Annotated in this window: 55 protein-coding genes (1 of these 55 only partly in view); 21 read left to right on the top strand and 34 right to left on the bottom strand. The window is 60.4% G+C overall.

The genetic code is table 11. The features are described 5' to 3' along the window. The 8 genes from P9250_RS01025 to P9250_RS00990 form a co-directional block, all read right to left on the bottom strand. Positions 1–148, bottom strand: the start of a protein-coding gene (locus P9250_RS01025; protein ID WP_310391410.1) for a sigma 54-interacting transcriptional regulator. 1,679 nt of this gene lie to the left of the window's left edge; the window shows 148 of its 1,827 coding nt (coding positions 1–148); the start codon lies at positions 146–148; its stop codon lies beyond the left edge, outside the window. Positions 149–234: 86 nt separating this feature from the next. Continuing rightward, positions 235–1,377 (bottom strand): branched-chain amino acid ABC transporter substrate-binding protein, encoded by a 1,143-nt coding sequence (locus P9250_RS01020; protein WP_310390728.1) that lies wholly within the window; start codon positions 1,375–1,377, stop codon positions 235–237. Further along, positions 1,374–2,093: an HAD family hydrolase gene (locus P9250_RS01015; RefSeq protein ID WP_310390727.1), complete on the bottom strand. Its 720-nt coding sequence runs from the start codon at positions 2,091–2,093 to the stop codon at positions 1,374–1,376. Before P9250_RS01015 ends, P9250_RS01020 begins: the two co-directional genes overlap by 4 nt. Next, a complete protein-coding gene (locus P9250_RS01010; protein WP_250527287.1) occupies positions 2,090–2,857 on the bottom strand; it encodes an enoyl-CoA hydratase/isomerase family protein in 768 nt (255 codons plus the stop codon). The genes P9250_RS01015 and P9250_RS01010 overlap by 4 nt, the downstream gene beginning before the upstream one ends. After that, complete coding sequence (locus P9250_RS01005; RefSeq protein ID WP_250468017.1) at positions 2,854–4,203, bottom strand: phenylacetate--CoA ligase family protein; 1,350 nt, start codon at positions 4,201–4,203, stop codon at positions 2,854–2,856. The genes P9250_RS01010 and P9250_RS01005 overlap by 4 nt, the downstream gene beginning before the upstream one ends. Positions 4,204–4,258: 55 nt before the next feature. Continuing rightward, on the bottom strand, positions 4,259–4,660 hold the full coding sequence (locus P9250_RS01000) for a thioesterase family protein (RefSeq protein WP_250468016.1): 402 nt from the start codon (positions 4,658–4,660) through the stop codon (positions 4,259–4,261). A 187-nt stretch (positions 4,661–4,847) separates the two neighbouring features. Next, positions 4,848–5,471, bottom strand: coding sequence for a LysE family translocator (locus P9250_RS00995; protein WP_250468015.1), 624 nt, complete (start codon positions 5,469–5,471; stop codon positions 4,848–4,850). 177 nt (positions 5,472–5,648) lie between these two features. Further along, positions 5,649–6,632: a DNA-binding protein gene (locus tag P9250_RS00990; RefSeq protein WP_250468014.1), complete on the bottom strand. Its 984-nt coding sequence runs from the start codon at positions 6,630–6,632 to the stop codon at positions 5,649–5,651. Positions 6,633–6,821: 189 nt separating this feature from the next. On the opposite strand from P9250_RS00990, the gene P9250_RS00985 reads away from it, so the two are divergent. Continuing rightward, complete coding sequence (locus tag P9250_RS00985; protein WP_244831370.1) at positions 6,822–7,547, top strand: DeoR/GlpR family DNA-binding transcription regulator; 726 nt, start codon at positions 6,822–6,824, stop codon at positions 7,545–7,547. A gap of 54 nt (positions 7,548–7,601) precedes the next feature. On the opposite strand, the gene P9250_RS00980 is transcribed toward P9250_RS00985, so the two are convergent. From P9250_RS00980 to deoC, 8 genes are all read right to left on the bottom strand, one after another. Beyond that, positions 7,602–8,663: an ABC transporter permease gene (locus tag P9250_RS00980; protein ID WP_244831369.1), complete on the bottom strand. Its 1,062-nt coding sequence runs from the start codon at positions 8,661–8,663 to the stop codon at positions 7,602–7,604. After that, positions 8,660–10,189 carry a sugar ABC transporter ATP-binding protein gene (locus P9250_RS00975; protein ID WP_310390726.1) on the bottom strand — a complete coding sequence of 510 codons (1,530 nt, stop codon included), beginning with the start codon at positions 10,187–10,189 and terminating at the stop codon, positions 8,660–8,662. The genes P9250_RS00980 and P9250_RS00975 overlap by 4 nt, the downstream gene beginning before the upstream one ends. Before the next feature lie 55 nt (positions 10,190–10,244). After that, positions 10,245–11,249 (bottom strand): autoinducer 2 ABC transporter substrate-binding protein, encoded by a 1,005-nt coding sequence (locus tag P9250_RS00970; RefSeq protein ID WP_250468013.1) that lies wholly within the window; start codon positions 11,247–11,249, stop codon positions 10,245–10,247. A 63-nt stretch (positions 11,250–11,312) separates the two neighbouring features. Continuing rightward, a complete protein-coding gene (locus P9250_RS00965; protein ID WP_250527283.1) occupies positions 11,313–12,356 on the bottom strand; it encodes an ABC transporter permease in 1,044 nt (347 codons plus the stop codon). Continuing rightward, positions 12,353–13,285 carry a ribokinase gene (rbsK, locus tag P9250_RS00960; RefSeq protein ID WP_310390725.1) on the bottom strand — a complete coding sequence of 311 codons (933 nt, stop codon included), beginning with the start codon at positions 13,283–13,285 and terminating at the stop codon, positions 12,353–12,355. The genes P9250_RS00965 and rbsK overlap by 4 nt, the downstream gene beginning before the upstream one ends. After that, positions 13,282–13,755: an RbsD/FucU family protein gene (locus P9250_RS00955; RefSeq protein WP_244831365.1), complete on the bottom strand. Its 474-nt coding sequence runs from the start codon at positions 13,753–13,755 to the stop codon at positions 13,282–13,284. Before P9250_RS00955 ends, rbsK begins: the two co-directional genes overlap by 4 nt. A 73-nt stretch (positions 13,756–13,828) precedes the next feature. Further along, the gene (locus P9250_RS00950) at positions 13,829–16,219 is read right to left on the bottom strand and encodes an aldehyde dehydrogenase family protein (protein ID WP_310390724.1); all 2,391 of its coding nucleotides are present in this window, start codon (positions 16,217–16,219) and stop codon (positions 13,829–13,831) included. A 32-nt stretch (positions 16,220–16,251) separates the two neighbouring features. Continuing rightward, positions 16,252–17,262 (bottom strand): deoxyribose-phosphate aldolase, encoded by a 1,011-nt coding sequence (gene deoC / locus P9250_RS00945; protein WP_310390723.1) that lies wholly within the window; start codon positions 17,260–17,262, stop codon positions 16,252–16,254. Between the two features lie 170 nt (positions 17,263–17,432). Here deoC and P9250_RS00940 point away from each other — a divergent pair, with 170 nt between their 5' ends. Further along, positions 17,433–18,113, top strand: a complete 681-nt coding sequence (locus P9250_RS00940; protein ID WP_310390722.1) for a dihydrofolate reductase family protein — start codon at positions 17,433–17,435, stop codon at positions 18,111–18,113. Here the strand turns inward: P9250_RS00940 and P9250_RS00935 are convergent. The 5 genes from P9250_RS00935 to P9250_RS00915 all read right to left on the bottom strand — a co-directional run bounded on the left by P9250_RS00935 (position 18,110) and on the right by P9250_RS00915 (position 23,857). Further along, positions 18,110–18,973 (bottom strand): alpha/beta fold hydrolase, encoded by an 864-nt coding sequence (locus P9250_RS00935; protein WP_250468007.1) that lies wholly within the window; start codon positions 18,971–18,973, stop codon positions 18,110–18,112. The two genes, P9250_RS00940 and P9250_RS00935, sit on opposite strands and share 4 nt — an antisense overlap. Before the next feature lie 113 nt (positions 18,974–19,086). Then, positions 19,087–20,808: a ubiquinone-dependent pyruvate dehydrogenase gene (gene poxB / locus P9250_RS00930; RefSeq protein WP_310390721.1), complete on the bottom strand. Its 1,722-nt coding sequence runs from the start codon at positions 20,806–20,808 to the stop codon at positions 19,087–19,089. Between the two features lie 161 nt (positions 20,809–20,969). Next, positions 20,970–22,241, bottom strand: coding sequence for a TRAP transporter large permease (locus P9250_RS00925; protein ID WP_310390720.1), 1,272 nt, complete (start codon positions 22,239–22,241; stop codon positions 20,970–20,972). Between the two features lie 12 nt (positions 22,242–22,253). After that, positions 22,254–22,826 (bottom strand): TRAP transporter small permease, encoded by a 573-nt coding sequence (locus P9250_RS00920; RefSeq protein WP_250494045.1) that lies wholly within the window; start codon positions 22,824–22,826, stop codon positions 22,254–22,256. After that, a complete protein-coding gene (locus P9250_RS00915; RefSeq protein ID WP_244831357.1) occupies positions 22,823–23,857 on the bottom strand; it encodes a TRAP transporter substrate-binding protein in 1,035 nt (344 codons plus the stop codon). The genes P9250_RS00920 and P9250_RS00915 overlap by 4 nt, the downstream gene beginning before the upstream one ends. Positions 23,858–24,184: 327 nt before the next feature. On the opposite strand from P9250_RS00915, the gene P9250_RS00910 reads away from it, so the two are divergent. The 7 genes from P9250_RS00910 (at position 24,185) to P9250_RS00880 (ending at position 30,659) form a co-directional block, all read left to right on the top strand. Beyond that, complete coding sequence (locus P9250_RS00910; protein ID WP_244831356.1) at positions 24,185–24,610, top strand: MaoC family dehydratase; 426 nt, start codon at positions 24,185–24,187, stop codon at positions 24,608–24,610. A 4-nt stretch (positions 24,611–24,614) separates the two neighbouring features. Next, positions 24,615–25,418 (top strand): enoyl-CoA hydratase/isomerase family protein, encoded by an 804-nt coding sequence (locus P9250_RS00905; RefSeq protein ID WP_244831355.1) that lies wholly within the window; start codon positions 24,615–24,617, stop codon positions 25,416–25,418. After that, positions 25,415–26,578: an acyl-CoA dehydrogenase family protein gene (locus P9250_RS00900; protein ID WP_250468005.1), complete on the top strand. Its 1,164-nt coding sequence runs from the start codon at positions 25,415–25,417 to the stop codon at positions 26,576–26,578. The genes P9250_RS00905 and P9250_RS00900 overlap by 4 nt, the downstream gene beginning before the upstream one ends. 25 nt (positions 26,579–26,603) lie before the next feature. Then, complete coding sequence (locus P9250_RS00895) at positions 26,604–27,797, top strand: CoA transferase (RefSeq protein WP_310390719.1); 1,194 nt, start codon at positions 26,604–26,606, stop codon at positions 27,795–27,797. Beyond that, positions 27,794–28,246 carry a MaoC family dehydratase gene (locus tag P9250_RS00890; protein ID WP_244831352.1) on the top strand — a complete coding sequence of 151 codons (453 nt, stop codon included), beginning with the start codon at positions 27,794–27,796 and terminating at the stop codon, positions 28,244–28,246. Before P9250_RS00895 ends, P9250_RS00890 begins: the two co-directional genes overlap by 4 nt. A gap of 113 nt (positions 28,247–28,359) precedes the next feature. Next, the gene (locus P9250_RS00885; RefSeq protein ID WP_244831351.1) at positions 28,360–29,256 is read left to right on the top strand and encodes a helix-turn-helix domain-containing protein; all 897 of its coding nucleotides are present in this window, start codon (positions 28,360–28,362) and stop codon (positions 29,254–29,256) included. A gap of 170 nt (positions 29,257–29,426) precedes the next feature. Continuing rightward, positions 29,427–30,659, top strand: a complete 1,233-nt coding sequence (locus P9250_RS00880; RefSeq protein WP_250468003.1) for a glycoside hydrolase family 88 protein — start codon at positions 29,427–29,429, stop codon at positions 30,657–30,659. Between the two features lie 40 nt (positions 30,660–30,699). On the opposite strand, the gene P9250_RS00875 is transcribed toward P9250_RS00880, so the two are convergent. The 5 genes from P9250_RS00875 to P9250_RS00855 form a co-directional block, all read right to left on the bottom strand. Then, positions 30,700–31,494: a transporter substrate-binding domain-containing protein gene (locus P9250_RS00875; protein ID WP_244831349.1), complete on the bottom strand. Its 795-nt coding sequence runs from the start codon at positions 31,492–31,494 to the stop codon at positions 30,700–30,702. Positions 31,495–31,531: 37 nt separating this feature from the next. Further along, entirely contained in the window at positions 31,532–32,260 is a 729-nt protein-coding gene (locus tag P9250_RS00870) for an amino acid ABC transporter ATP-binding protein (RefSeq protein ID WP_244831348.1), read from the bottom strand. Further along, complete coding sequence (locus tag P9250_RS00865; RefSeq protein WP_244831347.1) at positions 32,244–32,897, bottom strand: amino acid ABC transporter permease; 654 nt, start codon at positions 32,895–32,897, stop codon at positions 32,244–32,246. The genes P9250_RS00870 and P9250_RS00865 overlap by 17 nt, the downstream gene beginning before the upstream one ends. Next, positions 32,894–33,640: an amino acid ABC transporter permease gene (locus P9250_RS00860; protein ID WP_250468002.1), complete on the bottom strand. Its 747-nt coding sequence runs from the start codon at positions 33,638–33,640 to the stop codon at positions 32,894–32,896. The genes P9250_RS00865 and P9250_RS00860 overlap by 4 nt, the downstream gene beginning before the upstream one ends. A 93-nt stretch (positions 33,641–33,733) precedes the next feature. Then, positions 33,734–34,591 (bottom strand): NAD(P)-dependent oxidoreductase, encoded by an 858-nt coding sequence (locus P9250_RS00855; RefSeq protein WP_310390718.1) that lies wholly within the window; start codon positions 34,589–34,591, stop codon positions 33,734–33,736. Positions 34,592–34,749: 158 nt separating this feature from the next. Between P9250_RS00855 and P9250_RS00850 the strand changes: the two genes are divergently transcribed. Beyond that, positions 34,750–35,526, top strand: coding sequence for a FadR/GntR family transcriptional regulator (locus P9250_RS00850; RefSeq protein WP_409014778.1), 777 nt, complete (start codon positions 34,750–34,752; stop codon positions 35,524–35,526). 55 nt (positions 35,527–35,581) lie between these two features. On the opposite strand, the gene P9250_RS00845 is transcribed toward P9250_RS00850, so the two are convergent. From P9250_RS00845 to P9250_RS00835, 3 genes are all read right to left on the bottom strand, one after another. Then, positions 35,582–36,925, bottom strand: a complete 1,344-nt coding sequence (locus P9250_RS00845) for an MFS transporter (protein ID WP_244831343.1) — start codon at positions 36,923–36,925, stop codon at positions 35,582–35,584. A 210-nt stretch (positions 36,926–37,135) separates the two neighbouring features. Beyond that, entirely contained in the window at positions 37,136–38,035 is a 900-nt protein-coding gene (locus tag P9250_RS00840) for an SMP-30/gluconolactonase/LRE family protein (protein ID WP_309847800.1), read from the bottom strand. Beyond that, positions 38,035–38,862, bottom strand: coding sequence for an NAD(P)-dependent oxidoreductase (locus P9250_RS00835; protein WP_310390717.1), 828 nt, complete (start codon positions 38,860–38,862; stop codon positions 38,035–38,037). Before P9250_RS00835 ends, P9250_RS00840 begins: the two co-directional genes overlap by 1 nt. Positions 38,863–39,048: 186 nt before the next feature. Here P9250_RS00835 and P9250_RS00830 point away from each other — a divergent pair, with 186 nt between their 5' ends. Further along, on the top strand, positions 39,049–40,050 hold the full coding sequence (locus tag P9250_RS00830) for a LacI family DNA-binding transcriptional regulator (protein WP_310390716.1): 1,002 nt from the start codon (positions 39,049–39,051) through the stop codon (positions 40,048–40,050). Positions 40,051–40,111: 61 nt separating this feature from the next. Here P9250_RS00830 and P9250_RS00825 read toward each other — a convergent pair whose 3' ends face one another. After that, positions 40,112–41,395, bottom strand: a complete 1,284-nt coding sequence (locus tag P9250_RS00825; RefSeq protein ID WP_244831339.1) for an MFS transporter — start codon at positions 41,393–41,395, stop codon at positions 40,112–40,114. 425 nt (positions 41,396–41,820) lie between these two features. Here P9250_RS00825 and P9250_RS00820 point away from each other — a divergent pair, with 425 nt between their 5' ends. After that, positions 41,821–43,776 carry a Cache 3/Cache 2 fusion domain-containing protein gene (locus P9250_RS00820; protein WP_310390715.1) on the top strand — a complete coding sequence of 652 codons (1,956 nt, stop codon included), beginning with the start codon at positions 41,821–41,823 and terminating at the stop codon, positions 43,774–43,776. A 12-nt stretch (positions 43,777–43,788) separates the two neighbouring features. Here P9250_RS00820 and P9250_RS00815 read toward each other — a convergent pair whose 3' ends face one another. Together P9250_RS00815 and P9250_RS00810 are read right to left on the bottom strand one after the other, a co-directional pair. Continuing rightward, entirely contained in the window at positions 43,789–44,097 is a 309-nt protein-coding gene (locus P9250_RS00815) for a non-heme iron oxygenase ferredoxin subunit (protein WP_244831337.1), read from the bottom strand. A 22-nt stretch (positions 44,098–44,119) separates the two neighbouring features. Further along, a complete protein-coding gene (locus tag P9250_RS00810; protein ID WP_409014777.1) occupies positions 44,120–45,178 on the bottom strand; it encodes a fatty acid desaturase family protein in 1,059 nt (352 codons plus the stop codon). A gap of 145 nt (positions 45,179–45,323) precedes the next feature. On the opposite strand from P9250_RS00810, the gene P9250_RS00805 reads away from it, so the two are divergent. The 3 genes from P9250_RS00805 to P9250_RS00795 all read left to right on the top strand — a co-directional run bounded on the left by P9250_RS00805 (position 45,324) and on the right by P9250_RS00795 (position 48,418). Then, entirely contained in the window at positions 45,324–46,376 is a 1,053-nt protein-coding gene (locus tag P9250_RS00805; RefSeq protein WP_250510565.1) for a LacI family DNA-binding transcriptional regulator, read from the top strand. 638 nt (positions 46,377–47,014) lie between these two features. Beyond that, the gene (locus tag P9250_RS00800) at positions 47,015–48,097 is read left to right on the top strand and encodes a glycosyltransferase family 2 protein (RefSeq protein ID WP_244831334.1); all 1,083 of its coding nucleotides are present in this window, start codon (positions 47,015–47,017) and stop codon (positions 48,095–48,097) included. Positions 48,098–48,154: 57 nt separating this feature from the next. Beyond that, positions 48,155–48,418: a hypothetical protein gene (locus tag P9250_RS00795; protein ID WP_244831333.1), complete on the top strand. Its 264-nt coding sequence runs from the start codon at positions 48,155–48,157 to the stop codon at positions 48,416–48,418. Between the two features lie 3 nt (positions 48,419–48,421). Here P9250_RS00795 and P9250_RS00790 read toward each other — a convergent pair whose 3' ends face one another. Further along, positions 48,422–49,819, bottom strand: coding sequence for a DUF308 domain-containing protein (locus P9250_RS00790; RefSeq protein ID WP_309964879.1), 1,398 nt, complete (start codon positions 49,817–49,819; stop codon positions 48,422–48,424). A gap of 171 nt (positions 49,820–49,990) precedes the next feature. Here P9250_RS00790 and P9250_RS00785 point away from each other — a divergent pair, with 171 nt between their 5' ends. The 5 genes from P9250_RS00785 to P9250_RS00765 all read left to right on the top strand — a co-directional run bounded on the left by P9250_RS00785 (position 49,991) and on the right by P9250_RS00765 (position 55,632). Further along, on the top strand, positions 49,991–50,575 hold the full coding sequence (locus P9250_RS00785) for a DUF1349 domain-containing protein (RefSeq protein ID WP_244831331.1): 585 nt from the start codon (positions 49,991–49,993) through the stop codon (positions 50,573–50,575). 95 nt (positions 50,576–50,670) lie between these two features. After that, positions 50,671–51,741: a LacI family DNA-binding transcriptional regulator gene (locus tag P9250_RS00780; RefSeq protein WP_244831330.1), complete on the top strand. Its 1,071-nt coding sequence runs from the start codon at positions 50,671–50,673 to the stop codon at positions 51,739–51,741. Positions 51,742–51,795: 54 nt separating this feature from the next. Then, a complete protein-coding gene (locus P9250_RS00775) occupies positions 51,796–52,770 on the top strand; it encodes a substrate-binding domain-containing protein (protein ID WP_250467991.1) in 975 nt (324 codons plus the stop codon). 9 nt (positions 52,771–52,779) lie between these two features. After that, entirely contained in the window at positions 52,780–54,297 is a 1,518-nt protein-coding gene (locus tag P9250_RS00770; RefSeq protein ID WP_310390714.1) for a sugar ABC transporter ATP-binding protein, read from the top strand. Positions 54,298–54,366: 69 nt separating this feature from the next. After that, complete coding sequence (locus P9250_RS00765; RefSeq protein ID WP_250494032.1) at positions 54,367–55,632, top strand: ABC transporter permease; 1,266 nt, start codon at positions 54,367–54,369, stop codon at positions 55,630–55,632. A 9-nt stretch (positions 55,633–55,641) separates the two neighbouring features. Here the strand turns inward: P9250_RS00765 and P9250_RS00760 are convergent, their stop codons facing one another. Further along, positions 55,642–56,427, bottom strand: coding sequence for an aldolase (locus P9250_RS00760; protein WP_310390713.1), 786 nt, complete (start codon positions 56,425–56,427; stop codon positions 55,642–55,644). 242 nt (positions 56,428–56,669) lie between these two features. Here P9250_RS00760 and P9250_RS00755 point away from each other — a divergent pair, with 242 nt between their 5' ends. Beyond that, the gene (locus P9250_RS00755; protein ID WP_008347993.1) at positions 56,670–56,873 is read left to right on the top strand and encodes a cold-shock protein; all 204 of its coding nucleotides are present in this window, start codon (positions 56,670–56,672) and stop codon (positions 56,871–56,873) included. Positions 56,874–57,075: the final 202 nt, after the last annotated feature.

Below are 57,075 nucleotides of genomic sequence, written 5' to 3'. Positions count from 1 at the left end.
TGCTTTCCAGCACGTGCCCCGCGCGATCCAGCGTGAACAGGCATACCCGTGCTTTGTTTGCGGCAAGCACGCGCGCGCTCTTCCATCTCGTGCTGGCGAGTGCCCCTTCGAGCGTGACGGTATCGGGATCGAGCGCGACGGTGGCCATGTCTTCCTGCAAGCGGTCGGGCAACGTCATCGAATATAGCAGTTCAAAATCCCGCCGCCGCACTGCGATTTTTCAGAGCGGACGCGTCAATCCTTCTGCGCAATCGCAGTGAGCGCGCCGCTGTTCAACTGATACACCGTGACCGGCGCATCGACCCAATCGCCGTTTGCATCGAAGCGCACGGGGCCGAGAATGCTCGTGAACGCCTGCTCGCGCAGCGCTTTGACGTATACCTCGGGCTTCGACGATCCCGTTTTCTGCATCGCGTCCGCGACGACGAGCGTTGCGGCATAGAACGCGGGCGCATAGGTATCGACATCGGCGCTGAACGCACTCTTGAACTTCGTGCGAAAGGTCTTGCCGTCCGGTAACGAGTCGAGCGGCGCGCAGCCTTGCGCACAGAACATGCGCTTGTCGGCGGCTCCGGCCGATAGCTTGTCGAATTCAGGCGAGCAAATACCGTCGCCGCCTACGAGCGTTGCGTTGATGCCGAGTTCGCCCATTTGCCGCGCAAGCGTCGCGGCCTGTGCATAGTAGCCGCCATAAAACACGACCTGCGGATTACGCGACTTGATCTGCGTGAGAATGGCCTTGAAGTCGGTTGCCTTGTCCGTGCTGTATTCACGCGCGACGACCTGCAAGCCCGCCTTCTTTGCGCTGTCGACGAATACATCGGCGACGCCAACGCCATAAGCGGTGCGGTCATCGATTACCGCGGCGCGTTGTGCATTCAACACTTTCGCCGAATAAAGCGCCATGCGGCCACCCATGACGTTGTCGTTGGTCGCGAGCCGGAAGACATAGGGATAGCCGAGGTGCGTGAGTTGCGGGTTCGATGACGCGCCGGTCATCATCACCACGTGCGCATCGTTGTAGATGCGCGCGGCGGGAATGCTCACGCCCGAGTTGTAATGGCCAATGACGGCGGATACGCCATCGTCCACGAGCTTTTGCGCTACGCTCACGCCTACTTTCGGATCGCCCTGGTCGTCCATCGAGATCAGTTCGAAGCGCACGGGCTTGCCCGCAATTGTGAAAGCCTTCGCATTGAGTTCGTCGATGGCAAGCCGTACACCGCGCTCATCGTCCTTGCCGCTTTGCGCCGCGCTGCCCGTGAGCGGCCCTGCCACACCGATCTTTATCACTTCCTGCGCGTATGCCGCGCGCGTTGCGCCAACCGTTGTCAATGCGCATGCCATGAACGCCATCGCCAAGTTGAATCGTTTCATATCGTTTCCCCAGTCGCAGTCAATGACAGACCTTCAAGAACGTCCCGTACTGGCGACAGCGTGTCGAATTCGAAATCGGGACGTGGCTGCCACGTTCCGAGCGTCTCTCGCGTGCGATTAATCCAGGCCACCGCTATACCAAGAGGCTTTGCTCCGTCGATATCGGCCCAGCTCGCGAGCGAACAATGCAGCACGTCGTGCGCGTTCACCGCCAGGCGGTCGAGCGCGAGCGCAAAGATCGCCTGCGATGGCTTGTAGGCCTGCGCCATCTCCGCTGTCGTCACATGCTCGAAATAGCGTGTGAGCCGCGTGCGCCGCCAGAGATCGCTGTCCATGTTGGTGATCGGCATGAGCGGATAGCGCGCCGCAGCCCAATCGAGGAACGGCTCAGCATCGGCGTGCGCCGGCGATGCTTCGACCAGATGCGAGAGGAACACGTCGTTTAGCGTTTCCATCGCATGGCCTTTACGCGCGCCGGGCCAGTGCGTATCGAGGCAATCGGCGAGTGCTTGTTGTGCGACATCGCGATAACGCACGTAGGCCTGGCCTCGATAAAGCCGCACGTTGCGGATGTCCCAATCGAGATAGATCTGGGAGACAGGTTCGTCTGCCTCGACCGAGATGCGCCGCAGGACTTCCGCCATGCCGAGCGTGCCGCCTTGATCCACATCGACGAGCGTGCCGAAGTAATCGAACGTAAGGGCTTTGGGACTCATTGCGACGTCTTCCTGTTCGCGAAGGCCTTCACGCGCTCGGCAGCATCCGGCAGCGCGAATGCCTCGATGGTGACGGCACTCTCGAGTTCGAGACTGCGAGCCAGCAAGCCCGACAGGTCGCTTGTCACCAGTTTCTTTAGCTTCGATACGGACGTCGATGAGCGTTGTGCGATACATGCTGCAAGTTCGAGCGCGGTTTCCAGTACGGCATCGCGCGGAACCACGCGATTGACCAAACCCATCGATAGCAGCGTCTGCGCGCTCTGCCTTTCGCCGAGCAACCAAAGCTCCATCGCGCGTTGATGCCCTATCGCCTGAGGCAGCAGATGCGTGACGCCGCCCGTCACGAATTGTCCCCACTCCATCTCGGGAAAGAAGCACACGAGATCGTCCGATGCGACCACGATGTCGCAATTGAGCATCCACTCGAAGCCGCCGCCGACGGCATAACCATGCACCGCGCCGACCACGGGCTTGGCACCGAACATCAGATCGCGTGTGATGCGCTGAATGCGCCCGATATGACTGCGGATACTTTCATCGCTTTCGCTTTGGGCGTCGAACTCCTTGAGGTCGTCGCCCGCGCAAAACGCGCGTCCCGCACCGGTGAGCACGATGACGCGGCATGATGCATCGCCGAGCGCGCCTTGCAGCGCGTCGTGCAGATCGTCGAGCAACGCACCGCCGATTGCGTTCATGCGCTCTGGTCGATTCAACGTGACGATGGCAACCGGTCCTTCCATGTGTAGCGTTACGTCGCTCATGCGAGCTCCTTGTCGATCCAGCGCGTCTTGCCTTCGGTACGCGGAAAATGTTCGAATGGCACCATCGTGACCGTTGCGCTCGCGCCTATACGATTTCGTACGGCCGCCTCGATGTGATGCGCGGCATCGCCCCAGCGGGCGATATCGAGACCGCTCGCCGCTTCCACAGTCATCGCAATGCGGTCGTAAGGGCCATCGCCCTTGAGCACGATGCGAAACTGTCCCGAGGCCCATTGCGGCAGCGCTTCCACAGCGAGCCGGACGGCACCCGGAAAGACGTTGATGCCGCGCACGTTGAACATGTCGTCGGTGCGACCCGTCACGCGAAAACGCCATGCCGTGCGTCCATCCTCGCCGGCATCGACGGCAGTCACCGTCACCACGTCGCGGGTGCGATAACGCACGAGTGGCTGACATTGCTTGCGCAAATGCGTGCACACGAGCTCGCCCGTGACGCCCTCTTCCATGGACAAACGCGCGAGTGTCTCCGGATCGATGATCTCCGCGAACACGACATCCGCCGCATGAAACAAGAGGTCGTTGGTCCAGTCCGTCTGTCCGCCAAGAATGCTCAGAACTTCCGATAAGCCGAAGTTCGCATTGCGCACCTTGAAGCCCCACTTGTCTTCCATCGTCGCGCGTAACTCGGGGTTGTCGAGACCTGCTTCGCCACCGAACAGTCCGAGCTTCAGGCCGAGTTCGCGCGGTGTAGGTCCGCCTGTTTCGCGCAACACTTGCTCGATAAGCGCCGGATACGAAGGCGTACAAGAAATCGCGTTGATGCCAAGACTCAGAATGGAGTCGATCAACATCCGCGTGTTGCCGACGCCGAACGGCGCCACCGTCGCGCCAGTGGCTTCGAGAATGGTGTGATCGGTGAAGCCGCCGGTCCACATGCAATAGTTGAGACAGTGGATCACGCGATCATCGGGGCGCAGACCCGCCGCCCACATCGAGCGTGCGCCGACGCGTGCAATGTCCAATGCATCGCGTGTGCTGTTCGCGAGAATCAAAGGGCGCCCGGTCGTGCCCGACGTGCGATGCAAGCGCGCAATGGCGCTTTCCGCGCAGGCCACGTAATCGCCGAATGGCGACGCACCCTCCTGACTCACGCGCAACTCGTCCTTCTCCGTGAAGGGCAGGTCCTGCAGCGAATCGAGCGTGATGTCGTCGCGTTCGATCCAGCGTGCAAGCTTCGAACGATAGAACGCCGACATTGCACGCAGATACGTCCATTGCGTCGACCAGAGCGCGTCCTGATGACGACGCACGCCGGCTGACGGCAGCGTTTCGATGGCTTCGTCGAAGTACACGCCATGCGTTTGGGCAGTCACAGCCACGTCCATGTCTTTCCTCGGTTGAGCGGCCTTTGCCGCGAATTCTTCGTTATGGCGGGCACGCTCATGACGAACGGCGCTTCGCGGCGCGCGCCTCGATGACGCATCTCTCGACGATGGCCCGTGCATGGCTCGCGCTGCCGACGGGGCCGCCGTTATCGGCTGCGACAACGTCGAACCAGTACAGCGCGCCTTCGATTGCACGAAACGTCGCGGTGGCGGAGACATCGGCGCCATGTGGTGTCGGTGCGAGATGATTGAGATGCGTGGTGACGCCCACGGAGAGCTGCCCGTCGCGCAGGGAGTCGCGCATGAGTTCCGCGCAGGCGCGCTCGATAAGGGACAACAATGCGGGCGTGGATAGCACGTCGGGATAGCGCTCATCCGCTTCATGCGCGTGAGCAGAGGCGAGATCGGCGGATGAGACGGTATGCGTAAGCGTGGCGGTTCGGCCTGCTTCGATCATGGACGGCTCCGGTTTGTTATCGGAGCTATCAATGCAAGGGCTGGGCCAATCATGCGAAAGCCCCGGCTGGCGGGACTCGCCGCAAATCGCTGAATGGTCGAAAGGGCTGACCGTAAAGATTCTTAACGTTGCGAATCGAAACGGTCGTCGGCTTTGCTTAACGGGTTTCGATGCGAGATTGTGCGTATCAACGAAGCGGCAGCATCGTCAGTCCGACGATAACCAACGCAGCACCGCCGCCGCGCCGAATCATCATGAGACGACTGTGGCTCGTGATACGCCGATGCACGGCATGCGTGACGAACGCGTAAGTCGACATCACAGTGAGCACCACGGTTGTATCGATCGCGATGAGCGTGGCGAGTTGCGGCAGTATCGGCGTATGCAGATCGACTAGCTGTGGCACGGCGGCCGCGAAGAAGCCGAGCGTGTTCGGATTGACGAGCGATACCGTAGCGGCCTCAAGAAAGATGCGCAGACAAGGCTGCCTGACGTGCGGCGTCACATGCGTGACCGCGGCTTGTGGGCCCTGTCCACGCATCGCGCGTATGCCGAGCCAGATCAGATATAGCGCGCCCGCTAGCCGCAGACCGATGACAAGCCACGGCGATGCGTTGAGCAAGGCGCTCAAGCCGAGCATGACGCCGCTTGCCATGACGAAGCGCGAACACAGATTGCCCGAGACCGTGAAGAGCGCGGCATACAGTCCGTGACGCACGGTATTGCGCACGACGAGCATGGCATTGGGGCCCGGGGAGCCCGTGGCGGCGAGCGTTGCAATGGAGAAGGCAAGCCAGGTGGCGGTAGTCACGGCTAGCTCCCACGCGTGGCGTATGCGTCGACGGAAGAGGCTTGAATACGTGCTGACATGCTGGCTCCCGAAACGTTTGCGATGGAAGCCATTGTTGTTCATGCGGATGCGCGCAGACACCCTCCTTGCGTTGGCATCGGATTGGCGGGAGCTGACTCACGACGCGCACTGAAGGCTTTAGCCGCCTTTCTTGCGTGCCGCGACGGTCTTTTTAACCGCGGGCTTACGCGTCGCACGCTTGGGCGTCGTCTTATCGATATCACGCATCGACTTGAGCTCGTCTTTCAACGACGCATGCGCCGTTTCCAGCGCTGCCAGTTTGCCTTGGAGCACGCCGGCATGATGACGGCCGTCGCCAACTTGCGCTTGCAAGACATCGACGGCACGGCGATGGTCCACATCGCGCTTGTCGGCCCGTTTGACCGCCTCGGCCAGTTCCTTTTGAAGCTTGGCCGTCGCGCTGCGTTCGCGATCGATTTCGAGCAGCGCGCGTTTCTCCGATGCTCTCAAACGCTCCTCGGCGCGGCTCGCCGTTTCGCGCAGCTTCTCGAGATCGCGCGAAAAGCCTTCGCGCACCTTGTCCAGTTCTCGGGCGCGTGCGCTTGCTTCGTCGTTGAGCCGTTTGATTTCGGCATCGACTGCCTTTCGCGTGGCCGCGTCTTCGGCGCGTTGCCGCTCCAACTCGCGAATCTCCGCCTGTGCGGCCGACAATGCAACCGTGCGCTGTTCCAGCGTCGTTTCCATGCGCCCCAGTTCCTCGCGCGCCGCAACTACCTTCTGCTCGGCCCCGGCGCGTTGCGCGTCAAGCTCTTCGCGTTGCGTGTTGAGTTCGGCCTGTGCCGACGTAGTTGCGCGCGTCCAAAGCGTGCCGATGAGTTCGCCAGCGGCATCGCTCAAATCCGGCGGCAGGTCCGGATGCTCGATGCGTACCCGGCTCTTCTCTCGCAACTCGGCCCAGAACTCGCCCAGCACCGATGCCGGCGTGCTCATGGTGCCGCGCCGAACCAGGCTGTAAAGGCGATTGGCCGTCGGCGGCACGCCGAATCGAAAGAACAGGAGCGTGCAGACTTCCCGGTAGAGCTCGCGCGTTTTCGGGAATTCGACTTTCAGGCGGTCAATGGCGGCGGCCAGTCGTGCGTCATCGGAGAGCGGTTCGGACATTGCGGTTTGGTCAGTTCTTGGAGGAGCAAGAATATAGCGTAGAGCGGCCGATAATTAACGCTCGCTCGACTGCTTGGCCATATGGACAACCCCGTACTTACCCGCGCCAGCGTTCACACGCCGGTCCGCATTGTTATAATCCTTTCAACCCACGACTAAAACCTAACACCGCATAAAAGCCGTATTCCGATGGCCAAACCCGAACGCCTGCGCGTGCTCTCAAGCGCGCTCGAAAAGCAGAACGTGATGCGCTTGCGCGATGCAGCCGCCTTGCTCGGCGTCTCCGAGATGACCGTTCGCCGCGATATCGCAGCGCATCCCGGTCAATTCACTTACCTCGGCGGCTATATCGTCAGCGCGGCGGATTTGCCCAATGCAGCAGGCTATACCATCGAGGAAGAGAAGGATCACTTCGCTCAGGCCAAGGCGATTGCATCGAGCCATGCCGCGCATCTGCTTACCGATAGCGAGACCATCTTCATCGATTGCGGCACCACGCTTACCACGCTCGCGCGGCAGATTCCCACGGACATGCATCTCACCGTCGTGTGCTATTCGCTCAACGTGGCCGAGATTTTGCGCCGCAAGCCCAATGTCCGGCTGATCCTTCTTGGTGGCGTCTATGTGCCGTCATCCGAATCGTTTGCGAGCGATGAAAGCGTCGAGACGCTGAGGCGTATGGGCATCAACAAGGCGTTCATGTCGGCGGGTGGCGTGGATGAAGCGCGCGGTGTGACGTGCTGGAACTTTCACGAAGTGGCCATCAAGCAGGCGGCCATGGCAAGCGCGGTGGAGCGCCATCTCGTCGTCGATGCAAGCAAGCTCGGCAAGGTCAAGGCCGTGCGCTTCTCACAGATTTCCGAGTTCGACTCGGTCATCACCGAGGAAGGGCAGCGCAGACGCAAGCACGCGTAAAAAAGCCCGCAAAACGCTATGCGGGCTCTCTGCGGCTTCTGAACGACCAACCCACTACTGCCGTCGTCCGAGCGCGAACAACGTCCCTGCGACGAGAATGAATGCGCCGATGATCACCTTCTGCCAAGTGCTCGGCACGCCCACCAGAATCAGCACGCTGTTGATGAGCGTCACGAGCACGACGCCGAGCAACGTGCCCACCACCGTTCCCGTACCACCGGTTATGCGTGCGCCGCCCAAAATCACGGCGGCGATCACATCGAGTTCCGTGCCGACCAAGTCGAAAGGATTGGCAAGCCGGTTGGTCGATACATGCAGAATGCCCGCGACGCCCGCAAGCAATCCCGTATAGCCGAACACGAACAGATGGATCGCGCGCAAGTTGTAACCGAGCCGTTCGGCGATGGTGAGACTACCGCCCATCGCGTAGACGCCGCGACCCATCATCGTGCGATTGAGCAGCCACCATGTGACGACCGCCGCGATCACGAGCGCGAGCACGGAGACCGGCAACACGGCACGCAAACCATCGGACGTGTGATAGAAGAAGAGCGGCAGGCGTCCGAACGTATCCATGCTGTGCGGAATGTTCATGAAGAACTGCGTGCCCACGAAAGTCAGCAACAAGCCGCGATACAAATACTGCGTGCCGATCGTCACGATCAGCGAAGGCGCCTTCAACCGATGCACGAGCATGCCATTGATGATGCCAAGCAAGACGCCGCCCAGCGCGCCCGCGATCAGTATCAACGCGAACGGACACTCCGGCCACCATGCGAAGACGGCCTTGGTGATCGAATACATCGTGAGTGCCGCTATCGCCGTGAACGACACGTCGATACCGCCCGAAGCCAGCACGACGAGCGTACCCAGCGCAAAGAGCGATACGGTGGTCGCCGAATGCAACAAGTCGAACAACGTGGCGAATTGGAAGAACCGCGGGTTCAGGCCACCCACGATCAGACACGTTACGAGAATCAGACCTAGGGTGAACCACTCGGGATTGCGCATCAGCCGCGCATAAAGACTGCCCTTGCGCACGCGCGGCGCGACGTCGCTCACGGCTTGCGGCACCGGCTCGCTTCCCGTGCGGCGGATGGATTCGCTCATACTCATGCTGCCTCTGAAAGTAACGCGTGATAAAGCTCGGCCTCGCTCAGACGATCCGCGCGATACTCGCTCGAAATCCGGCCCTTCTTCATCATCAAGATACGGTCGCAGTTTTGCAGCAGTTCGGGCAAGTCGTCGCTGATCAAAATGATGCCGATGCCCTCCTTCGAAAGCCGCTGCATGATGCGGTAAATGATGTCCTTCGATCCCACGTCGACACCGACAGTCGGTCCGTGCAGGATCAGCACGCGCGGATCGATGGCAAGCCACCGCCCGATCAACACGCGTTGCTGATTGCCGCCCGAAAGCGATTGCACGGGCTTGTCGACGTCGGGCGTGGCGATCTGCAAGTCCTTCACGGTGCGCTCGGCAAGCTCCTGCGCGCGCTTGCGATCGATCTGACCGAAGCGGTCCCGCAAGCTCGAAATCATCGCGGTCACGACGTTATCGCGAATCGGTTTGTCGAGAAAAAGCCCTTCGTTCAGCCGGTCTTCCGGGACATAGCCTATGCGTTGCGTCTTCGCATCCGCCGGCGTTTGCAGGCGCACGCGCATGCCGTCGAGCGTGACCGTGCCCATGTCGGCGGGCGCGACACCTGCCAGTGCGCGCGCGAGTTCATTACGGCCCGAATCGAGCAGCCCCGTCACACCGAGTATCTCGCCCTTGTGCAGCTTGAACGATACATCGGCGAACTGGCCTTTGCGTCCGAGCACCTGCACGTCGAGCACGATCTGCGATGCGCCTTCTTCCCCTTGCGCGCGATAGCGCTCGGTTGAAAGATGCTTGCCCGTCATGAGCTCGCTGATCTGCGCCTTCGTATAGTTTTCGATAGGACCTTGCGCCATCTTCTGGCCATCGCGCAGCACGATCACTTCGCCGCCGATTGCGTAGCACTCGTCGAGCTTGTGACTCACGAACAGCACGGCGACGCCGTCGGCACGCAAACGCGCGAGGACGGCGATGAGATTGTCCACTTCCTTTTGCGTGAGCGACGTGGTGGGCTCGTCCATGATGACGAACTTCGCTTCGCTGGCAATGGCGCGTGCGATTGCCACGAGCTGCCGCGTGGCGAGCGGCAATTGCTCGATCAAGGTCTTCTGAAAGTCCGCATCGCCCGGCAAGCCCACGGCTTCCAGCGCCCGTGCAGCGGTTTCGGCAAGCGCGCGGCGATCGAACGTGCGCGCGAGCTTGCCGTTGTGTTCGGCGAGCTCGGATGTGAGCGCGACGTTCTCCGCCACGTTCATGTTCGGCAGCAGCGACAAGTCTTGATAAACGGTCTCGATACCCGCGGAAAGCGATTCGAGCGGCGATAGCCGCGCATGTCTCACGCCTTCGATCACGAGTTCGCCTTCATCGGGCGGTTGCGCACCCGAGATGATCTTGATGAGCGTGCTCTTGCCGCAGCCGTTCTCGCCGAGCAGATGATAGATCTGCCCGCGTTCAAACGAGAGGCTCACGCCACGCAGCGCATAAACGCCTGTGAAGCGCTTATGAATATCGACGACTTCGAGGAGCGGTGTCTCTTTGGTCATGGCTTATAGAAAGCAGGCAGCGCGCGGCAATGAACCACGCGCCGCGTACGTCACATCAGAACGGATACTGCTTGTAGTTGGTCTTGTCGACATCAACCCAACCGGTACCGCGCACGATCACACCCTTGCCCGGGCCCTTGCTCACGGTGACTTTGTTGTATCCGGTAATGCCGAGGTCCGTACCGTTGTCGATGGTCTTGCCTTCCACCAACATCTGCGCGACCTTGTTCATTGCGAGACCGGCGAGCTTCGGGTCCCAGAACGCGATGCCGTTGACCGCTCCGCTTTCGAGGAACTTGCCTGCTTCAGTCGGCAGGCCCGTGCCATACACGCAGATCTTGCCGACCTTGCCCGCTTCTTCCACTGCACGGCCAATGCCGATCACATCCAGCGACGACGAGCCCTGAAAGCCCGTCAGATCCGGATGCTTGCGCAGCACTTCCTTCGCGACCTGATAAGCACGCTCGCCGTCGTTATTCGTTTCAAGCTTCGGCTCGACCAGATCCATTTTCGGATATTTGGCCTTTGCATTGCCGATACCGCCATCGGCCCATTGCACTTGCGAGCGGCTGCCGAGCGAGCCCACCAGCACGGCCCACTTACCCTGGCTTCCCATGCACTTCGCAAGACGTTCGTTCAAGCCCGCACCGTAGGCGGTGTTATCGAACGCTTCGATATCCACCATGGTGTTCTTCGCGTTGTCCGCTTCATGCGTGACGACCTTGATGCCGCGATCCATCGCCTTCTTGAGCGCGGGTTCGAGCGTCGGCGGATCATACGGCACGACTGCAATCGCCGTGACTTTCTTCGCGATCAAGTCTTCGATGATCTTCAGCTGTTGCGCGGCATCGGCACGCCCCGGACCTGTCTGATACACGGAGATGTTCGGATTGTCCTTGCCGAACTGCTTTACGCCTTCGTCCATGCGATTGAACCAGTTGATGCCGGTCACTTTAACGACCGTCACGATGGTCTCGTTGTTCGCAGCTTGCGCGGCTGCAATGGCTCCTGCCGCAAGCGCGATTGCCGTGAGCGCGGTGGTGATTTTCTTGAGTTTCATAGTGCTGTCTCCTTTGCCTCTGTCACTTGGTCTCTTTATGAATCACGGGGAAATAAAAGCGTTTCAACGTCCGGTCGATGCGGGCGGATGCGGCACCTTGCTGGAAGGCTTCGCGCCGCCTATACCGAAGATTGCGCGCACGCGTTCGCCACCTGCGAATGCAAGCGATGCAAGCAGCAAGAAACCCCACGCGCAGTCACCGAAGAATTGCGACACGCCGAGCAGATTGAACAGGCTCGACAGAAACTGCAAGACGGTCGCGGCAAGAAACACGCAGACTATACGTCCATAGCCGCCAGCGGGATTCACGCCGCCCATGACCGCGATGAGGATTGCGATCAGCAAATACGAATTGCCGTAATCCCATTTCGCGCTCGACGTATGCGTCGCGCTGATGAGTCCGGCAAGCGATGCAAGCACGCCGCAAAGACCATACGTGACGATCAGCATGCGCGTGCGCGGAATGCCCGCATAAAACGCGGCCTTCGGATTCGTGCCCATGAGATACAGCCGCAGACCGAACGGCGTGCGCTTCAATATCCAACCGAGCAACAAGACGGCGGCGACGAAAATCCACAACGATATGGGTACTTGCAGGAAGGTGCCGTTACCGATGTTGGAAAGCGGATCGACATATTCCACCCGCACCGAAGCACCGTTACTCAGCACCACCGCGATACCCGTGAATAGCAGTTGCGTGCCGAGCGTGCAGAGAATGGGCGTGAGTCTCAGCTTCGCGATCACCACGCCATTTAGGATACCGCCAAGCGCACCCATTGCCACGACGATGCATACGAACACGCCGGTATAGAGCGCCGGTGAATCGTCGCCCGAGACCATTTGCGGCAGCAACATTGCCGCGACCATGCCGGACAGATTCGCGAGCCCCACTCCGGACAGATCGATCCCGCCATTGCCCGACACCATCGACAGCATGATGCCGAGTGCGAGCAGCCCGAGTTCGGGCAACTGTCCGCCCATCGACTGAAGATTGTCGATGTCGAGAAACTGTCCTTTGGAAAGCCATGTCGCGATGATCACGACCAGCAAGTTCACGCCGACCAGAAAGTTCAGCTGGCGATCGGCGAGCCACTTCGATCCCTTCATCGCACCTCGCTCCTTTCGCCGAGCACAGCGTTGATTTCATCGAGACGCGGCATCGACGGAGCGGTGCCCGCGCGTGTCACCGAAAGGCTCGCCAGCGCGCAACCGAAGCGCACGGCAGCCAGTGCCGAATCGCCGCGTGCAAGCGCCGCTGCGAAGCCGCCTGTGAAGCCATCGCCCGCGCCTGCGGTCTCGACTACACGGCCGCAGTCGAAGGCCGGCACGAGTTCGGATTTGCCGCCCGACGTATGCAGCAATGCGCCCTTTTCTCCGAGCGTGACGATCACCGCACGCGCGCCCTTCTTGAGCAAGACATCCGCTGCGCGGCGAGCGTCATCGACCGATTCGATCGCCACGCCCGTGAGCGCGGTTGCTTCCGTTTCATTGGGCGTGATGTAGTCGCAGAGCGGATAGATGTCGTCGGTGAGCGGAAGCGCCGGCGCGGGATTGAACACCGTTATCACGCCATGCTTGCGCGCGAGTTCGAGACCACGACGCGCAGCGGGCAGCGGCTGTTCGAGTTGTGTGACGAACACGGATGCACGTGCGATATCCGCTTCGATCGCCTCGATGTCTCCGGGTCCAAGCGTGCCCGCAGCGCCGGCCGCCACGATGATCGCGTTGCCGCCCGTGTTTTCGTCGACGTAAATATGCGCGGCACCCGTGGCGATGTCGTCCAGCACGGTCGCACGCGATGCGATGCCTTCAGCCGCCCACGTTGCCTGTGCGATTTGGCCGAACGCGTCGTTGCCAATGCGCGTGCAGAAGATCACGTCGGCGCCCGCACGCGCGGCCGCCACGGCTTGATTCGAGCCCTTGCCACCCGGACCCATTGCAAACGCCGAGCCTGCCACGGTTTCGCCAAGCAAGGGCATGCGTTGTGCACGGAACGCGAGGTCGGTGACGTAGATGCCGAGAATGACCACGCTCATCGCGCTTCTCCTTCAGACGCGTCGGCAGCGAGCTGCACGCCCTTCTTGAAGATGAAGCAGCCATAACCGCGCGCTTCGCCCGTGGCTATCACGCAATACGCATTCTTGGCGCGTTCGTAGAACGCAAAACGTTCGATCGGCGCGAAAGCCTGTGCACGCCCTTCTGCGTCGTCCACTTCGCGTTGCGCCTCGCGTTGCACAGCAGGCAAAGTAGTTGCATTGCCAACTACTTCCATGCGGCCTGCCGGATCTTCGACGAACGTATCGAGCGGCAAAACCGAAAGCACGGCACGCACCGCACGCGGCGCGCTCGCGCCATCCATGCGCAGCACCTTGCCTAACACCGTTTTCCGGGCCACCGAGTCAGCGGGAAAATGAGCGTCGCAGATCACCACTTCGTCGCCATGTCCCATCGCGGCAAGCGCGTACAGGATGTCGGCATTCAATAGTGGATCGATATTCTTCAGCACAGCGTCTCCTCCATGCATGGGCGCGCTTCGTCCCGAAGTCTTCGCCCTTCAATTCTCACATGCGTACCGTCGATCAATCGCCGTACGGCACCCAGATATTCTTCACCTGCACGGCCTGCCGCAAGAACGGCAAGCCTTCGCTCGATGCATCGTGCCAGTCGAACACGCGACCGTTATCGACGAACGTGCGTTTCAGATTACCCACCGACTCACGTTCGGCCAGCGTCGAAAGGGCCGCGCCGTGGAAGCACCAGAGCGCGTCGACATCGTCGTGCTGCGCGAGCGTTTGAGCTAGCGAGCGTACATCGCCCGTGACGATATTGAGCGCACCGCCTGGCACATCCGACGTTTCCGCGATCTGATAGAAGTCCGTCGCCATCAGCGGACACGTCTCGCTCGGCACCGCGACCACGCGATTACCCAGCGCAAGCGCAGGCGCCACCAGCGACACGAAGCCGAGCAACGGCGCTTCGTCGGGGCACACCACGCCGATCACGCCGAGCGCTTCGTGCATGGCGAGCGCCACACCGTGCAAAGGCGGCGCATGCACCACACCGTCGAATTTGTCGGACCATGCCGCATACGTGAAGAAACGCGCAATGGATGCTTCGACTTCGCGCTTCGCATCGCGGTCGCTGGACCCGGCACGCGTGACGAGTTGCCTTGCGAACTCATCGGCGCGCGCACTGAGATTCTCGGCCATGTAATACAGCACCTGCGCGCGATTATGCGCGCTTGCGGCCGTCCACTTCGTCATGCTGCGCGCAGCGGCCACCGCGTTGCGAATGTCCTTGCGATTGCCCTCGCCCACTTCGCCGACAATCTCGCCCGACGGCGAACGCACGAGCCGCGAATAGCCGCTATCGGGCCGCGCTTGCTTGCCGCCGATAAAGAGCTTCGCCGTGCGGTCGATGGTGCTGACATTGCCCGTATCGAGCAACGCATCGGGCTGTGCCGGCGTTGCCTTCATTTCCCCGCGAACTGGCAGCTTCGCCCAGACACGCGGTTTCAGGTATTCATAGACGCCTTCGCGTCCACCTTCGCGGCCAAAGCCCGACTCGCGATATCCGCCGAAGCCCACGGCTGCGTCGAAGAGATTGGTTGCATTGATCCACACGACGCCGCATTGCAGGCGCGGCGCAACGTCCAGCGCGCGGCTGATGTTCTCGCTCCACACGCTGGCCGCGAGACCATAGCGCGTGTTGTTGGCCAGTGCGACGGCTTCCTCGGGCGTGCGAAAGCTCATCGTCACGAGCACCGGACCGAAGATCTCCTCCTGTGCAAGCGTGCTTGCAGGCGCCACGTTGGTCACGAGCGTCGGCGGAAAAAACGCGCCGCCTTCGGGCAACGTGAGACGCGACGGCTGGAAGATGGCGCAGCCTTCGCTTTCGCCCTTGGCGACGAGCGAACGAATACGTTCGAGTTGCACGTCATCGACGATAGCGCTCATGTCGATGCCTTTATCGAGCGACGTCCCGACCCGCAGCGTCTCCATGCGGCGCTTGAGCTTGTCGACGAAAGCCGCTTCGATGCCTTCCTGCACGAGCAAACGCGAACCCGCGCAGCACACTTGTCCTTGATTGAACCAGATGGCGTCGACCACGCCTTCGACCGCGCTATCGAGATCGGCATCGTCGAATACGATGAAGGGCGACTTGCCGCCCAGTTCGAGCGTGAGCGATTTTCCCGAGCCCGCCGTCGTCGCGCGAATCTGCCGACCCACTTCGGTCGATCCCGTGAACGCAATCTTCGCGACACGTGGATGCTCGACGAGCGCCGCACCCGTGCGGCCATCGCCCGTCACGACATTGAGCACGCCTGCCGGCAAGCCCGCGCGATGCGCCAGTTCGGCGAAGAGCAACGCGGTAAGCGGCGTGTATTCGGCCGGCTTGAGCACCACGCAATTGCCGAGCGCGATAGCAGGCGCGATCTTCCAAGAAAGCATCAGCAGCGGAAAATTCCACGGCACGATTTGCCCGATGACACCGAGCGGCGCCCAGTCGGCGAACTCGCGATCCTGCAACTGCGCCCAACCCGCGTGATGCAGAAAATGCCTTGAAACAAGGGGGATATCGATGTCGCGCGACTCGCGAATCGGCTTGCCGTTGTCCAGCGATTCGAGCACGGCGAAGAGCCGCGCATGTCGCTGCACCATGCGCGAAAGCGCATAGAGATGCCGCGCGCGTCCCGCACCGCCAATCGCTTGCCAGCCTTCGAGCGCGGCTTGCGCGGCTGCCACGGCAGCCGCAACATCGGCATCGGTGCCTTGCGCGATGGACGCAAGTACGCGCCCTGTCGCCGGCTCGCGCGATTCGAAACGCTCGGCGTTGTCGTCATCGCGCCATGCGCCGTTGATGAAATGACCGAAACGGCCGGCGTGTTGATCGAGCCACGCGCGCACGGCGCGATCGTCTTCCGGTGCGGGTCCGTATTCCATCGAAGAAAAATATTCGGCTACGCTCATGAGGGCTGTGTGTTGGATGCGTGATGCGTGATTCAGGCGACGGGATGGCGATTGAACGACGAATACCGTCCGCTCACGTGATGTTCGAGTTGCCGCTCGATATCGGCGAGAAGGCTCGACGCGCCAATGCGGAACAACTCCGGTTCGAGCCATTCACGCCCGAGTTCTTCCTTCATGAGGATCTGATATTCGAGCGCGGTCTTGGCCGTCGAAACGCCGCCCGCAGGCTTGAAGCCGATGGCAACGCCGGTGCGCGCCAGATATTCGCGGATCATGCGCACCATGACGAGCGAGACGTCGAGCGTGGCGTTGACGCTTTCCTTCCCCGTCGATGTCTTGATGAAATCCGCGCCGGCCATCATGCAGATCATCGATGCCTTGGCGATGTTCGACAGCGTGCGGATGTCGCCCGTGCCGAGAATCGCCTTGACGTGCGCATTGCCGCAAGCGGCGCGGAAGTCGCGCATCTCGTCGTAGAGCGCCTTCCAGTTACCGGTCAACACGTACTCGCGGGTGACGACGATATCGATCTCTGCCGCGCCGTCCTTCACCGAGGCCTCTATCTCGCGCAACTTGAGTTCGTGCGGATTGAGACCAGCGGGAAAACCCGTGGAGACGGCCGCGACCGGAATGCCGCTCCCGTCCAGCGCGTTCACGGCGGCTTTGACATAGCGGTGATACACGCAAACCGCGCCTGTCCTGATCGATCCAGGCGTCATGCCGAGCGCTTCGAGCAAATCGTCTCGCACCGGGCGACGCGCCTTTGCGCAAAGACGTTCGACGCGCGCGGTGGTGTCGTCGCCGCTCAACGTGGTGAGGTCGATGCAGGTGATCGCCTTGAGCAGCCACGCGGCCTGTGCGTCTTTCTTGACCGCGCGACGCGTGCCAAGCGTGGACGCGCGGCGCAGCACGGCGGACTGATTCACGCGCAAGCCATCGAGCCACGAGAGGTCGAAGGGCACGCCAGGATTACGATCGCTCACATGCCCGGCTTGGACTTTCCCGGGCCACGCGACGACGGACTTCGTTGCAGTTTCCAGCATGAGATCGAGGTGCTGCGGTCTTGTGCGACGCACAACATGTTTTGATAGATTGATCTCATTCTAAATCACATTTGTGAAGATCGTAACATAGGGAAAGTTCGGAGGCGCTGTGGGAGGATTTAGGGCATGGGGCTTGCGGACGGTTTGCTTTCTCATACGCTGGAGCCCCCATGCATATTATTTGCCACATGATGTCCTCGCTCGATGGCCGCAGCCTTACCGACGGCTGGCATCTCGACTTTGCATCGCCGTATTATGAAGAAACCGCCGCGACCTTCAAGGCCGATGCCTGGGCGTGCGGCCGCGTCACCATGCAGGAAATCTCCCACGGCAAGGACAAGGATTATCCGCGTGGCCTCGCCAAAGGTCCTATCGAACGCACGGACCATTTCGCCAAACGCGACGCAAGCCAGTACGCAATTTCAATCGACCCTAAGGGCCGCGTGACGTGGAAGACGAACACGGCACTCGACTCGCATATCGTCGAAGTGCTCGCGGAAGATGTCGATGACGACTACCTCGCCTATCTGCAATCCATCGGCGCGTCCTACGTGTTCGGCGGAAAGAAGGATATCGAGCTCGCGCGCGTCGTGGAAACGCTCGAGCGCGAGTTGAAGATCGGCACGTTGATAGTCGAAGGCGGCGGACATGTATCGGGCGCGTTCGTCAATGCGCAACTCGTCGATGAAGTCAGCGTGCTGATCGTGCCGCTCGTCGACGGCCGCGAGGCGCATCCCTCTTCATTCGAAGTGGCGATGGACAAATGGCAAAAGCCCGCTTATCTCAAGCTCGATTCGGCGAAGACGCTCGATAACGACATGGTGTGGCTGCGTTATAAGCGCAAGGACTAGGCTAGCGCATCCACGCGCGCGAGGAACGCCAGCAATTCGCCGACAATCGCTTCGGGCGCATCTTCCTGCATGAGATGCCCCGAGCACGCCACTCGCGTGAACCGCGCGCCCGGAATGCGCGAAGCCAATTCGACGCCGCGTTTCGCTGGAATCCACTGGTCTTCCTCGCCCCAAAGAACCGTCACGGGGCAACGCAAATCGCCAAAGCGTGCTTCGATTTCATCGGTATAACGCTGGTCCATCTGCGCGATCTGTCTGTAGAAAGCCGCCTGTCCCGGTTCGCCGATCCACGGCCGCGTGTAGATGCGCAGCACGTCTTCCGAAAGCGGCCGATGCGCCGCGCCTTGCACATAGGCATCGACCATGGCGCGGTGTATGTAGGGCGGCACGCCCGCGAACGCACTCTCATGCTCACGAACGTGCAGCACGAAGGGCGATCCCCACGGCGACAGCGCGACAGGGTCGATCAGCATCAAGGAACGATAAACGGAGCCGTTCAGTAACGCGGCCCGCAACGAAGTGGCGCCACCGAAGTCGTGCGCGAGCACGTCGGGCAACGCGCCCTTCCAGTCACGCTTCCAGTGATCGAGCAATGCCGCGAGCACGCGATTCTGCACGCCGAGCGATACGTCCTGCCCCTCGCGCTTGTCCGACTCGCCGTATCCCAGAAGATCGAAGTAATGCACGCGATGCGTCCGCGCCATCACCGGCGCAATCCGCCGCCATACCTGCGATGAGAACGGCGTGCCGTGCACCATCACGAGCGGCGCGCCCTCGCCTATCGCGCCATAACGGATAGCCTGACCTTCGAAGTCGAAAACCTGGTCGAGCGGCAATGCGCCCGCTGATGAATCGCTCATGGCTCGCTGTCTGCGTTGGATGTGGTCCGACAGCATAAACCACGAACGCGAAATCGGCCGCAACTCTGTTTGCAACTCGTTTTGATGATACGAGTTGCGGCCGGATGCCTTGCTTAACGCAGATTCGTGCGTGCCAGCTCGACGATTTCGTCGCCACGGCCGCTCAAAATAGCACGCAGCATGTAGAGACTGAAGCCCTTCGCTTGCGATAGCTCGATGGTCGGCGGCATCGCCAATTCATGCTTGGCGGTGACGACATCGACGAGCGCGGGGCCGTCGTGCGCGAAGGCATCGCGCAATGCGCCCTCCAGTTGCTCCGACTCTTCCACGCGCACCGACCATATGCCCGCGCCCTTTGCAATCTGCGAGAAGTCGGTCTTGCTGAGATCGACATTGGTGTCGAGATAACCGCCCGCCTTGAGCTCCATCGACACGAAGCCGAGCAAGCTGTTATTGAAAACGACGACCTTGATCGGCAGCTTCAACTGAATGGCGCTCAAGAGATCGCCTAGCAGCATGGACAAACCGCCATCGCCCGACAGTGAGACCACTTGCCGTTGCGGATGCGCCGCTTGCACGCCGAGCGACTGCGGCATTGCGTTCGCCATGGAACCGTGATTGAACGAGCCATGCAACTGACGCTTGCCATTCATCGTGAGGTAGCGCGCGGCCCACAACGTGGGCGTGCCGACATCGACGGTAAAGATGGCATCCTCGGCGGCGATGTCATCGACCAGCTTCGTGAGATATTGCGGATGAATCGGACGGCCAGGCGCGGAAGGTGTCGCGTAGTGATCGAGGTCCTTGCGTGCATCTGCATAGTGCTTGAGCGCGTTGTCGAGGAAGCGTCGTTCCGTCTTGCGCGTGAGCTTGGGCAAGAGCGCCGTGAGCGTCTCCTTGATGGTGCCGACGATACCCATGTCGAGCGGCGTGCGCTTGCCGAGCTGCGCCCCGCGCCAGTCTATCTGCACGACCTTCGCGTGCGGCGGATAGAACGGCCGATAAGGGAAGTCGCAACCGAGCAGCACGAGCGTATCGCAGGACATCATGGCGTGATAGCCCGAGCTGAAGCCGATCAAGCCCGTCATGCCGACATCGAACGGATTGTCGTATTCGATGAATTGCTTGCCGCGCAACGCATGCACGACCGGCGCTCCGAGTGTATCGGCAAGCTCGACCACTTCGTCGTGCGAGCCCGCCACGCCGCTGCCGCACATGATGGTCACGGCTTCGCAGCCGTTGAGCATGGCCGCGAGTGTGTCGAGTTGCGATTCGGCTGGAACGATTGCGCTCGGCTCGCTTGCGGTCCACCGTGGTTCGACTCCGGGTCCGTCGCTCAAGGCAACATCGCCCGGCAGCACGATTACCGCGACGCCGCGTTGATCGAGCGCCGCGCGCATCGCACGTTCGAGCACGCGCGGGAACTGCGATGCGTTCGACACCAGTTCGACGAAGTGACTGCATTCCTTGAAGAGCTCTTGCGGATGCGTTTCCTGAAAGTATCCGAGGCCGATTTCCGTCGATGGAATATGCGCGGCAATGGCCAGCACGGGCTGTTGGTTACGATGACAGTCGTAAAGCCCGTTGATGAGATGCAGATTGCCGGGACCGCAACTGCCCGCGCAGACGGCGAGCTTGCCGGAAGAAGCTGCGTCCGCGCCCGCGGCAAAGGCCGCGGCTTCTTCGTGGCGAGTATGCATCCAACGAATAGACCCGACTTTATCGAGGCTGTAGGCAAGTCCGTTGAGGCTGTCGCCCGTCACGCCCCAGATGCGTTCGACGCCCGCAGCGGCAAGCGTCTTTGCCAGATAGTCGGCGATGGTGCTTTTGGCCATGTTCACTCCAATGACATACAGGTTCGTTGGACGGTTGCACGTGTACTTAGACAGAAGAAATATCACAGTGCACGCTGACACGTCGTAAACCGTGCTGTCATACCAAGGGCCCGGTCCGAAGACCAGGCCCCTGGTGAAGCGTTTTCAAAGGTCGTCGAGCGTTATTTCATCGACATCAGATGCGGCAGAAACTGCGGAATATGCGGGAAGAAAATGATCAGCAGTAAGTCGATCACGAGCGCGAGAATGAAAGGCAGAATCGCACGCGTCGCCTTTTCGACCGATACACCACCAATGGACGCCGCCGTGAAGAGGCAGAAGCCAATAGGTGGAAGATTGATGCCGATAGCCGAATTGATCAGCACGATCACGCCGAATACGACGGGATCGATATGCATCTGCACGACGAGCGGCAGGAACACCGGGATTATCACCGCGATACTCGAAATGGTTTCGAGCACCGTATGCGCCGCGATCAGAAACAGGTTGATGAGAATGAGCAGGATGATCGCGCTCGTCGTGATCGCAAGGAAACTGTTCGCCACATGCAAGGGAATTTGCGCTTCGATCAGATACCGGCCGAGCACGAAGGCAAGACCCAACAGGAACGACACGCGCGTCGTGTTCACCGACGTCTTGACGAGAATCTCCTTGAAATGCGAGAGCTTCAAGGTGCGGAAGATGAACGCGCTCACCAGCGTGACGTACACCGCCGCAACCACGCCTGCCTCGACCGGCGTGAAGATGCCGCCAAGGATGCCGCCCAGAATGATGATCGGCGTGAGCAAGGCCCAGAATGCTTCGCGAAACGTAGTCCACAACTTGCGTGCGCTGAACGGCTCGACCGCGCTGTAGTCGTTGCGCACGGCGGTCACGTAGTTCACGATCATGAACGAAGCGACCACTAGGAGCATCGGCAAGATACCGGCAATAAACATTGTGCCTACCGATACATTCGCCGTGTAAGCATAGACGAGCATGCTCATCGATACCGGCGAAAGCAGCCCGAGCGATCCCGCCGCCGATTGCAATGCCACCGCGAACGCACGCGAATAGCCCTTCTTCACCATGCCCGGAATCATCACGGAGCCGATCGCCGCCGTATCCGCCGTGGCCGATCCCGAGAGGTCCGCGAAGAACATGCTCGCAACAATCGTGACCTGTCCGATACCGCCACGCATGAAGCCGACGAGCGCTTGCGAAAACTCGATGATGCGTCGCGAAACGCCGCCCGAATCCATGATCGCGCCCGTGAGCATGAAGAACGGAATCGCGAGCAGACCCCCGTTATTGAGGTTCGAGAAGAGCTGTTGCGGAATGACGAGCAGCGGCGTGCCATTGATCGACAACGCCAGCGTCGCCGCGATACCAATACAGATGGCCACCGGTACACCGAGGCCAAGCAGCCCTGCGCCTAGAGCGATTGCCCACATGATGTCTTTATCCTAGAGATGGTCGGACACGCCTTCGATCAAAGTGGCGTTGGTCTGCGTCTGCGGCGCGAGGTGCGACACGACGATGCGCACCAGCGAATGAAACACGAGCAACGCGCCGCACACGGGAATGGAAAGATACGGATAGACCATCGAGATGGGAATCGATGCGGCTGTCTCCGTGCCCATCAACGCGAGCATGTCCGAGCCATACGCGACGAACACGGCGCCGAGCGCGAGAATCGCGCAGTCCGTGAAGTCCTTGAGCAAGGGCGCGATCGCCGCCGGCACGCGATCGGCCAGCACGCGCACTTCAGGATGTGCGCGTAACTTGACGCCTGCCGCCGCACCCAGGCACGTGAGCCAGACGAAGAGATACGCCGCGGCTTCGTCGGACCACGAAAGCGAGTCGTGCAGCACGAAGCGGAACACGACCCCGAGACCGGCGACGATCACCGCTGCCAGCAAGAGGCAACTGCTGACGAACAGGTTCAGCTTCAGAACCATGTCGTCGATGAACATCAAGCCACGCGCGAGCTTTTCCATACGGGTTTCCTCCGGCACTTCCGGTGACAAAGGCGTCATTTGGATGCCACGGACGAGGCCTGCTTGGCCGCGTTCATCTCGGCGTAGAGCGCGGCGCCATCCGGAATCTTCGCAACGAGTTCGTCACGCGCGGACTTCGTGGCTTCGGCCCACGGCGCAGTGTCGACCATCGTCACTTGAATGCCCTTGGCCTTCATCGTCGCGAGTGCGGCGTCGTATTCGCGCTTGTACTCCTTCAGGTCGAAATCGGCGGCGACCGCGGCTGACTCTTGAAAAGCCTTCTGGTCAGCAGGCGACAGCTTGGTCCAGGCGCTCTTGCTCATCGCGAGCACGACGGGCAGGTAGTTCACGTGCGTCACATAGAAATGCTTGGCGACGTCGGAGAACTTGTCCTGCACGAATTGCTCGGGCGATGTGTCCGCGCCATCGACGAGGCCTTGCGACAGCGCGAGGAACAACTGGTTATAGGCGAGCGGCGTGGGGTTCGCGCCGAGCGCCTTATAGCCCGCGATATAGCCGGGGCTTTGCATCACGCGCACCTTCAGGTCCTTCATGTCGGCAAGCGACGTGACCGGACGCTTGGTCGTGAAGAGATTGCGTTCGCCGACAGCAAGCCACGTAAGACCGACCATGTTGACCGGCTGCATCATGTCGAGATACTTGCGGCCGACGGGTCCTTGCAGCACCTTGTTCGCCTCATCCATGCTGCTGAAGAGATAAGGCATGTCGAAAATTTGCCATTGCTTGATCGTATTGTCGATAGGCGCTTGCGCGGAGATCATGAGTTCCTGCGTGCCGGTGCGCAACGCCTGCGCCATCTGCACTTCGCCCCCGAGTTGCGATTGGGGAAAGAGCTGAATCTCGACATGGCCATGCGTGCGTTGCGCGACTTCCTTGGCGAAGACCTGCGCGGTCAGTTGATAGTGATTGTCCGGTGCGAGCGTATGGCCAAGCTTCATCACGACCTTGTCCTGCGCCATCGCGCTGCCTGTTGCGGCGACGCACAATGCGGCGAGCACGGCGCTCATCGTCACGCGCAACGAGCGATGCGCCTTGAAAAGCGAATTCATGTTGTCTCCTTCCCACGTTCTTCACGATATGGACACCGCCTTCTGCCTCTTCTTGTGCCTCATGTGTCGTGCATGTCGAAGAGCGACGGGTTGACGCAAGTATTTGTGATCGCGTCAACGGTGCGTTAGGACCAGGCTCCAGATTTCTTGTACTTTTTAACGCTGGTTTCCATGCAAACGCGACGTGACGCTAAAAAGTCCAAAAGATCGCGCGAACCGTCCTACCGCGTGAACCAAGCGCATCTTTAAAGTGACTTCCACGTTGACGGTGTGTCGCTCGCAAGCGATACGCCGTGTTTACCCCACCTAATACACTGGTTCGTCAACATGGCCAAACGCCCGCACATGGACTGTTATGCAATCGGCGATACCGCCGATTTCGCAAAGACCGTATCCGAATACGACATCTATGGATTTGCCGGGATAGTCGGCGACTTTTACGCCGTGCATCTGAACGAAGAGTTCGCCAAGACCACGCGCTTCGAGAAGCGCATTGCGCAAGGCTGTCTCTCGGTCGGCTTTCTTTCGACAGTCATGGGCCATATGGCGGCGAAGGCGCCGAGTCCGGGCGCGGTGTCGTATCGCTATGACATCACGTTCAATGCGCCGGTGTTTATAGGCGATACTGTCACTGCGCGTCTCACGCTCGAAGAGAAGGATGAAGAGCGCAACGTGTGCGTATTCGTCGCCGATGTCACGCGGCAAGACGGCGTGGTCGTGGCATCGGGCAAGACTTACCTCAAGGTGCTGTGACACGATGCTGATGAACACCTCGCCCGTCATAGCGGAACAGCACGGCGCGCTGCGTCTCCTGACGCTCAACCGCGCCGATAAACTCAATGCCTTCACGCCGGAAATGCTCGCGGCGCTCGAAGCAGGACTCGACGATGCACTCGCCGACGATGCAACGCGCGTTATCGCCATCACGGGTAGCGGTCCCAAGGCCTTCGCTGCCGGCAACGATATCGAGCGACTGGTCACGCTCGACAGCGCGGGCGCGTATCGTGACATGGTAGCCGGGCAGCGCGCGTTGTTGCGCCTGCATGAAAGCGCCAAGCCGACCATCGCAATGGTCAATGGCTTCGCGCTAGGCGGCGGTTTCGAATTGGCGCTTGCCTGCGACTTCGTGATTGCATCGACGAAAGCGAGCTTCGGGTTTCCCGAGATCACGCTCAATACCATGCCAGGCTGGGGTGGCACGCAACTCGCCGTCGCCAAGATGGGGCTCGCCTGCGCCAAGCGATTCGTGTTGAGCGGGCGGCGTCATACGGCTCAGGAATGCGCGTCGTTCGGCTTTCTGCACGAGATCGTCGAACACGATGCATTGTTCGATACAGTGCGCGAGTTCGCCGAAACACTCGCCGTCTACGACCCCTTCGCAATGGAAATGGCGAAGCGCGCGCTCAATCGCGCGAACGAAATGCCCTTGTCCGCAGGACTCGACTTTGAAGCAGCGCAATACGCGGTGAATTTCACGAGTGAAGGCGCGCGCGCGGGCTTGAGGCAGTTCATGGAAAAGCGCCTTGCACGGCGCGCCTCGACCGTGACGGTGACTGAATGAGCACGATACATCGTTTGCCTCACTGGCTCGGCGAAGAGCACGCCATGATTCGTGAAGCCGTTCGCCGCTTTGCCGACAAAGAGATTGCACCGCATTCCGAGGAGCTCTGGGAGCAAGAAGCCTTTCCCTACGATATCTGGCGTCAAGCCGGCGAGCTTGGCTTCACCGGCCTGCCTTATGCGGAGCAATGGGGCGGTGGCGGTGGCGACTGGCTTTCGTTTGTCATCGTGCTAGAAGAACTGGCGCGCGTGGATTGCGCGGTCGCGAACGCCTTGATGGCCAATTCGACTGTCGCGAGTCTCTTGTCGAACTACGGCACCTCGACGCAAAAGGACCTTTATTTAAGGCCTATTCTCGAAGGCCGCCAGATCGGTTCGATCGGTTTGTCCGAGCCCGATGCGGGATCGGATGCGGCCAACATCGCCACACGTGCGCACTTCGATGGCGAGCGCTGGGTCATCGATGGTGCGAAGACTTTCATCAGCAACTCGGGCACTGAACTCGGCGGGCCGGTGGTAATCGCGGCTGTGACCGGTACGCGTGCCGATGGCAAGAAAGAGATTTCGAACTTCATCGTGCCTTCGGACACTACTGGCTATCAAACGGGCCGCAAGCTGCGCAAGATCGGCTGGCGCGCTTCGATCACGCACGAGTTGTTCTTCGAAAACTGCGCAATTCCCGCAGAGAATTTGCTTGGTGAACGCGGCGCGGGTTTGCGTCAGACGCTCGCGCAGATCAGCACAGGCCGCATTTTAATCGGCGCGCTTGCGCTCGGCATCTTGCAAGGCTCGCTCGAACGGTCCGTCGAATACATGAAGACGCGCCGCGCGTTCGGCCGCGCGATAGCGGAGTTTCAAGGCCTGCAATTCAAGGTCGCCGACATGGCGACGCACGCGCATGCCGCACGTCTCATGCTTTACGACGCCGCCACATTGAAGGACAGCGGCGCGCCGTTCGACATGCAGGCATCGCAAGCCAAGCTCTTCGCCTCCGAACAGGCGATGCACGCAGCGCATCAGGCTTTGCAGATACACGGCGGTTACGGTGTGATGGCGGAGTATCCGGTAGCGCGTGCATTCGGCGACGCCAAGGTGCTCGAGATCGTCGAAGGGACATCCGAAATACAACGCATGATCATCGCGCGTGCGGCGCTTGCCTGATAACGCGCGGACGAAGGGGGAGTTTATGCTGGAAGGCATCAAGGTACTGAGTTTCACCCACTTTCTGCAAGGGCCCGCCGCCGTGCAGATGCTCGCCGATGTCGGTGCTGACGTCATCAAGATCGAGCCACCGGGCGGCGCGTTCGAGCGAAGCTGGACCGGCGCGGACGCTTTCGTCGAAGGCGTGAGCGTGTTCTTTCTGCTGGGCAATCGCAATCAGCGCAGCATCTCGCTCGACTTGCGTGAGGAAGCCGCGTGTGAAATCGTGTGGCGTCTGATCCGCGAAGCCGACGTATTGATAGAGAACTACCGCCCCGGTGTGCTCGACAAGATGGGCTTCGGCTATGCGCAAGTGCACGAGGTCAACCCGCGTCTCGTGTATTGCTCGTGCACGGGTTATGGATCGTCGGGTCCCTATCTCAAGCGCCCGGGACAAGACCTGCTATTACAAGCGATGAGCGGCATGACCATGCTTTCAGGTGAAGCCGATTCGCCGCCGACGCCTGTAGGCTCCGCTATTGTCGATCAACATGCAGCGGTGCTGGCAGCGTTTGGCGTGGTTGCTGCACTTCAGTCGCGCGAACGCACGGGTGTGGGTACGCGTGTCGAGAGCAATTTGCTGAACGCGGCACTGGATTTGCAGATCGAGCCTTTCACGTACTACATGAACAAGGGACCGCTCTGGCAGCGCACCCAGCCGCCAACGGGCAGCCGCTTTCATCCTGCGCCCTATGGCGTCTATAAAACGCTCGACGGTTATATCGCGATCTCGCTTACACCGACGCAGAAGCTCTCCAATGCGCTCGATGTCCCCGCGCTCGCCGAGTTCACGCATCCGAAAGACAACGTGCGGCGTCGCGATGAAATCAATCGACTGGTCTATGACGCGTTGACCAGGCGCACGACAGAAACATGGATGCGCGTCTTCGAGGAGCACGATATCTGGTTCGCGCCGGTCAACGACTACGAGCAGGTCGAGGTCGACCCTCAAGTCGCGCATAACCAGATGATCATGTCGTTCGAACACGAAGAGGCGGGACCAATACGCGTACTTGCGCATCCGGTGCGCTATGACGGCGAGGCGCCGCCCATGCGACGGCATCCGCCGCGACAGGGCGAGCACACACGTGAGGTGCTGGCCGAACTGGGTTATGACACTACGCGGATCGACGAACTGGTCGATGCCGGCATCGCGCTGACTTCGAGGAGAAATGCATGAGCGCCCAACTACACGCTGCTCCCGCAGCACCCGAACTGCTGCGCTTCGACGATGTGGAAATCGGCCGCTCGCAGGTGGACGTCCACACCGTGGTCGAATCGGCGGTCAATGCGTTCGGTCATCTGTCGGGCGATCTGAATCCCCTGCACATGGAGCAAGCGTTTGCGGAGCGCTCACCGTTCGGAAGACGCGTCGTGCACGGCCTGTTGACGGCCTCGCTCGTCTCGGCCGCACACACGCGACTGACCGGTCCGGGCTTCGCTTATGTCGGACAAGAACTGCGTTTTCTGGGGCCAGTGTTCATCGACGACACCATCACCATCAACGTGACCGTGGTGGAGAAGAAGGACGCCAAGCGAATTCTCGTGATGGACACCATGGTTCGCAATCAACGCGGCAAGGTCGTGCTGAGCGGGCTTTCCGCGCTAAAAGAACTCAAGTTCGAATGAGACGCGTCGGGGAATCCGCCAGTTACGGGCGGCGCAAGCATTCGTTAGACTCGGATGCAGCGCCGCGAAAACGAGCGCAGCACGAATGAAGCGCCGCCCGCAGGAGACGAAAGTTGAGTACCGCATGTGGTTGCCACGTTCCGGTCATCAAGATCGAGAACTACGAATATGGCGCGCACGTCAAGTCGATGGACTTCCACTTTGCGCCGCTCGAAGTCATGAAGTCGACACTGCCTTATCCGCATCGGCATGACTTCTATCACATCGCCTGGGTGGTGACGGGCACGGGTCATCATGTCATCGACTCGGTGCGTTACGAGGTGCGTCCGCAGTCGCTGTTCTTCATGGCACCAGGCCAGATACACGACTTCGTTCTATCCCCCGATACGGTCGGCTGGTCGATCAGCTTCTCATCCGAGTTCTTTTCGTTTCGCGTGCAGAACCGGCATTCGGAAACCGAAGTGCCGGTGCACGACTTCGATCAGCTTGCCGCAGCGGTCTATCTGAACGACGCGCAAGCGCATGAAATGATGCGTCTCATCGACGGCATGATGGACGAGTATCGCTCGGAACTGCACGGCCATCAGGATGCAATCTGGGCTTATCTGCGTATCTTTTTGCTCAAGGCCGCGCGCATGAGCAGCGCGGCGGCGGTCACGGAGTCGGGCACGTCGCGTAACGTGTTGTTGTCGCGCCGCTTCAAGAGCCTTCTGGAGAAGCATTTTCGCTCGATGAACGATGCCGCCGACTATGCGCGTCTGCTCAACGTGACCGAGCGCGCGCTCAACGAAGCCACGCGCGCGGCGCTCGGCAGCACGGCTGCAAAGCTGATACGCGAACGCGTCATGCTCGAAGCCAAGCGCTTGCTGCTGCATTCCGAAGTGAACGTCGCGGAGATCGCATCGCAACTCTCTTTCGACGACCCCGCTTATTTCAGCCGGTGCTTTCGCAAGCACACAGGCCGCTCACCGATCGACTATCGCCGCAGCCTCGACAAGTTGCATATTTGAACGCGCATTCGGTATTCCATGCAGAAATGTCCAACAGATCCCGCGTTTCATCCTAACGTCGCGTGAGCATGGGTTTTTAGAATCGACGTGCGTGTTCAACGTATTCTGCAACCCACTTGCATGAGACAAGCGCGAATTAAGCGCGTCCGCTCTCGTCCACAGGAGACAAAGTGTCGAACGCTACAACCCCGCTCTCCGATATCTATTCACTCACGCAGGACCAGACACGGCTCTTTCGCGAAACGCTCGACCGCACGGCTGTAAAAGTCGCGGCCGATGAATTGAGTTTCGGTGTCGAGTTTCCGCAAGTCACGGGTCCCGATGGCGAATGGGTGCGTCTGCCCGCTTCGCTATCCGCCGGCTATGACGGCGACGCCTGGAGTCACGGCAACTGGTTCTGTGGCTTCTGGGTAGGCCTTTTGCTCACGTCGCATCTTCATACCGGCGACGCGAAATTTCTCGAATGGGCTCGTGCGCGCATGCTGCTGGTCGAACAACGCGCGGACGATCCGAACACGCATGACATCGGCTTCATCTTCGACAGCAGCGCGGTGCCCGGCCATCACATCACGGGCGATGCACGCTTTGCCGATATCGCGTTGAAGGCGGCGGACAAACTGCGCGCCCGCCTCGTCACCACGCGCGATGGCGCTTATCTCGCGTCATGGGGACCGCTCGCCGATCCGCGCGGCAGAAGTGCATCCGCAATCGATACGATGGCCAATCTCTCGCTGCTCTACTGGGCGGCGAATCATGCCGATGACGGCAGCTATCGGCATGCAGCGGACGCGCATGCCGCGATGACTGCACGCGCCTTCGTGCGTCCCGACGACTCGACGTATCACGCCGTCGAATACGATCTCGAAACGGGCGCGCGCAAACGTGGCTACACTTTTCAAGGCGCATTCGACGAGTCTGCATGGAGCCGCGGTCAGGCCTGGGCGATCTACGGGTATGCGAATTCCGCGCGCGAAACGGGCAAGCTCGCGTATATTGAACTCGCCGAGCGTCTGGCCGAATACTATCTGCGCCGTCTCGATGGCCGTCAAATTCCCCCTTGGGACTTCGACGCAACCGGCAGCGATGCCGACATCAAGGACACGGCCGCCGCCGCTATCGTCGCATCGGCTTTGCTCGAACTGGCGCGCATTCATCCATCGGCGGATGCCGCTGCAAAATGGAGCCGTCACGGAGTCGCGATGCTCGAAGCGTTGTGCCGCGATGAGTTCACCAAAGACGGCGAACACGGCCTGCTGCACAACTCCTGCTATTCGAAGCCGCACAACATTGGCGTGGATGGCGCGACCATGTTCGGCGACTTCTTCTTTGTCGAAGCCTTGTGTCGTGTCGTGCATCCGGGCAAGCTGCGCCCGCTCGACGCACCGCGCATTCCTCTAGCGTAAAGAACAATGCCGGCGACATACGCATGTCGCCGGCATTCGTTCAGCCCTTGCGGACGGCGTCGGGCAAATCGCGTCCGTGGAACTTCTTGTAGATCGCGTTGAGGTTGCCGTTCTTCTGGTTCGTGCTGACCCACTTGTCCACCCACTCTTTCAGAGCCGGTTGATCCTTGTTCATCGCAATGCCGAGATCGAAGTTCTTCTGTTCGAACTTGAGTTCGATATTGCGTGCGGGCGCACGTTTCTGCATTTCCTGAAGGTTCGACGGCGTGCTGGAGAAGATGTCGATCTGACCCGCGACCATCGACGTGATGAGCGTGGCGTCGTCTTCATAGCGCTGAATTTGCGCGCCCTTCGCTTGCTGCGTCGTCAGCGTGTCGTTGACCGTTGCACGCGTGAGCCCGATGGTCTTGCCATCGAGGTCCGCATAGTCCTTCACCTTGATGCTCTTAAGCCCACCCACGATGATGGTGATCACCGCATAGGGAATCGAGAAATCGACGACCTTTGCGCGCTCCGGCGTGATCGACAAGTCGGCGATCACGAGGTCGGCGCGCTTTGCCTGCAAGGTCGGAATGCGCGCGGCGTTAGTGATCTGCACGAGTTCGAGCTTGACGCCGAGATCTTTTGCGAGCGCGGCGGCGGTATCGACATCCGAGCCTGCGGGCTTGAGGTTCTCGTCGGCGTAGCTGAAGAGCGGCGTGCCCATTGCGATGGCAACGCGCACGACGCCGGCCTTCTTGATGTCATCAAGCTGATCGGCCATTGCGCTGTGAATGGCGCCTGCCATCATCAATGCCGCCACGCATGCGCGTGCAATGTGTTTCTGTGCTTTCAAGTGATGTCTCCGTCTTCTTGGATTGAAAAAATGCCGTTCAAAGGCCGTTGTTCAGAAACGCTCGCAATTCGGGCGTGCGTGGCGCATCGAGCATGCTGCCGTCGCCCACTTCCCACACCTTGCCCTGATGCATATAGATGATGCGGTCCGCCACGCGCTTGGCGAACGCCATTTCATGCGTGACGAGCAGCATGGTCATGCCATCGGCCGCGAGGTCTTCCATGACACGCAGCACTTCTCCCGTGAGTTGCGGATCGAGCGCGGAAGTCACTTCGTCGAACAACATGACCTTGGGGTTCATAGCAAGTGATCGTGCGATCGCCACGCGTTGCTGTTGTCCGCCCGACAATTGCTCGGGATAGGCATCGGCCTTCTGCCCAAGCCCGACTTGTTCGAGCACGTTGAGCGCGACGCGTCTCGCTTCGTCACGCGATAACTTCTTCACGTGCCGCAATGCGAGCATGATGTTTTCTTCGACCGTTAGGTGCGGAAAGAGGTTATAGCTTTGAAACACGATGCCGACTTCGCGCCTCAAGAGATGCAGATCCACCTTCGGATCGTCCACGCGAATGCCGCATACCTCTATCTGCCCTTGGTCGATAGTTTCCAACCGATCGATACAGCGTAACGCCGTGCTCTTGCCGGAACCGCTCGCACCGATCACGGCGATCATCTCGCCCTTGTTGACATCGAACGAGACGCCTTTCAGCACCTGATTGGAGCCGAAGCTCTTGTAGACCTCGTCGACCTTAACGATTGCTGACATTGAGCTTATTCTCCATCGATTGGCTCCAGCGCGAAAGCGGATAGCACAGGACGAAATAGAAAGCGCCGACCAGTCCGAAGATGAGGAACGGCTGAAAGATCGAGTTGTTGATGATCTGCCCTGCGCGCGTGAGTTCGATAAAGCCGATCACGGAGGCGAGCGAAGTCATCTTGATGATCTGCACGAGAAAGCCCACCGTGGGCGGCAAGGCGAGCCGCATCGCCTGCGGGATGATGACGAGCCTCAGACTCTGCCAGCGCGACAGCGACAGGCACTCGGCGGCTTCCCATTGCGGCTTAGGCATGGCTTCGACGCAGCCGCGCCAGATGTCGCCGAGATACGCGCTCGAATAAACCATCAGCGCAAGACCCGCCGCAACGAGCGCGGGTACCTGATAGCCATACACGGATAACCCGAAGTACACGATGAAGAGCAGGATCAGCAACGGAATGCCCTGAATCGCCTCGATAAACACGATGGCTGTGCGTGCGAGCCAGAGGCGCGGCGAGATGCGCGCCAGCATGACGAGGAATCCACCGATACCGCCGAGCACGAACGCAAGCATGGAGAGCACCAGCGTCCAGCCGATCGATTGCACGAGGTACACAAAATGCGATGCCGTGAATCCGCCGCTCATGCCGCACCTCCGGGAATGACGGTATCGATGCGCGGGGAGTCCGGCGGCGTCTTGCCCGCGCGTTTTGCGGCAAGACGGATGGCGCGGCGCCGCTTGAACAGATGCTCACCGACAGCCCATGCAATGAGCTTGATGATGAGCGACAGCCCGAGATAGAGCAGCGCGACGACGATATAGGTTTCAAGCGAGCGGAAGGTATCCGACTGCACGGTGTTGGCAACGGCGGTCAGTTCCTCGGCGGAGATTTGCGAAGCGATTGCCGAGGCTTGCATCATCAACAGGAACTGGCTCGTGAGCGCCGGATAGACCTTCTCGATAGAGGGCTGCAACATCACGTTCCAGCCGATGCGCCAGCGCGAAAGACCCAGGCACTCTGCTGCTTCGATCTGCCCGCGTGGCACCGATTCCAGACCCGCGCGAATGATCTCGGCGGCATAAGCGCCGATGTTGATGGTCATGGCGAGCGCAGCCGCGGCAAAGGTCGGCATGCGCAAGCCTATACTCGCCAGCCCGAAATACAGCAGGAAGATCTGCACGAGAAACGGCGTGTTGCGCACCGCCTCGATATAGATGATGCAGAGGCGCGTCAGCACCGGCACCTTCGCGCGCTTGGCAAATGCCACGAGCATGCCGAGGATGAGGCCAAAGAACACCGCCACGCACGTCATCTTGAGCGTGAGCCACGCGCCTAAAAGGAACGTCGGCCAGTAGGGCAACAACGGAGCAAAGTCGAGAGAGAACATGGCGGTCGTGCCTCAGTTCGAAGGAGCGAGTCAGACACTTCTGGATGTATGACGACTGACTACGCGAGTTCGGCATTCTGTATGCCGCATGCATTACACCGGATCGAACGGACCCGTCACCGTGAACACGCCGCCCTGATACACCGCAACTGGATCGGTCGGTGCGGGCGCCGGCGTGGCTTCGACCTTGTCGCGGAACTTCTCGGACGAGTCGCGCGGCTCGAAGCCGAGTACCGACGCGTCACGGTTGTCCCACCAGGTATGCGAATTTGCCGACATGCCGAAAACGATTGTGTGTCCGACGCCCGGCGTGAACAGCGCGCGGCGCAACAGATCATGGAAGTCGTCGTAGCTCATCCAGCTCGCCATCATTCGGCGGTCCTTGGCCTCGGGAAAAACGGAGCCAATGCGGATACTCACCGTCTCGATGCCATAGCGGTCGAAGTACAACTGCGCCATGTCCTCGCCGAACGACTTCGACAAGCCATAGTAGCCATCGGGACGCTTGCGCGCGCTGGCATCGATTCGTTCGTCTTGCCGATAAAAGCCTGTGACGTGATTCGAGCTCGCGAATACGATGCGCTTTACGCCGTTGAGCCGCGCCGCTTCGTAGAGGTTGAAGACGCCCTTGATGTTGGCTTCGAGGATCTCTTCGAACGGACGCTCCACCGATACGCCGCCGAGATGGACAATGGCGTCGCAATCGGCGGCGAGTGCATCGACTGCTTGGCGGTCTGCCAGATCGCACGGCGCGATTTCTTCGTGAGGCGCTGCATCGCCCGACAATACGCCGGGCAGATCCGCCACTCGCACATGCTCTGCAAACTCCGCGACACGATGCCGAATGGCTTTACCGATACCGCCCGCCGCACCCGTGAGCAGCAAGCGGTCGAAGCGCAATTCGGGTTCGAGGGTGCCCTGCAACGGCAATGCGTCCGTCTGTGATTCCATGAATTTTGTCTCCTGCATGCAATGCTAGGGATTACCCTGCGCGCATTTCTTGTACGTTGTCATATCACTCTATGCCGCATATCATCATTTGCAGAATGATTTGTCAACGTGTTGAAAGACCGATTCCCAGAACCTCTGGAAAACACTAAGAGAGCGCTGTGACACTAACGCCTGAACCTTCCGTCGACGTGTTCAATGTATCCGTATCCCCGGATGTCGCCGCCCCTTCTCACGGCACACGCCGCAGTCTGACCACACAGCTCGTCGATGCACTGCGCGCACAGATCGACGCGCGGGAATTGCGAGCAGGTTGCCGAATCGCGACCGAGGCGGAGATGGTGCAACGCTTCGGCGTGAGCCGCACCGTGGTGCGCGAGGCGTTATCGCGACTGCAGGCCGCGGGCCTCGTCGAGACGCGTCATGGCATCGGTACGTTCGTGTGCGAAGCGAGTACCTCGTCGCTATTGCAGCTCGATCCCGCCGACGTCGCCGGCTCCATGGATGCACTCGCGATCCTCGAATTGCGTATCAGTCTGGAAACCGAATCGGCGGGCCTTGCTGCCATGCGTTGCGATGCCGGCAGACTAGCGACCATGCGCGCGGCGCTCGCGGAGTTTGCGCGCGGCGTGGGTCAGGAAGATGGCACCGTATCGCCGGACTTTCGCTTTCATCTAGAAATCGCGCATGCCACGGGAAATCGCTATTTCGTCGAGATCATGGAGCATCTTGGTTTAAGGATGTTTCCAAGGACACGGCTAACCGCGACCGCCATTCCACACGACCATTACGCCGATTATCTGGTTCGCGTGAATCGCGAGCACGAGCAGATTGCCGATGCGATCGAACGCGGCGATGCGGACTCGGCGCGCACGGCAATGCGCTTGCACTTGATCAACAGCAGGGAGAGATTGCGAAGAGCTCAGGCCACGGCGTGAATCCAGCCGCAAAATTAAAAAGGGCCGCCGAAAATTCAGGCGGCCCTTAAGCGTTTTACCTTGCCAGATTCGGCTCGGCATCGACTTCGTCGTGCGGATCGATACTCTCAAGCGCCGGGTCGTGATGCAGCAGCAATACCGCCGCGACGCCCACCATCCCCGCGCCGGCCAGGCAAAGCAGACCTGCACCAAAGCCGCCCGTGCTGTCCTTGATCCAGCCCATTGCATACGGCCCGAAGAAGCCCGCGAGATTGCCAAGCGAGTTGATTGCGGCAATACCGCCAGCCGCCGCCGCGCCCGAAAGGAACGAAGCGGGCAAGGTCCAGATAATCGGCAGACAGCCGAAGATACCGAAGCCGGCGATGGAAAGCGCAATCATCTTTGCTACCGGATTATCCAGGCCAGCTGAAGCCGCGATACCGCCTGCCGCTACCATCAATGCAATGGCCACGTGCCAGCGACGCTCGAGCTTGCGGTCCGAGTGGCGACCCCACAGCACCATGCTGATCACACCGACCGCGTAAGGCATGGCCGTGACAAAGCCAGTCTGCAAATTCGTCAAGCCGAATGCCTTGACGATCTGCGGCAAGAAGAAGCTCAAGCCGTAATTGGTTGCGTTGGCGCCGAAGTAAATCAAGGCAATGGCAAGCACGCGCGGATTAAAGATCGCTTCCTTCACGCTAAACGCATGAACCGACTCGCGATGCGCGCGCTCATGCGCCTGACGTTCGACGAGCCACTTGCGCTCGTCTTCAGCGAGCCAATGAGCGTCGGAGGGCTTGTCGGTCAGATAAAAGAACACCACGAATGCAAGCACCAATGCGGGCAGCGCTTCGATCAGATAAAGCCATTGCCAGCCTTGCATGCCGGCCAAGCCATCCATTTGCAGCAAGGCGCCGGAAATGGGTCCGCCGATCACGGTCGAAAGCGGAATCGCGGCCATGAAGTAGCCCACCACTCGCCCGCGATACTTAGCCGGAAACCAAAGCGTTAGCAGGAAAATAATGCCGGGAAAAAAGCCCGCTTCGGCGATGCCAAGCAAAATGCGCAAGCCATAGAACACATAAGCGTTCGACAAGCCCGTTGCTTGAGCGATGTGCGGAATCCACGCCATCAAGGCCGCAAGAATGCCCCACGTGAACATGATGCGCGCGATCCAGCGGCGTGCGCCGAAACGTTCGAGCAGCAGGTTGGAAGGGACCTCGAAGAAAAAATAGGCAATGAAAAAGATACCGGCGCCAAAGCCAAACATACTCGCCGAAAAGCCGAGCGCCTTGTTCATCTGCAAGGCGGCAAAACCGACATTGACGCGATCGAGGTAAGCGATGAAGTAACACAGAATCAGGAACGGCACGAGACGAAACATCACGCGCTTCATGGTGCGAGTTTCAAGCTCCATCTATGTCTCCTCCGAATTGAATAATCGGTAGTTGGCTGGCATACGTTGGGATACTCGCGCAGCCTACTCTTTAAGCGGAGACGACAGAAGTGGTGTTTAGCCTGCCTCACGAACTTTCGTTCGCTTTAGCGCTAAATATTTGCGCGCCATTGCGGTGCGGCGCGCATTGCTAAAGGTGCGGAGCGGACTTGCCGCTCCTTGAGGCCGTCGTTATGCGACCGGTAACATCGCACCGTATGCCGGTTCGGGCAGGCCTTTGACGCCGGGATTCAGCGCGAAGACGCAGCCGTCGTCTTCGGTGGCGTTCGCACCGGGGCGAATCGACGTTACGTAGAGCGTCGAGAGGTCGCTGCCGCCGAACGCGCACATCGACGGCTTGCTGGCCGGCAACGCGATTTCACGGTCAAGTTCGCCTCGCGGCGTGAAACGCAAAAGGCGGCCGGCGTCGTTGGCGCAAGTCCAGTAACAGCCGTCGGCGTCCACGGCCGCGCCGTCGGGACGGCCCGCATAGTCATGCAGATCGGCGAAGACGCGGCGGTTACGCGGTGTGCCCGTGTCGAGATCGAAATCGAATGCCCAGATCACACGCTTGGTTGGATGCGAATCCGACAGATACATCGTGCGGCCATCCGGCGACCAGGCGAGACCATTCTGGGTGACGAGGCCATCGACGATAGGCTCCGACAGCACGCCGTCCGTATCGAACCGGAACAGCGCGCCAGCCGGACTTGCGAGCGACATGTCCTGCACCATCGTGCCGGCCCAGAAGCGGCCCTGACGGTCGCAGCGGCCGTCGTTGAAGCGCATGCCCGGCGCGGGAAAACTCGGTGCGGCCAGCTTCGATGGTCGAATGTCTTTTGTCGACTGCATGCCGAATGCAAACAGGCCGCTCTCCATGCCCGCCACGACAGTTCCCGTCGGATCGAATGCAAAACACGCGATCTGCTCGGGCAACGTCCACTCGCTGCGCTCGCCGCTCGCGACGACGAGACGCACGAACTTGCGCGCCGGAATATCCACCCAGTAGAGCGCGCCCTCTTCCGCGCGCCACACCGGGCACTCGCCGACCGCCGCGTGTCCCGCCGCTTCGAGGCGCTCCACGCTCGCCATTACTTGCGCTCCAGCGGTTCGCCGAGGACGTATGGACCGCCTTGAAAGCGTTGTGCGGGGTCGTCGCGGTCGGCTGTCGGCGCGGTTGTGGGGAAGAGTCCGTTGAACTGTTCCGAACTGTCTTGCGGACGGAAGCCCAAAAACGCCGCGCCCGAGTTGTCCCACCACTTAACCGGATTGTTGGATGCGCCGTACACCACCGCATGGCCGACGCGGTTGGCGAAGAGCGAGCAACGCACGAGCTCGATGAAGTCGCGGTAGCTCAGATAAGTCACCAGCATGCGCGGATTCTTCGGCTCCTCGAACGACGAGCCAATGCGCAAGTTGACCGTCTCGATGCCGAAGCGATCGAAGTAGTAGCGCGACAGCGACTCGCCGAAACACTTCGTCACGCCATAGAGACTGTCCGGGCGATGCGGCGAATCCGTGTCGAGCACCTCGGTGACCGGATGAAAACCGATCGCATGATTCGAACTCGCGAACACGACGCGCTTCACGCCATGCCGGCGCGCCGCTTCGTAGATGTTGTAAGTGCCGCGAATGTTCGCTTCGATCAGATCGTCGAAGGGCGCGTCGATGGAGATGCCGCCGAGATGCACGATCGCATCGACGCCTTCCACCATGCGCATTACCGCGTCGCGGTCCGCGAGATCGGCCGCGCTGACTTCCTCGTGGGAGGCTGCGTCATCGAGCGGTGCGATGTCCGAAACGCGCACGACATCGGCCCATTGCGCGAGCGCGGGCCGCAACTGGCGCCCGAGATTGCCGGCCCCGCCGGTCAGAAGCAGACGCTTGAACGGTTTGCCCGTTGCGGATGGCTGGTTCATCGAAACTCCTTGAGATACGTGAGATAAATTGAAAGCTCTATGGAAGAAAACGTTTTCGGCTTTATAGTGATGCCGATACGGCCACAGCGAAGGCGCTCCTCATCGATTTTATCGATGCGACGTTTCCCGAACCGACGTCAAAATCCGTTAACATTGGAAAAAGCCAAAGTAAACGTTACCCTCCGAATGAAGAAAACTTCTACGACCATTCGCGATGTCGCCGCCGCAGCGGGCGTCTCGGTCGCGACGGTGTCCAAATACATCAACGGCGCGCAGCGCTTTTCAGCACCCGTCGAGGCCAAACTCAAGGCGGCGATCGAAACGCTAGGCTATCGTTCGAACCCGCTTGCCCGCTCGATGATCACCGGCCGCACGCGCACTATCGGCCTCACGATTCTCGACATCAGCAATCCGCACTTCACCAACGTCGTGAAAGGCGCGAACCGCATTGCGCTCCGGCACGACTACACGCTCTTGCTCGTCGATATCGACGAAACCCAGGCCCGCGAACGTCCGCTGATCGAAGCCCTCGCGCAACGCGTGGACGGTCTGATCGTCAGTTCGCGGCTACCCGACGAAGAAGCACACTGGATGCTCGATCTCGACAAGCCCGTCGTGCTTCTGCGCAACGCGGAAGCGCTGCCGATTCCAAGCGTCGGTATCGACAACCGCCTCGCCGCCCATATGCTCGCGCGGCACCTGCTCAACCTCGGGCACCGCCGCATTGCATACCTCGGCTTCGGCCAGGCGCGCATCAACGACGAGCGGATTCGCGGCGTGCGCGAGTGTCTCGAAGACGTGGGCCTCGAACTCGATGTCCACGACGCCCACGCGCCCACTTCGCTTGCCGGCGAACACGCCTGCTCGCGCGTGATGCTCGGCCCGAGGCGTCCCCAGGCGGTCATCTGCTACAACGACCTGATCGCGCTCGGCTTCATGAAGGAAGCCGCGACCCTCGGCATTCGCGTGCCGGAGGACGTCTCCGTCACCGGCATCGACAACGTGCCGTACGGCGCTTACGCCGCGCCCGGACTCACCACCGTCGATATCCAGAGCGAGAAGATGGGCGAACTCGCAATGCAGAAGCTCATCGATTCGCTCGCCGGTCATCCTGACCCCGGTAACTCCATGTTCGAGCCGCGCCTGATCGTGCGTGAATCGACAGCTGCGGTGACTGCTACTGCATGATGTATTCATAACGCAATATGCCGCCGGCATCTTTCGAGTGTCGGCGGCATTTTGCATGCGATCAGGATTCCAGCTTGGCCGGCGTCATTTTCGGCGTGAGCACGTGCATGATGGCGAACGCGATCAGGTAAGCCGATGCGCCGATGGCGAACAGCGCCCAATACTGACCGGTGCGTTGGAGCACTTGGCCGATCACTTCCGAGAACAGCACGCCGCCGATCGAGCCGGCCATGCCGCCGATACCGACCACTGCACCGACCGCGCGCTTCGGGAACAGGTCCGACGCCGTGGTGAACAGGTTTGCCGACCAGCCCTGGTGCGCCGCTGCAGCGAGACCGACGATAGCGACCGCGACCCACAGATTCTGCGCCAGCGAAACGAATGCAATCGGCAAAACACAACATGCACAGATGAACATGGCCGTCTTGCGCGCCGCGTTCACGCTCCAGCCCGCGCGCATCAGCGCCGATGAAATCCAGCCGCCGCCGATACTGCCCACCGTAGTGATCGCATAGATTACGACGAGCGGCAGACCGATATGCTGCATGTCCATGCCGCGCGACTCGTTGAGCCACTTCGGCAGCCAGAACAGGTAGAACCACCACACCGGATCGGTCAGGAACTTGCCGATCAGAAAGGCCCAGGTTTCACGCTTCTTGATGAGCACCTTGAAGCCGGGAGCGCCTGCGTGAGCGTTGGCGGCATCGGCGATTTCGGTGTCGTCGCGTTCGATATCGTCGTCATGCGCGCTCGCGTCTGGTTGGCGATACATCACGAACCAGACCACGAGCCATACGAGACCGATCGCACCGATCATCACGAACGCCGCGCGCCAGCCGAAGGCAACGGCGAGCGCCGGGATGATCGCCGGTGCGAACACCGCACCGATGTTCGCGCCGGAATTAAAAATACCAGTAGCGAGCGCGCGTTCGCGACGCGGGAACCATTCGGCCGTCGTCTTGATGGCCGCCGGGAAGTTGCCGCCTTCGCCGATACCGAGCAGCGCGCGCACCATGGCAAAGCCCATGACGGAGCCGACCGCCGCGTGCAGCATGGCAGCGATGCTCCAGACGAACATGGCGAGGCCGTAGGAGATGCGCGTACCGAGCCAGTCGACGATACGCCCGAAGCACAACAGTCCGATTGCATAGAACGCCGAGAACGCGATCACGATGCGCCCGTACTGAACCTGCGTCCAGCCGATGTCATGCTGCAGAACCGGTGCGAGCAGACCGAGAATCTGCCGGTCCATGTAGTTGATGACGGTGGCGAAGAAGAGCAGCGCACACACGGTCCAGCGATAACGGCTGGCTGCGCGCACGACGCCTACGACGGCTGTTTGCATGAATGTCTCCGTACGCGGCGGCGCTCGTCGTGCCGCGTGACTTGTTGCATTGACGGCGACGAGCGCCGTGGGCTTCGGCTTATCGCGTGACTAGAACGCGCTTGCCGGCCAGGTTTTGGAAAACGTTTTTTGAAGAATAATGGCTTCAGTGCGTGTTGCCTATCCCTGTACTTTCCCTAATGCCGCCAGAGCCGCTCCACATAAGGCCCCGCTGCTAAACGAAATGTAGTTGAAAGATTGAGTTAATCGTTTTCTGCGTTGTTTCCAACAAAGCTTGGCTCCCACGCCGGTTGAATCTGGTGTTTTGCATTCAGTCATGCGGCATCTTGTCTTTTGCATGCCAAACGCGCCGCGAAACGCTAAAGGCAGGTGGCTTCGCTGCCGATAACCGTCACTTACGTCTTTCACATCGCCCAGTGCTCCCCATGCTTCGTATTCGTCTAGCCCGCTTGAACGTCGGCACCAAATTCGCCGCGCTGGCGTGTTCTCTCGCGGCCGTCGTCGTCGCCACCCTCACACTTGTCGTCACCCGCTCGGCCGGCGAGCAAGTCGATGCGCACGCGCTCGCACGCGTCGAAAGTGAGAATCGCTCGATCGCATCGATGATCGGCCTCTACAACACGGCCGTGAGCGCCGAAGTCTCGCGCTTCATGACGATGTTCTCGAATCGCCTGCCTGCTGCCTTCTCGCTCGACGAATCGCATACGGTCGACATCGGCGGCGTTGCGACGCCTGCGATCAACGCGGGCGACAAGCCACTCAACGGCGACTTCGCCATTCCCGATGCGTTTCTCGCGGAAAGCGGCGCAATCGCGACCGTTTTTGCGCGCACTGGCGACGACTTCGTGCGTGTGACGACCTCGCTCAAGAAGCAGGACGGCACGCGCGCCATCGGCACGCTGCTCGATCGCAAGGGACCGGCTTATGCACCGATCCTCGCAGGCAAGTCGTACATCGGCGTGGCGGCGCTGTTCGGCAAGCAGTACATCACCGAATACAAGCCCGTGACGGATACATCGGGTCGCGTCGTCGGTGCGCTGTTCGTGGGCGTCGATGTTTCCGCGGAAATCGCGGCGTTGCAGGACAACATCCGCAAGCTCACGATCGGTGCGACCGGCTATCACTTCGTCGTCGACGCTTCGAATGGTGCGAACCGCGGCAAGCTTCTGGTGCATCCGGACGCGCAAGGCGAGATGGCCGATGAACGCGTTGCGCCGTTCAAGGCGATGCTCGACAAGCAGGAAGGCCAGCGCGATTTCGAAGGCGCCACAATCGCGGGCGCGGATGCGCGCGTGCATGGCGGCGCGAAGGAAATCGTCTTTATGACCGTGCCGCAATGGAACTGGATGATCGGTGGCATTGCATATCGCGATGAACTGCTCGCCGATGTGCACGCAAGTCGCAACCGCTTCTTGCTGATCGGCCTCGTGGTGATCGCGGCGCTAGTCGGCGTCTTGCTCTATGCCGTGGCGAAGCTCGTCAGCCGGCCGCTCGACGACGTCACGCATGCCTCGGAACGTATCGCCGCTGGCGATCTGACCGTTCGTATCGATACTACGCGCGAAGACGATATCGGCCGCCTGATGCGCGCCATCGACGGCGTTGCGCGCGGACTGGCGGGCATCGTCGCGCAGGTTCGCAGCGCATCATCCGACATGAGCGATGGCACCGCTCGCATCGCATCCGGCAGCACGGATATCGCATCGCGCATCGCGACGCAGGCTGCAAGCGTCGAGGAAACGGCCGCGAGCATGGAACAGATCACCTCGACCGTGCAGCAGAACGCGGCAAATACGGCGCAGGCGGGCACGCTGGTCGCGTCGGCATCCGAAGCTGCACGTGCGGGCGGCGAAGCCGTGGGCCGCGTGGTTTCGACGATGGGCGAGATCGATGCATCGTCACGACGTATCGCCGATATCACGGCGACCATCGAAGGCATCGCCTTTCAGACGAATATCCTTGCGCTCAATGCTGCCGTCGAAGCGGCGCGCGCGGGTGAGCATGGCAGAGGCTTCGCCGTGGTGGCATCGGAAGTGCGCGCGCTTGCGCAACGCAGTGCGGGCGCGGTGAAGGAAATCGAAGTGTTGATCAGCGAATCGGCGGGCAAGGTATCGCACGGCTACAGAATCGCCGAGGAAGCCAGCAGCACGATGAACGGCATCGTCGAACAGGTGACGCGCGTGAACGCTATCGTCGATGAGATCGGCGTGGCATCGCGGGAACAGGCGAGCGGCATCGAGCAGGTGAACATGGCCGTCATGCAGATTGGCGAAGCCACACAGCAGAATGCGGCGCTCGTCAGCGAAGCGGAACACTCGACCGTCGAGTTGCGCGATCAGGCCGAGCGCCTTGCACGCGTGGTCAGCATGTTCCGCGTTTGAGGCATCGGCGCTTCAAATCTCCACGAAGATGCGTCCGTCCTGCACTTTTGCGGGGTATGTCTGCAAGTTGATGCAAACGGGCGCACCGAGCGCGCGGCCGTCGCGAATATCGAATTGCCCGTTGTGCTTCGGGCATTCGATCACATGGTCGAACAAGAAGCCCTCGCTCAGATGAACTTGTTCGTGCGTGCAGAGGCCGTCGCTTGCAAACACCTCGTCGTTCACTCGATAGATCGCGAACGTGCGGCCATCGTGATCGAAGCGTTTGACGTCTTCATCGTCGATGTCGTCCAACGCGGCGGCGTCGATCCATTGCGTCATGGGGCATGTCTCCTTTTCATACTCAGCTTTGCGTGGCGGTGGGCACCGGCCTCTCGACGTGATACGACGGGTCCCGCGTCTGCCGCATGAGCGCCGGGATGATCTCGGCATAAGCCGCGATGGAACTCGTGTAAGGCGGCGGCATGTCGTGCTTGACGGCATCGTGCAGATCCGGCAGCGCGTGATACGGCACCATCGGGAACATGTGATGTTCGACGTGATAGTTCATGTTCAGATAAAGGAAACGAAACACGGGATTCATCATCACGGTGCGGCAATTCTTGCGATGGTCGAGCACGTTCTCCGGCATGCCCGCGTGTTGCGTGAGCCCGAAGTACAGATAAAGCCATGCGCCGTAAAGACTCGGCAAGCCGATATAAAGCAGCGGCAACACACTGCGAAACGCAATGCATGTCACGATCACTGCTGCATAGATCGCGAGCCAGATGCGCGCCTCGCGCACGACCTTCGGCCATTCCGTCTCAGGCACGAAGGTCTTTTCTTCTTCACCGATATTGCCGAACGCAGACGCCACGACCTTGGGCAATTCGTTCGCTACGTGCTTCAGCGCGAAGACGTTCAGCACCAGCGCAAGCCAGTCCGTCGGCAATTGCACACCGATTTCGGGATCGCGGCCCACTACCAAGGTATCGGTGTGATGGCGCGCATGACTCCAGCGCCATACGGTCGGTCGCCGAAACACCTGAAAGGACGCCACTTGATAAAGCGCCTTGTTCATCCACGCGGTCTTGAATGCGGTGCCGTGTCCGCTCTCATGCCAGCGCGAATCGGCGGGGCCGCAGTAAAGCGTCCCGTAGAGCAGAAACGCGGGGATGGCCCACAGCGAATGCGCCTGCCATGCGAACCAGGCAAGGACGCCGCTCGCGACGATGGCTGCGTACCAAAGAACGGTGTCGCGAATGGCTCTTGCATCACTGCGTTGCGTGAGTTGCTTGAGCACGGGGCGCGGCAAAGGGCATCTATACCAGGTGCCATTGGCAAGGCCCGCGGCGTTCGCCTCTTCGCCTGCCCCGCCTATCAGCCGATAGCGCCGCCGCTGCGTCTCCTCCGATTCCATCATGTCACCTCATCCGATGATTGGAATACATCATTTATTTTTATTGAAGTCGATGATATGAGCGAGCCCGTGCGTGCGCAAGGAACGCATAAATTTGCTATCTTTAAGCATCATTGCGTGCCCTCGCAAATCCATCATTTCCATCAAAATGACCAAGCGTCCCACGCTTCAGTCGGTGGCGGAAGCCGCTGGCGTCAGTTCGGCCACGGTGGATCGCGTGTTCAACGGACGCCTGACCGTGCGCGAAGGCACCGCGTTGCGCGTGATAGAAGCGGCAGAGCGCATCGGCTATCACGGTGCTCAACTGATGCGCGAACGCATGCGCGCTCAACTAGGAGCCATCGATGCCCCGCGCACGCTCGGCTTCTGTCTGCAGAAACGCGCCGACCCGTTTTATCAGGCGTTCGCGCGCATTCTGACGGAGACGGTCACGCGTCACGAACCCGAACGTTGCAAGGCAGTGATCGCGTATATGGACGAACTCGATCCCGCGTCCATCGCGCGTACGTTGCTGTCGCTTGGAGAAGAAGCGGATGCGCTCGGCGTCGTGGCGGTCGATCATCCGCATGTGACCGCGGCCATCGAAACCTTGCATGCAGCGGGCAAGCCAACGGTCACGCTATTGTCCGACCTGAGCGCGCCATTGCGTGCAGGTTATATCGGCGTGGACCCACGCAAGAGCGGCCGCACTGCCGCGTGGGCCGTGAGCAGGCTCACGCATCGCAAGGCAGGTACGGTTGGCGTATTCGTGGGCACGCCCCGCTATCTGGGACAAGAAAGCTGCGAAATCAGCTTTCGCTCTTATCTGCGTGAACATGCGCCAGGACTGCGAGTGCTCGACACGCAAATCAATCTCGAAGACAAGCAACTGGCCTATGAAGCGACGCTTGCCATGCTTGCGCGGCATGACGATCTCGCTGGTCTTTACATTCCTGGCGGCGGCGTGGGTGGTGTGATACGCGCACTGCGCGAGGAAGCAATAGGACGACACATCGTCACCGTTTGCTCCGATCTCATGCCCGACCGTCACGACGCGCTCGTGGACGGCATCATCGATCTGGTCATCGATACGCCATTGCAACAGATCGCTCAGACCGCAGTGCTTGCCATGCTTCGCGCGTTGAATACCTTGCCTGGAGAGACAGCGCAAGCAAGCCAATATCCACTTCCGGCGCAACTTTTTACGTCCGAGAACGTCTGACCGTCCTTGCATGGCATTCGCCTTGCTGAAGAGGTCATGCTTAGTGAGCTTTTCAGAGCGTTCGCCAAGCACCGAATCTTTCAATCTGCTTGAGGCTACTTAAACAAGCGGTATCGCATGGGCGCATACGCGTTTCATAGACGCATCAACTTATATTTTGATGTGCTTAAGCGCACGGAGCGCAGCAATATGAAGGACAAACATCGATGAGATTGCAAACGAATGAGATGACTAGCGCTAAAGCGCCTGAACAAAACCGACAGGTAATCGCTGCAGCTTCTTTGAAGAATGCATCGCAAGTCTGTTGGAGTCGCTGCGTCGACTAACCGACATGTCATTGTCATTACATTGTTTTTTTGACCCGGTAATATGCAGCAGAACCGGGTCCGAAACTTGGGCCTTCCTCTCTGCCCAAGCCGACAATCACAGCTTGCGGGAACCTGCTTCAATCAATCTGATCTACTGCGATTGCTCTTCGCATCGCGCACAGCAAGCCGAAGCCAATGAGCCTCGGCAGTCCGGCCAAACAGGCGTGCAAATCGACACGCCGGCCGCCAGAAGGAGACCGCGTAATCAGGCCAGCGCATTGGCATGCACTGGCACGCCCCTGAGCCCCTTCATCCGACGGAGCATCCGATATGCCGTTTGAAAGTGACTCTTTGCGAGACACAGAACCGCTACTGACCATCGTGGTCGCGGCGTACAACATCGAGGGATACATCGAGGAAGCACTCGAGTCCCTACTGTCGCAACCCCATATCGACGCCATGCGCATCATCGTGGTGGACGACGGTTCTCGCGACGAGACCTATGCGGCCGCGGAAGCGATCGTGGAGCGCGATGGCGGCCGTCATATTCAGCTCATCAAGCAGCGCAATGGCGGTCTGAGCGCGGCACGCAATACCGGGCTTGCGGCAGTGCGAACGCCCTACGTCGGCTTCCTTGACGGCGACGACATCTATCTCGAGAATTTTTCGAGCAGCGTTATTCCCGCACTCAAGGAACGCGTGTGGGACCTCGTCGAATACAACGTGAAGATCATCGACGACGACGGCCGCCATATCGACGGCATCGATCTCGTCATGCATCACGCAAGCGGCGGTCACGCGATGAACCGCGCCGCGCTTCAGCACTTCGCGGACGGCTTCCATACCTTCGTCTGGGCGCGTATCTATCGCACGGACATGTTCAACGGCACGCAGTTCCCAGTGGGCCGGCACTACGAAGACATGGCGGTCGTGCCGTCCATGTACCTTCGCGCAAGCAGTATCTATCGCATTGCAGACCCGCTAATCGGTTATCGCCGACGTTTTGGCAGCATCACGCAGAAAGCGACGCTCACCGACATGAAGGACCTCCGCACGAACGGGCTCGAAGCGCTCGCGCGTTGCGACGGCGGCGAGATGGACGATTACTGGCTCACGATCTTCGACAAGGCGTTTCATCGCGCATGTCATGTGTGCGCGCGGGTGGATCGGGGACAATTCAAGGCGGCATCGGAGACACTGGCGGCAATGGCGGTGGATCATCGCAGAACTCGCGCCAAGCTCTCGGAACGCAACGGTCGCGAAGTCGTCGCACTCAAGCCGTTCGATTTCAACGTGCGCGCCGATCGCTCGATCTACTTCATCAAGGGCCTGCTGAAGAAGATGCTGCGCCGCAGTCTCGACCATCATCAGCGCGAGCGCCGGCATAGTCCGACGAATCAGTTTAGCGGCTAGAAACACGCGCCCAGACCCGCCCGCGAAGCGCTTTGCGTTTCGCGGTAAACTGTTTGCATGGAAAAATGTCCTTACTGCGAGCGAATTCGCGATGAGTGGGACTGCCATGGACAGACCTGTCGCACGTTCATCGCGCGTGCCCTGCGCCGCCAGCGCCTGGGTCTGCCCATGGTGCCCAAGGTCATTCGCAACGAGATTCCGGCCGGCGCGAGCACGGGCGAGGTCATTACGCAGCTGTCGAAGCAGCGACTGCGTGCACGCCGCGCCAACGAAGCGCGACGCGAACGCAAGGCCGCAGACGATCTCGACGAAGGCGCTTGAATCTCAGGCGTTTGCAGGCGGGTCCATCGACGAAGAGCCTTCATGCCGCCATTGACGCCGCGATTGCCGCATCTTCGCTATCGCCATGCGCGCCACCTTGAGCCAGCCATACGGACGTGGATCGGCAACCATGCTAAGCGCACGCGCATAGTCGAGCGTGAGGCCAGGAGTCCAGGCCATCGTCACTGCACGCTTTCGGATCTGCGCGGCCACCCATAGTTCAGGCGTCACCAGCATACGAAACAGCGCGCCCCAGCCCGCCCGCGCGCCATAGAGCCGCCCAGCCGCCCCTTCGAGCGCCGCCTCCAGTGCGCGCGAGACGCTGCTCGAACAGTTGCGATGCGTGAGGTTGTACGTCGTGTCCTCGCGATACGTGCTCCAGAAGCGCGCTAGCCGCGTTGGATCGTAATTGCGAATGCGCACTCGCGTGGTCGAAGGACACCATGTCTTCGACTCGATCGGGTAGCTCGGCTGAAACACGCCTGGCACGTCGTTATCGCTCGTGGCACGCAAGAGGCGCGCAAAGTCATCGGGCGAGCGGTCTATCTCGACTGCCGGATAAAGGCTCACATATACGCCCTCAGGCGATTCGAGCGCGGCATGTCCCGTCGATATCACGCCATTGCGATCCACCGCCGCAATGTACCGGTCGACGATCAGATACCGTTGCACCTCGCCCTTCGATGTACCCACGGGCGTCCACACATGCACGGTCAATGCGGGCTCGTTGTCCGCGGGCGGCCCGTCCCATTCGCTTGCCGGCAAGACGACTGGCGTACCGTCTTTCGTATCACTCGCTGCGCTCGCGGCCTCGGCGCTTGCATCGCCCCAGACTGCCGGATTGCTGTTCAGCTTGCGTACGCGCGACGCGATCATCACGAGATTCCAACCTGCGAACATGAAGAGCACGCCCACGCAATACACCACGGTGCTCTTGTAATGCGTCGGGTACGGTTGAATGACGAAGACCGCCAGCAATATCTCGAAGATCGCAAAACCAAGCGCCACGCGCCAACGTCGATATCGCACGACAACAGCGGATGCGGCTTGCAAGAGGCCATCCGAGAGAAAGGCCGCGCCAATGAACAACGAAAGAATGAAGTTGGCGTGATGACGCGGCCCCTGAAGCACCAGCACGGCCGCAAGGACGAACACGATACCCTTCGAATAGCGCAACCTGCGTTGCCCGCCGACGCCGGCCCATGCAACCGCAAGCGTCAGCGCGCCTTCGATCAACAACAACCAGCCAACGAGTGGAATCGGAAAGCCGAGCGAACCGTCGAGTGCATCGATGAATATGCCCAAGCCAACGACAAGCAGCAGCCATCCTGTCACCATCAGACTGCGCCAGCGTCCGCGCAAATAGTCCACGCCCAGCAGGATCATCATTAACTTGACCATGGATTTGCCTTTCGTGTCGTTGCATGAGCGCAGAGAAGCCTCGCGCATTCATGTTAGTGCAGTGCGGGCCTTAAATGAAATCGCTCTGTCCGCTTCGTTAAGTACGACCATTCGATTCGGCATGCACGATGTGCCATACTGCCAACGCCCTTTCCACGTAGCGAGGCTGCCATGTTCGACCAATGTCAGTGGATCAACGAGCCCGCGCAATGGCGCATTGAAGACGGTACGCTGTTCGTCACCACGGACGCCAGCACGGACTTCTGGCGCAAGACGCACTACGGTTTCATCCGCGACAACGGCCATGTTTTCGCCGCGAGCGCGAACGGTGATTTCAGCGCCGAAGTCACCGTCGATGGAGATTTCTCCGCGCTCTACGACCAAGCGGGCCTGATGGTGCGCGAGAGCGCCGAGCGCTGGGTCAAGGCAGGCGCGGAGTACAACGACGGCGCGCTGACCTTCAGCACCGTGCTGACCAATGATTTCTCCGACTGGTCGCTTGGTTCGCCCGCCAGCGGCAACCGCTTCAGGCTGCGCATGACCGTCGCCGATGGCGTGCTCAAGATGCAGTGCAGCGCGGACGAGCGTCATTGGACCCTCATGCGTATCGCGCCCTTCGCGTCGACTACCGCGTCGCCGCACTGGCTCGTCGGACCCATGTGTTGCACGCCCGAGCGCGGCGGCCTCACCGTGCGCTTCTCCGACTTCAAGATCGGGCCGCCTATCGTAAAGGACCTGCACGATACCTCTCTGTAGCGCGGTAGCGTGCTCCGTACAAGTACTCACTTGCCCCGTTTGCGAACGCTTTCTAGAATTCTGAAACGTTTCAAAAAAAGACGGCAAAAGCACTCGTGGACTCACGTAAAAAGACTGCCAGCACCTTGAAGGATGTCGCCAGTGCGGCGGGCGTCTCGCTTGGCACGGCGTCGAAAGTGCTGGCAGGCGCCGAAGGCGTAAGCGAACTGCGACGGCAGCAAGTATGGGAAGCCGCGCGAGCGCTGGGTTATCGGCGCAACAGTCTTGCGGCGGAATTGCGCAGCAATCGTTCGACGTCCATCGGCTTCGTCGTGCCGGATCTCACGAACTCGTTCTTTATTGAACTGCTATGCGTGGTGGAAGATCATGCGCTGGCAAGCGGTTATCGGCTGCTGCTCGCGCATGCGCAGGAAGACCCCGAGCGCGAGGCCGAGCGCATACGTTTCGTGTTGTCGCGTCAGGTGGCGGGCATGATCATCATTCCGTGTCATGGCTATGCACATGCCATCGACGAATTGCGCGAATGCGACGTGCCGCTCGTGATGGCGGACCGCGTGGACAACAGCTTTCCGGCGAACACGGTGACGACGGACAGCCGCCGCGCCGCGAGCGATGGCACGGAACATCTCATCGCGCTCGGGCATCGGCGCATTACATTCATCGTCAATGCGCTCGATCTCGTGAATAGCCGCGAACGCGCGGACGGCTATCTCGACGCCATGAAACGCGCCGGTCTTACGCGACATGCGCGCGTGGTGGTATGCGGCATGACGGATACGGAAAGCCACGCGGCGACGCTCGGGCTTTTGTCTGCAAGCGAACGCCCCACCGCGCTTTTTACCGGTGCGAACGTGGCCACGCTTGGCGCACTGCGTGCCATACGCGATGCCGAATTGCGCCTGCCTGGAGAGGTTTCCTTGCTCTCTTTCGACGACGCCCCGTGGATGTCGGTGCTTCATCCGCGTATCAGTTCGATACATCAGCCGGTAGAAGCCGTGGGGCGTGCGATCTGGCAGTTGCTCCACAAGCAGTTGCAAGGTGAAACCGGCGAGCATGTGCATCTGCGCATGAAGGCCGATCTGCTCGTGCGTGAAAGCACGGCGCCTCCGATGAAAGCCATCGATCAAGCTGCTCGAAAGCGAACGCGCAAATCCGCCACGCTATAACGTTTTATTCGCCAATGCAGGGCCCGCAACCATAAGACGAAGGAGAGAGACAAAATGGACAGCAAACGACGCATCGTTACCGCAAGTCTTCTCGCTATACCGCTTGCCGGCGCAGTGGGAACGTTCTCCGCACTCTTCACGCAAACCGCATTCGCGCAGCAGAAGAAGTACCGTTTCGGCTTTTCTCAGGTCACGACCGTCGAGCCGTGGCGCGTGCAGTTCAACAAGGACATGCGAGCCGAAGCGGCAAAGCATCCGGAAGTCGAACTCATCATTGCCGACGCGGGGGACCGTACCGATAAGCAAAACGCCGACATGGAGAACTTCATCGCGCAGAAGATGGACGCGATCTTCATTTCGCCGAAGGAGTCCGCGGGGCTGACGGGCGTCGTCGAAAAAGCCTTCAAGGCGGGCATTCCCGTGTTCGTGCTGGACCGCGAAGTGAACGGCGATCAATACACGGAGTTCATCGGTGGTGACAACGTACAGATCGGTCAGGAAGCGGGCAACTTCATCGTCAAGGTGATGGGCGGGTCTGGCAAGGCGCAAGGCAATCTCGTCGAGATATGGGGCGGCTTCGGTGCGCAGCCCGCGCACGATCGTCACGATGGCGCGGATAAGGCCATCGCGCCGGAGAAAGGCATCAAGCGCGTGGGCGAACGCGTGGATTGCGACTGGAAGCAGGACAAGGCGTACGACTACATGAAGACCGTGTTGCGCGTGCAGCCGAAGATCGACGTGGTCTATGCGCATAACGACCCGATGGCCTACGGCGCATATCTCGCCGCGAAGGATGCGGGACGCGAGAAGAACATCAAGTTCGTGGGTATCGACGGCTTGCCGCAAGAAGGCGCGACGTGGGTCGAACAAGGCCTGCTCGCGGGCACCTTCATGTATCCGACGCCAGGCGCGGAAGGCATCCGTCAATCGCTCAAGGTGCTGAAAGGCGAGAAGGTGGAAAAGAAGCTTACGTTGCCGACGCAAGGCATCTTCAAGGACAACGCGAAGCAATATATCGCCACTCACTGAGTTCGATCGATGGCCACCGTAGCCACGCCGCTCATCGAAGCCGAAGGCCTGTCGATATCCTTTAACGGCAGCGCCGCGCTGTCGGGCGTCGACTTCGATGTCGCGGCGGGCGAGATACACGCGCTCGTCGGCGAAAACGGCGCGGGCAAGTCGAGCTTGATGAAGATCCTGGGCGGCCTCTATACGCCGGACGCGGGCAGCATCCGCGTGCGCGGCGAAGCAACGCGTCTTGTTAGCGTGAACGATGCGGCGCTCGCGGGCGTCGCCATCATTCATCAGGAATTGAATCTGGTCGACACCTTGTCGGCGGTCGACAACATCTTTCTTGGCAAGGAACTGCGTACACGTTTCGGCTTTCCGGATCGGCGCGCGATGCATGCGGCGGCAACTAAGGTCCTCGCGCAACTAGGCTTTCGTGTGCCGCCGAGTGCGCTCGTGGGCACGCTGCGTGTAGGCGAGAAACAACTCGTCGAGATTGCGAAGGCTTTGCTTGCCGATGCTCGCGTGCTCATCATGGACGAGCCCACGTCCGCGCTATCCGATACCGAGACGCAGGCGCTGCTCACCCTCACACGCGATCTGCGCGAGCGCGGCATGGGTATCGTGCTGATCAGCCATCGGCTTGGCGAAGTATTCGCGGTGGCGGATCGAGTGACCGTATTGCGCGATGGCCGGCGCATCGCGACCTTGCAGATGCCACAGGTCGAATCGTCGGCGGCGCTGGTCTCGATGATGATCGGCAAGGACTTCGCGCCGCCCGAGCGCAGCGAAGCCGAAGCGCCGCGTGAGCGCGCGTGCGCCCTCGATGTGTGCAACCTGACGCTCTGGAATGCGGCTCGCGCGCTCGTGGCGGACGTGTCGTTCGCGGTGCAGGAAGGCGAGGTGTTCGGCATCTCGGGGCTGCTCGGCGCGGGCAAGACCGAGATACTGGAAGCGATCTTCGGTGTGTCGCCGTATCGTCGCGATGGAGAGATACGCGCAGCCGGTCATGCTCATGCATTCGATTCACCCGATCGCGCGGCCGCGGCGGGGCTGGCCTTCGTCACCGAAGACCGCAAGAAAGACGGCCTCGTGCTCGATCAGTCGCTCGAGGCGAACCTGCTGTTGCCTTCGCTTTCGCGCGCGCCGGGCTTTCCGTTTTATCGACGCGGCAAGCTACATGCATGGGCCGATGCGCAAGCGCACGCTTCGAACGTCAAGCATCGCAGTCTCGCGCAGGATGCGAGCACCTTGTCGGGCGGCAATCAGCAGAAGCTCATCATCGGTAAATGGCTGATGACGAAGCCGCGTCTCCTTTTGCTCGATGAACCGACGCGCGGCGTCGATGTAGCAGCGAAGGCCGAGATCTATCGCCAGATTCTCGCCGCCGCGCGCGAAGGCGTCACGGTGATCGTGGCGAGTTCGGAGATCGACGAACTCATGCTGCTTGGCGACCGCATTCTCGTCATGTGCGAAGGACGCGCTCGCGGAATTTTGCCGCGCGAGCAATTTTCAGTCGATGCACTCGTCAGAATGGCGTCGCCCTGACGGCATTTTGAATGCCAAATGCTGGGATGCCGAATGCAAAACGCAACATGCAAAACGGAGAAGGACACCATGCTGCACGCCCGGGACCAACTCGCCGAGCCGGTGACCACCGCGCGCCAGCGGCGCCTGAGCGCATTGCTGACTTACCTCAAGTATTACCTCGGTTTGATTGTGTTGCTCGTGGTCGGTGCGTTCACGTCGCCTCACGCGGCCGATGGCAGCAATATCTTTTTGTCCAGCGCGAACATCTCCGACGTGTTTCGCCAGGTGGCGAACGTAGGCGTGATTTCCATCGGCATGACGCTCGTCATCATCACGGCGGGAATCGATCTCTCGGTGGGCGCGATCATGGGTCTCGGCAGCGTGCTCACGGCCATGCTGCTCACCACGGACGCCTGGAATCGCGCGGTGTCGGCATCCATAATTTTGAATGCAATCGCGGTCTTTGCGATCGCGCTCGCCGCGATGAACGTCGTCCGCGGCTTCAGGCGTGCTCGCGGCGCGCCCGCCACGCAGGCACCGCTCACGATGGACCTCGGCATAGCGCTCGTCGTGGCGGCTTTTGCATGCGCCTATATTGCGTTACATGGCGGGCATCGCATGCCGCTTATAGCCGTGCTCTGGATCGTGCCGCTCGCGGGCTTCACGCTCGGCGCGCTCAATGGCTGGATCATCACGCGTGGCCGCATGCAGCCGTTCATCGTCACGCTCGCCGCGATGGTCGGTGTGCTAGGCGCGGCGCGGCTTATCGCCGGGCAGGACACCGCCGTGTATTCGATTTACAGCGGCAGCAATGCCACCACCGATATCGAAGCGCTGCGCGCGCTGCTCTTCGACATCGTTCCCGTGCCCGCGCTGTTTTTTTTGGCGATCGCGCTGGTCGTCGGCTTCGTGATGAATCGCACGATCTTCGGCAAGTATTTGTATGCAATCGGCGGCAACGAGAAGTGCGCCGTCGTCTCCGGCCTGAACGTGGGACGCCACAAGATGGCGGCGTATGCCATCTCGGGCATGCTCTCGGCGCTCGTTGGCGTTTTGTATGCAGCGCAGTATCGACAGGGCAAGGCCGATGCCGGAATGGGCTGGGAACTGGATGCAATCGCCGCCGTTGTGATAGGCGGGACGAGTCTTTCGGGCGGCGTAGGACGCGTCTCGGGCACCGTGGCGGGCGTGCTGATCTTCGGCTTTTTGAGCAACATCCTTCTGCTCAATAGCATCGACAGCAACACGCAGCTTGTGCTGAAGGGCTTGATTATCGTGATCGCGGTATTTTTACAACAGACCGACGTCGGGCGGCGGCGCGGCTGGCTTAAGCGCCTCGTGCGCCGGTCTTGAATACTGCGCTCAGATGTCGAACGCGATACCCCGCGCCCGCAACTGCCGCATGCCGCTCGCCAGATGCGCCCGCGCGCTCTGCGCGTCGCCCGCGCGCATTTGCTCGTAGGCGGCCTGCGCTACCTCATGCGGCACGGGCTTGATCGGGCGCTGCGTGTTCATCGCACGGAGCTGCACTTCGGCCGCGCGCTCGAGGTAGTAGAGATCGTCCCAGGCCTCGGCGATGCTCGCGCCCGCCACCATCACGCCATGATTCTTGAGGAAGAGTATGTCCGCGTTGCCCATTGCCGCCGCGATACGGTCGCCCTCCGTTGCATCGAGCGCGAGGCCGTTGTAGTACTCATCCACGGCCGTGCGGCCGTAGAACTTCAGCGCCGTCTGCCCAAGCCACAGGAGCGGCGGCCCTTCGAGCAGGCAGAGCGCGGTCGCGCTCGGCATATGTGTGTGGAATGCGGCCTTCACGCGCGGCATCAGCCGATGCAGCCTTGCATGAATAAAGAATGCAGTTGCCTCGGGCTGGCCTTCACCTTCGATCACGTTGCCGTCGAAGTCGCAGATCAGCAGATGCGACGCCGTGATCTCGCTAAAGGCATAACCATAGGGATTAACCAGAAAAAGGTCGTCGTGCCCTGGCACTGTCGCGGAAAAATGATTGCATACGCCCTCCTCCAGCCCATGCAGCGCGGCTAAGCGGAAACACGCCGCGAGTTCGCAGCGAGCTTCGGCGATAGCGGGTGTATCGAGCCGATGCGCAGACGCTAAAGCGGCTGTACCGGTGACAAGCGTATGAGCCATTGCATGTGGTCTTCTGTCTGAACGTTTTCTGCCTATAAAAACGGCAGTTCCTTAAGCAACATCGGCAAATTGGTCCGTATGCGAAGGGCGATCAGGAAAAATCGCCCGTTATGACGCGCGTATGACCATAACCTTAGCAAAAACGCGTATTGGAAAAAAACTCTTTGGCGTGGTAAAAATCTATGCCGCTCGAAATTAAGGGCGCATTTTCAACGTAACTTGTCTCAATAGGGTTTGGACAAATGGCAACAGGTACTGTTAAGTGGTTCAACGATGCAAAGGGTTTTGGTTTCATCACGCCGGATGACGGCGGCGAAGACCTGTTTGCACATTTCTCCGAAATCCAGTCAAAGGGTTTCAAGTCGCTCCAGGAGAACCAGAAGGTGAGCTTCGAAGTCAAGCAAGGCCCTAAGGGCAAGCAAGCTTCGACGATCCAGCCGCTGTAATAGCGGCTGATCTCGCCTTAGCGCAGGAACGGCCCTTCGGGGCCGTTTTTCATTGGAAACGCCACAAAATCTTAGGCGCGTCGCCGTCAGTTTTCTTAATAACTCAGTAGAATCAGCGCCAGCCGACGCGAGCCTTCGAAGTTCGCCTCATCTGCCCAAAAAACCATCCTCGTTACTTGCGTGAACTCGCGAAGCAATCGAC

This window comes from Caballeronia sp. LP006 (assembly GCF_031450995.1).
Taxonomy (GTDB): Bacteria; Pseudomonadota; Gammaproteobacteria; order Burkholderiales; family Burkholderiaceae; genus Caballeronia.
Note: the sequence above shows the minus strand (reverse complement) of the source record. Positions and strands in the feature narration are given on the sequence as shown.

Excerpts from the sequence above, each read along its gene's own strand:
- P9250_RS01010 (WP_250527287.1), bottom strand. The coding sequence starts at position 2,857 with ATGAGCGACGTAACGCTACACATGGAAGGACCGGTTGCCATCGTCACG.
- P9250_RS00775 (WP_250467991.1), top strand. The coding sequence starts at position 51,796 with ATGGACAGCAAACGACGCATCGTTACCGCAAGTCTTCTCGCTATACCG.
- P9250_RS00825 (WP_244831339.1), bottom strand. The coding sequence starts at position 41,395 with ATGCAAACAGCCGTCGTAGGCGTCGTGCGCGCAGCCAGCCGTTATCGC.
- P9250_RS00785 (WP_244831331.1), top strand. The coding sequence starts at position 49,991 with ATGTTCGACCAATGTCAGTGGATCAACGAGCCCGCGCAATGGCGCATT.
- P9250_RS00965 (WP_250527283.1), bottom strand. The coding sequence starts at position 12,356 with ATGAAGGGATCGAAGTGGCTCGCCGATCGCCAGCTGAACTTTCTGGTC.
- P9250_RS00830 (WP_310390716.1), top strand. The coding sequence starts at position 39,049 with ATGAAGAAAACTTCTACGACCATTCGCGATGTCGCCGCCGCAGCGGGC.
- P9250_RS00910 (WP_244831356.1), top strand. The coding sequence starts at position 24,185 with ATGGCCAAACGCCCGCACATGGACTGTTATGCAATCGGCGATACCGCC.
- P9250_RS00870 (WP_244831348.1), bottom strand. The coding sequence starts at position 32,260 with ATGTCAGCAATCGTTAAGGTCGACGAGGTCTACAAGAGCTTCGGCTCC.
- P9250_RS00890 (WP_244831352.1), top strand. The coding sequence starts at position 27,794 with ATGAGCGCCCAACTACACGCTGCTCCCGCAGCACCCGAACTGCTGCGC.
- P9250_RS00980 (WP_244831369.1), bottom strand. The coding sequence starts at position 8,663 with ATGAGTATGAGCGAATCCATCCGCCGCACGGGAAGCGAGCCGGTGCCG.
- P9250_RS00915 (WP_244831357.1), bottom strand. The coding sequence starts at position 23,857 with ATGAATTCGCTTTTCAAGGCGCATCGCTCGTTGCGCGTGACGATGAGC.
- P9250_RS00835 (WP_310390717.1), bottom strand. The coding sequence starts at position 38,862 with ATGAACCAGCCATCCGCAACGGGCAAACCGTTCAAGCGTCTGCTTCTG.
- P9250_RS00795 (WP_244831333.1), top strand. The coding sequence starts at position 48,155 with ATGGAAAAATGTCCTTACTGCGAGCGAATTCGCGATGAGTGGGACTGC.
- P9250_RS00855 (WP_310390718.1), bottom strand. The coding sequence starts at position 34,591 with ATGGAATCACAGACGGACGCATTGCCGTTGCAGGGCACCCTCGAACCC.
- P9250_RS00815 (WP_244831337.1), bottom strand. The coding sequence starts at position 44,097 with ATGACGCAATGGATCGACGCCGCCGCGTTGGACGACATCGACGATGAA.
- P9250_RS00970 (WP_250468013.1), bottom strand. The coding sequence starts at position 11,249 with ATGAAACTCAAGAAAATCACCACCGCGCTCACGGCAATCGCGCTTGCG.
- P9250_RS00985 (WP_244831370.1), top strand. The coding sequence starts at position 6,822 with ATGGCCAAACCCGAACGCCTGCGCGTGCTCTCAAGCGCGCTCGAAAAG.
- P9250_RS00770 (WP_310390714.1), top strand. The coding sequence starts at position 52,780 with ATGGCCACCGTAGCCACGCCGCTCATCGAAGCCGAAGGCCTGTCGATA.
- P9250_RS01005 (WP_250468017.1), bottom strand. The coding sequence starts at position 4,203 with ATGGACGTGGCTGTGACTGCCCAAACGCATGGCGTGTACTTCGACGAA.
- P9250_RS00755 (WP_008347993.1), top strand. The coding sequence starts at position 56,670 with ATGGCAACAGGTACTGTTAAGTGGTTCAACGATGCAAAGGGTTTTGGT.
- P9250_RS00845 (WP_244831343.1), bottom strand. The coding sequence starts at position 36,925 with ATGGAGCTTGAAACTCGCACCATGAAGCGCGTGATGTTTCGTCTCGTG.
- P9250_RS00840 (WP_309847800.1), bottom strand. The coding sequence starts at position 38,035 with ATGGCGAGCGTGGAGCGCCTCGAAGCGGCGGGACACGCGGCGGTCGGC.
- P9250_RS00935 (WP_250468007.1), bottom strand. The coding sequence starts at position 18,973 with ATGAGCGATTCATCAGCGGGCGCATTGCCGCTCGACCAGGTTTTCGAC.
- P9250_RS01020 (WP_310390728.1), bottom strand. The coding sequence starts at position 1,377 with ATGAAACGATTCAACTTGGCGATGGCGTTCATGGCATGCGCATTGACA.
- P9250_RS00990 (WP_250468014.1), bottom strand. The coding sequence starts at position 6,632 with ATGTCCGAACCGCTCTCCGATGACGCACGACTGGCCGCCGCCATTGAC.
- P9250_RS00765 (WP_250494032.1), top strand. The coding sequence starts at position 54,367 with ATGCTGCACGCCCGGGACCAACTCGCCGAGCCGGTGACCACCGCGCGC.
- P9250_RS00805 (WP_250510565.1), top strand. The coding sequence starts at position 45,324 with ATGACCAAGCGTCCCACGCTTCAGTCGGTGGCGGAAGCCGCTGGCGTC.
- P9250_RS00895 (WP_310390719.1), top strand. The coding sequence starts at position 26,604 with ATGCTGGAAGGCATCAAGGTACTGAGTTTCACCCACTTTCTGCAAGGG.
- P9250_RS00860 (WP_250468002.1), bottom strand. The coding sequence starts at position 33,640 with ATGTTCTCTCTCGACTTTGCTCCGTTGTTGCCCTACTGGCCGACGTTC.
- poxB (WP_310390721.1), bottom strand. The coding sequence starts at position 20,808 with ATGGCCAAAAGCACCATCGCCGACTATCTGGCAAAGACGCTTGCCGCT.
- P9250_RS00950 (WP_310390724.1), bottom strand. The coding sequence starts at position 16,219 with ATGAGCGTAGCCGAATATTTTTCTTCGATGGAATACGGACCCGCACCG.
- P9250_RS00800 (WP_244831334.1), top strand. The coding sequence starts at position 47,015 with ATGCCGTTTGAAAGTGACTCTTTGCGAGACACAGAACCGCTACTGACC.
- P9250_RS00820 (WP_310390715.1), top strand. The coding sequence starts at position 41,821 with ATGCTTCGTATTCGTCTAGCCCGCTTGAACGTCGGCACCAAATTCGCC.
- P9250_RS00925 (WP_310390720.1), bottom strand. The coding sequence starts at position 22,241 with ATGTGGGCAATCGCTCTAGGCGCAGGGCTGCTTGGCCTCGGTGTACCG.
- P9250_RS00920 (WP_250494045.1), bottom strand. The coding sequence starts at position 22,826 with ATGACGCCTTTGTCACCGGAAGTGCCGGAGGAAACCCGTATGGAAAAG.
- P9250_RS00940 (WP_310390722.1), top strand. The coding sequence starts at position 17,433 with ATGCATATTATTTGCCACATGATGTCCTCGCTCGATGGCCGCAGCCTT.
- P9250_RS00975 (WP_310390726.1), bottom strand. The coding sequence starts at position 10,189 with ATGACCAAAGAGACACCGCTCCTCGAAGTCGTCGATATTCATAAGCGC.
- P9250_RS00905 (WP_244831355.1), top strand. The coding sequence starts at position 24,615 with ATGCTGATGAACACCTCGCCCGTCATAGCGGAACAGCACGGCGCGCTG.
- P9250_RS01015 (WP_310390727.1), bottom strand. The coding sequence starts at position 2,093 with ATGAGTCCCAAAGCCCTTACGTTCGATTACTTCGGCACGCTCGTCGAT.
- rbsK (WP_310390725.1), bottom strand. The coding sequence starts at position 13,285 with ATGAGCGTGGTCATTCTCGGCATCTACGTCACCGACCTCGCGTTCCGT.
- P9250_RS00865 (WP_244831347.1), bottom strand. The coding sequence starts at position 32,897 with ATGAGCGGCGGATTCACGGCATCGCATTTTGTGTACCTCGTGCAATCG.
- P9250_RS00810 (WP_409014777.1), bottom strand. The coding sequence starts at position 45,178 with ATGATGGAATCGGAGGAGACGCAGCGGCGGCGCTATCGGCTGATAGGC.
- P9250_RS00760 (WP_310390713.1), bottom strand. The coding sequence starts at position 56,427 with ATGGCTCATACGCTTGTCACCGGTACAGCCGCTTTAGCGTCTGCGCAT.
- P9250_RS01000 (WP_250468016.1), bottom strand. The coding sequence starts at position 4,660 with ATGATCGAAGCAGGCCGAACCGCCACGCTTACGCATACCGTCTCATCC.
- P9250_RS00900 (WP_250468005.1), top strand. The coding sequence starts at position 25,415 with ATGAGCACGATACATCGTTTGCCTCACTGGCTCGGCGAAGAGCACGCC.
- P9250_RS00790 (WP_309964879.1), bottom strand. The coding sequence starts at position 49,819 with ATGGTCAAGTTAATGATGATCCTGCTGGGCGTGGACTATTTGCGCGGA.
- deoC (WP_310390723.1), bottom strand. The coding sequence starts at position 17,262 with ATGCTGGAAACTGCAACGAAGTCCGTCGTCGCGTGGCCCGGGAAAGTC.